Source organism: Sphingorhabdus sp. (assembly GCF_046292425.1).
GTDB lineage: Bacteria > Pseudomonadota > Alphaproteobacteria > Sphingomonadales > Sphingomonadaceae > Sphingorhabdus_B.
Map to the genome: position 1 here is coordinate 267 of NZ_JBKBQV010000011.1, position 55,546 is coordinate 55,812.

Below are 55,546 nucleotides of genomic sequence, written 5' to 3' on the forward strand. Positions count from 1 at the left end.
CAGCGGATTGAGACGATGTTGCCTGAAACATTGGGGCCGCTTGCCAAGGCCATATCTGGCGCACGCAGCAAGATACGCGAACGCTGGCCAGAGGGGCCGGAACGCCGCCGCGCACTTGACCAGGGCTTTGCCGCAGGTGGCTTGTTGGATCCGTTCGGACGCCACGCGCCTAATAGCGTGGATCTTTGGCTTGATGTCGCGCAGGAACCTTTGGGTGACCGCCTTATTGAGATCGCCTTGTTATCTGCAAATCCTGATGACCTGACATTGCTCACTGCGCGTTTATTGGGAGAGGCTGACCATATATTCCACGACGCCAATGTACCCCCTGCGATCCTCAATCGCGCCCGTGCCGATGCCATCCGTCATGTCGGTGCGCCGCCCCTGACAGCGCCCGAAGGCTTGTCTCTCTTCCTTCGGTTGCCGTTAGCGCACGGATAGGGCATGACGTTGGCCTGAACAGTCGCAAGGTCGTTATTTTGTCCGCTTTTCCAACTGAAATATGTTTTTACGGCTGCGGTAATATGGGCAGCGCAATGCTGCGGGGGTGGCTTGCTGCGGGCATGGCGCCGGATCGCTTCGTCGTCATCGATCCAATAGCTGACAATGTGCCAAACGACGTTTCCCTCTACCGGTCACCACAAGAAGTAAAGCGGCAGTTCGATATACTCGTGCTCGGTATCAAGCCCCAGCTTTTGCCATCGCTTGCGGCTGACATTGCGACATTGCTTGCGCCGGATGCCTTGGTCATCTCCATACTTGCCGGCACAACAACCCGGACGCTATCGGCGGCCTTCCCTGCCGCTCGCACCATTCGGCTAATGCCCAACCTAGCTGCCGCTATTGGCAAGTCACCATTGGCCATGTTTGCACCACATGCAGATGATCAAGCGCGCGCCGACATTGCATCGTGGCTTACGGCATTGGGAACAGTGATATGGATCGAAGATGAAAGCCACATGGATGCCGTGACCGCGCTGGCCGGTTCGGGCCCGGCTTTTGTCTACCGTTTCGTTGACGCTCTGGCGAAAGGCGGCGAAGCAGCAGGGGTGCCACATAATATTTCCGCACAATTGGCCATGGCAATGGTTGAGGGTGCATCTGCACTTGCGGCAGGCTCGACCGAAACACCGAGTGAACTGGCCGCACGTGTAACGAGCCCAGGCGGGACGACGGCCGCTGGATTGGCTGTGCTTGATTCAGACCACATTTTGGATGTGTTGATCGCACAAACATTACGCGCAGCACGCGACCGTGGGACGGAATTGGCGAAGGGAGATACCAAATGAGGCTAAATATCGCTTTGGCGCTAGGTTGTATCTTGGCGCTGCCAGCCTCCGCATGGATTGAAGCCCCGCCATCGATGGATCAAGCGACTGCAAATCTTGCCAAAACGGGTCCAATTGAAAACCTTGAACTTTGGCAGCTCGCAGAGGGCATCGAAAATGGCGCGCTTAATAGTGAAGCCATTACCGCCGCCTACCTCGCTAGAATTGCTGCTGTTGATGACAGCGGGCCAACACTGAACGCCGTCATCGCAACATTGCCTGACGCGGTCGACCAGGCGCGCGCCATGGATGCCGAATTGCGCACGGGGAAATATCGGGGACCGATGCACGGTATTCCCATATTGGTTAAGGACAATGTGGAGGTTGCGGGACCCATCGCGACGACCGCTGGGTCCTTGGCACTTGCCGGAAATATTACCAACCGCGACGCACCGCTGATCGCGCGCTTGCGCGAAGCGGGTGCAGTCATTCTTGGAAAAACCAACCTCAGCGAATGGGCCAATATCCGGTCGGATAATTCAACCAGTGGCTGGAGCGCGGTTGGAGGCTTGACGCGGAACCCCCATGCGCTTGACCGCAACAGTTGCGGTTCATCCAGCGGAAGTGGCGCTGCAGCAGCCGCTGGTCTTGCCGCGGCGGCCATTGGCACCGAGACCGACGGCTCAATCACCTGCCCCGCCGGGGTGAGCGGTGTGGTCGGGTTCAAGCCGACCGTTGGCTTGGTTTCCCGCCGCTTTGTTGTGCCTATCAGCCACAGCCAGGATACCGCCGGACCAATGACTCGCTCCGTGCGTGATGCTGCTATCATGCTCACAGCCATGGCAGGGAGCGATCCGCAAGACCCTGCGACAGCCGAGGCGGACCGCTGGCGCGGGAACTATGCGGCGGGCCTGTCCGTCGATGGCTTGAAAACCATGCGCATCGGTGTCCTGCGCGCACCCAATGCCGACGCCGCATTGTTCGACGCGGCGATGGCCAAATTAAAGGACGGAGGCGCTGAAATCATAATGCTTGATGGCAGCAAGATTGACCGGCAGAAGATTGGGCAGGGCGAATTCAAGGTATTGCTCACGGAGCTGAAAGCAGACCTTGCATCCTATCTGCAAGGCCTGCCGGACGGCCTCGTGCCGCACAAGACACTGGCCGATATCATGGCATTCAACACAGCCAATGCCGACAGGGAATTGCAGTATTTCGGGCAGGACACGTTTGAAGCGGCAGAAAAGGAAAAAGGGCTGGATGACCCTGCCTATCTTGAGGCGTTGGCAACATCACGCAGCCTTGCCACCAATGCGTTGAACCAGCTATTCGCGAACAACAAGGCTGATGTCATCATCGCCCAGACCAATGGCCCGGCATGGGTGTCAACTTTGGGCAAGGGCGATGCCTTTGCGGGGCCGAGCGCCAGCCAATTGCCGGCCGTCGCGGGCTTTCCCCATTTGACGGTGCCAATGGGGCTGTCATCGGGGCTGCCCGTCGGGCTTAGCTTTATTGGCCCGAAATGGCATGATCATATGGTTTTAAAAGCCGGATTTGCGTATGAGCAGCTTTCTAAAGCGCGAGTCACTCCGACATTTCCGGCAACATTGGAAAGCAAATAAATGGCATTCGGAAAACCTGATCTGGGCAGCATCGTGCCGAAAGGTGCGAACTTTGACCCGGCCTTGGTCAACAAATTGATGGGCAAGTTCGGCCATGGCGGTTTTCTTAATATGGAATATGTCGGCCATGGCGATGACTGGGTAGAACTCGCTATCGACTGGCGGGAGGACCTGGTTGCTGACCCCGATACGGGCATATTGGCCTCTGCCGTTATCATCAGCCTGATGGATAACGCGACCAGCATGTCCATTTGGACAAAACTGGGGGAGTTCCGGCCGCAGGTGACGATGGATTTGCGGATCGACTATTTGCGCCCTTCCCCATCCGGGGAGCGCGTTTACGGCCGGGGTATCTGCTACCATCTGACCAACAGCATTGGCTTTGTGCGGGGCTTTGCCCATAACGGGAACCCTGATGAACCCCTGGCACATGCCAGCGGAACCTTCATCCGCATTGGAGACCGCGTGTCATGAGCGGTTCGGTAAGTGCACTTCCGCCTTATGCCCGTGCGTTGGATATGGACATTGTGGACGAATTCAATGGCGCTCCGGTTATCGGGATGCCTTTTGCTGACCGCGTTCAAGGCCGACCAGGCTTCTTGCATGGCGGTGCCATTTCGGGGCTACTGGAAATTGCTGCCATTGCGGCAATTCACCGCGCCCTACGCGCGAAAGGCAGCGATTCCGCGATCAAGCAAGTCAACGTCACTGTCGATTTCATGCGCGGCGGCGTCAGCCAAATGACTTATGCGGTAGGCGAAGTGACACGTCTTGGCCGGACGATGGCAAATGTCGAAGCCCGCGCTTGGCAAGAGGACCGGGATAAGCCCATCGCCATGGGCTATATGCATTATCTGATTAAGCCAAAGCGTCCGGTTTAATGACCTTAAGCCTCGCCATGCGTTTCAATAAGCGCGCTGGCAATGGCTTCCTCAGGCGTCTTGTCACCCCAGATGATGAACTGAAACACCGGATAGAAACGCTCGCATTCGTCAATCGCGACGTCAATGATGGTCTGCGCCTGATCCACGCCCAATAAGCCGTTGGATGGCATCAGGCTACCGTGACGGAACAACAATATGCCATTGGCTGACCACATGTCGAAATGGCCAAGCCACAATTGTTCGTTAATCAGGCCAAGCGCGGTATATACACTGGCGCGCTTGTCGTTGGGCACCGTGATATCCGGCAATATAATCAGTTGAAGCGCATTGTCCTCCTCACGCCAAATCGCGCGAAGCTGATAGCTGGCCCAACTGCCCTTATATTCGGCGGTGATTTCATCCTCACCTTCCAGTTCGAATGACCATCCGCGCGCCTCGAACAGCGCCGCAAGCATATCTACTGGCGCGGATTCGTCCCGTTCGAATTGCTCATATTGTTCGTCTGCGTCGTGCATGTTAATTGCGCCTGTCGTGTTGGTTCGAGTCTGCCCCCTGACTGACTCGCGCGCAAGGGGCTTGCGTCAACGCGCAACACAAGCCTGTGGGCCAACTGTGGAAAAGTTTAGACCGGGCCGTCTGTCGGCTTGATTGCCGGCTTTGCCTTGGCGGGAGCCGCGCTGCCTTTTGCATTCAACGCAGCTTCCAACGCCGCTACCCGTTTGCCGAGCGCGTCTGCTTCGGAGCGTGCATTTGCAGCAAGCGTTTTGACAGCGTCAAATTCCTCGCGTGATACAAGATCAAGACCGGCGGCCCATTCGCGTGCACGTTCGCGCATGCTCGCTTCGGCCTCACGGCCCATACCAGCCACGGTACCGGCAACGCCGTTTAATACCTTGGCCAAATCATCAAAAATGCGCTTTTCGCTTTGCATGTCATTCACTCCATTGCGGCCGGGGGTTAACCGCCATTACCTATTTGGGAAGTCACAGCCGGAACGTAAAGGCTTTCGGCATCGGGATTCAGCTGGTCGATCTGAAAATTCAGGATTGAGGCAAAGCTGATCCAGACAAGATAGGGCACCATGAGCCACGCCGCAGCCTTGCGAACGCGCGCAAATGCGAAGGTGGTAGCGATGGCCATGACAAGCATGACAAGGATTATATAAAAGGCTGTGGTCACCTGATGTTGACCAAAAAAAACGGGCGACCATGTCAGATTGATCAGGAACTGCGTCACAAACAAGGCAACAGCCACATTGCGGTGACGTGCCCCCCGCGCGTGAAGCACCATTGCAAAGGCCAGTCCCATCATGAAATATAATGTTGGCCAGACAACACCAAATACCCATCCAGGCGGCTGAATATCTGGCTTGATCAGCGTCTGATACCAGGCTTTTTCTTCAGTCGACCCGGACAAAGTGCCTGCGAAAAACCCAAGAAACATGATGACAGGGATAACGAAAAGCGCCCAGCGCAATAAGGACATGCGCAACTGCGATGGGGATGCAAGCTGGTTCATGTAAATTGCTCCAGACACGTCAGCGCGATTCGAATGGAAAAGCGTCTAATCAGGACATTAGCATCGGCGCAGAATAGAACAAGGCCGCCTACCCGTTTGGATAGGCGGCCATTTGTCCGCTCATTTGGCACAAGATTTGTACCAATAGTGCCAGTTTTACTTGCGCGTGCCCGAAAGGCCCATTGAACCAAATGCACCAGCCTTGACTTCGCCGGTCATGGCATCGCCCGAAACCGTTGCCGTGGCATCAAGATGCATTGGCATTGGCACCGTAATGTCCATGCCCCAGCTCAGCGTGTCGCCATCGACCGTGCCGTTGGTAATGTCCATGGAGCCAAGTCCACCAGACATTTGGCCCGAAAATGTACCGCCGTCGCTGTTGACGGTCAAAACTGCCTTTTGGTCACCCATTGGGCTTTTGATTGTTACGTCCCAATCGCCATCAACTGCCGCCATATTCTTGCTCCTTATTTCGCTGTGTTGCTTGCACTGGTGTTAGCAGCTTCGGTTACCATTTCAATTGGCAATCCGAGCACTTCCAACTGTGGCTTTACCTTCGCGGCATCGCCAACAACAAGCCAAGTGATCTTGGAAGGATCAACCTTCACACGCATTTCTTCGTTCAACGCATTGGCTGTCAGCGCATTATATTTGTCCGCCAGTGTCTCAACATAATTAAAAGGACGCTTGTTAAGACGGTCTGACTGCATTTGCGCAAGCACGGCCGATGATTGTTCATAGCTGCCTGGCAATTCAAGCACATTGCCCTTGATCGTCTTTTCCAGCTCGTCTGCCGTCACTGGCTTCCCGCCATTGAAATCCGTTAACTGGTCCATCAATACCTTAACCGACGGGCCGGTCTGGTTGGTCTGAACGGGCGCAAACATGTAAAATGGCACGCGGTCTTCGGCGCCATTGACCTGGCTGCGCACGCCATAGGACCAGCCCTTTGTCTCGCGCAGGTCCATGTTTATACGCGACAGGAAGTCACCGCCGAAAATCTCGTTCGCGGCGCGCAGGGTCAACAAATCGTCAGATCCTTTTGCGTCCAGCACCAGACCGGCCAGCACAAGCGATTGTGGCGAATTAGGCCGGTCGATCAACAAAATCTTAGCTTCAGGTGCAGGCAATGCGACAGCAAAATTCTTTGCTGGCGCTGGCGCTGCTTTTGGCTTCCACTTGCCAAAGCGCTTCTCAAGCATGGGCTTGATCTCGTTCAGGTTTGTGTCACCGACGACGAAGATTTCCGCTTTTGACGGGTGAATCCATGACTGGTGGAAATTGGCAACGTCGGCACGGCTAATTGTTGCAACCGTTTCTTCATAGCCGCTGCCAGTCTGCGGTCCGCCATAAGGATGTGCTTGCCCATATAGTAACGGTGGCATGCGGCGGACGGCGATACCCTGTGGCTGGTTGTTCTCCGACTTGATGCGAGTAAGTTGCTGAACGCGAACACGCTCCAGTTCATTGGTCGCAAAAGCCGGATTTTTGATGACATCTGCCAACAGGTCGAGTGACAGGCCAAGGTTCGGCTTTACCGCGCGAAGGCTGGCAACGGTGCGGTCAAGTGACGATCCGACATTTACGTCAGCACCAAGCTTTTCCTCGGTCTCGGCGATCTGGGTCGATGTAAGCGACTTTGTGCCTTCCATCAGCATCGTCGACATCATCGAAGCAATCCCGCGTTTGTCAGCCGGGTCGGCTGCATAGCCTGCGTTAAAGCTGACGGCCACGCGAACCGTTGGCACTGCTGCCCGCCGCGCGAAGAACACCTTGATGCCATTGCTTAAGGTCGTTTCCTCAACGGTCGGGAAATCCAGCGAAGGGGTGCCGGTCGGCTCAGGAAATTTGCTGCGATCCTGAAAGGCGACGGGTGCGGAAACCGAAGTGTCTTCTGCACCGGGGGGCGCATAAAATGCGGGTGCAGTAATCGTGCCGGTCCGGCTACCTGATCCAGCGGCGACTTCCTGATAGGCTTCACGCTCGCCGGGTTCGACACGAATTTCAAGCACTGGGCGAGTCAGCCACTTTTGCATTGCCGCCTTGACGGCCTCTGGCTTGGCTGATGCCAGCCGCTCCAGTTCCTTCTTGTAGAAAGATGAATCGCCAACATAAAGCTGGCCTTCGGCAAGCGCGACAGCCTTGCCGCCAAAGCCGCCAACTTGCTCAAGCCCGTCGATCTGCTGCGCGATATTGCTTGCTGCAACGCGCTGAACTTCTTCGGCGGTTGGACCAGTTTTGATATAATCTGCAATGATTTCATCGAGTCGCTTGGCCACCGCATCGGCATCACCGCCTGGCTTAACGTCAGCCTGAATGTTGACCAAGCTGCCATGGACGAAGGGGATGAGATAGGCGGATACGCCGACCGCGCTCTGCTCCTGGCGCACCAGTATATTGTCCAGACGCGAACTCGACAGGCCGCCAAGCGCGCTCATCGCGATAAACAAGGAATTTGCATCGGGATCTGCAAGACCGGGAACGACCCAATTGCGATAGATCCGCGTAGTCGGTACCTTATCCTTCATGACGATTTTAACGTCTTTTTCGAGCGTTGGCACTGCCGCGTTGACTGGCGCAACGTCCTTGCCGCGCTTGATGCTGCCGAACCATTTTTCGACCAAAGGCTTTGCCTGCGCGGCATTAATATCGCCAGCCAGAACAAGAATGGCGTTGTTTGGGCCATAATGGTCGGTGAACCAGTTTTTCATGTCATCGAGCGAGGCGGCGGCGAGATCCTCAAGGCTGCCGATGGTGTCGTGATGATAGGGGTGCCCTACCGGGAACAGAGTCGCTGAACGCTTGTAATCGACCAGACCGAAGGGTTGGTTGTCGCCCTGACGCTTTTCATTGGAAACAACGCCAATCTGGTTATCGAGCTTTTCCTTGGTCACGGCATTGAGCAAATAGCCCATACGGTCGCTTTCGAGGAACAAGGCCGACTCAAGCGCGGTCGTCGGCACTGTCTGGAAATAATTGGTGCGGTCCAGCCATGTTGTACCGTTCAGGTCGGTCGCGCCAATTTTCTTGGTATATTCAAAATAGTCGCCCGGCGCGTTTTCGCTGCCGTTGAACATGATATGCTCGAACAAATGGGCATAACCCGTTTTACCCGTTGGTTCGTTCTTTGACCCAACGCCATACCAAATAGACACGGCCACAATCGGTGCCTTGCGGTCTTCGTGGACAATCACGGTCAGGCCATTGTCGAGCGTGAATTTCTCATGCGGGATGTTCACTGCCTCTACCAGTTTTGAAACTGGTGCCGGGGTCTGGGCCAAGGCGGGCGCCTGCACTGCGAGCACAGAGCCCGACATCATAAGTGCGAGGGTCAATTTACGGATCATATTCTGCTCCCAAAGCTAAAAATTCATTGCTGCCCGAGATAGCGACGAAGTGGACAAACACAATCAAGCCAGGGAATATTTTCGACGAACAGCGTTTAGGGCCGATAACGGCGCTTTGCGTTCTTGACCGCGTCTGCCCATTCAAAATGTACCGGCTTGTAGCGACCCGCCACGAAGAGCTTCATCTGGTCTGTGTAATGCGGCGATTCGGGCCGCGTGGTGGCGGCACCATATGGCTGGATGGACTCTGACTTTACAGTTCCATCCTTGTCCCAACGGACCAGCATGATGAAACTGTCGCCATGCCTCACACGCACTTTGCCGTCTTCTTGATCGGCATCCCACATGGTGGTGGCACGAAGGGCGTCGCTACCCCCAAGCATCGGCAAATCCACATCGCCGCGCCGCAGCCGTTGAATTTCGGCAAGCGGCGGGTCAATCCGCCCAAAGCGTTCCTTGAATTCGGTTACCGCCTCCTGAAGCGTTTTGCGGGCGTCGGGCATCTTGTCCCCGCGCCAGTTTGGCCGTGCACCGAAACGAATGATGCGCTCGGCAAAGGCATCGGCGCTGCCCTTTCCGTCACTTGACCAATCCCAGCTGGCCAGTAGCTTTTGCGCTTTTGCCAGTTCAGGCGCGTCTTTCAAATCGAGGGCAGCAAAGGACGCCATCCACGACCCGGCCCAGCCTTGCTTGCTGTAAATTGTGTCCATCTTGATCGCGAGCAGTTCTTGCGGCGTAATGGACGTGTCCGCAGCGAGCAATTCGGTAGCGCGCAAGCCGCGGTTGGTCATTCCCCGCTCAATGCCCAGATAAAGCGAATACGCGGATGGATCCATTTCCGAGCCCGGCCCGGCTGCCAGAAAAGGCGTGTTGTTGGCGTTCTGGACAAAGCCTGAGGCCGGATCAACGATCTTGGGATAGCGGTCAAAGCCCACTGGCCCTGCCCACATCGCCGCCGACGTATCGCCCGGCAGCATCTTGGTATAGTCATATCCAGGCTTCCGGTCAGGGAAGAGCGCATTGTAGATATACGCAACGCGGCCCGTTTTATCGGCATAGATAAAATTCGTTGCCGGAATGCCGCCGATCGACATCGACTTGGTCCATTCGTCCCAGTTCGTTGCCTTGGTATTGCGATAATATTGCTCCACGACCTTTACGCTGTCGATGCCGGCATAGCGGATGGCATAATAGCCCTTGTCGTTCTTGATCACTGGGCCGTGGATCGAACGATACACCGTTTGAGGCACTGGCAGATTGAATGGTCCCAGTTTCACGGGCAACCAAACCCGCTTGGATGTCAGGGGCAACCACTTGCCGTCATAGCGATACCGGTCCCCGGCCTTATTCATGACCAGCTTGTAGACATCGATAAGGTCGGGGCGGTTGACGGTGTTGGTCCACCCCAGATGGCGATTGTGGCCCAGAAGCACGAAAGGAGAGCCGGGAAACAAAGCGCCAGCCATATCAAGCCCCTCGCCCGAATGGGTCACAGCTTCATACCAAGCCACCTGCCCTTCATAAGGCTGGTGCGAATTTGAGATAAGCCATGTCTTGCCATCGGCCATGCGCTTTGGTGCAATGGCAAAGGCATTGGAGCCGTTCATCTCAGGATCGCGACCGATTGGCGTCATGGGCGCTGCATTCTCCTTGGGCAGCGGCTTGCCTTCGGCGAGCGCGCCGATTGCACCATCAAGTCCATAGAAAAAGGGCGCACGCAGCACGAACCCAGTGACAATGTCCTGCCCGGTTACGGGAAACAGCTTCGACAACCGGACTTCCTGCGGATGCTTTGCGGCATAATGGTTCAGGCCGGCAGCATAGGCTTCTGAGACAGCACGCACTTCAGGCGACAACTCCATATATCGCTTTTCCGCTGTCTCGCGCGCGCCCAACAGATGAAGTACATAATCGACCTTTGCTCCATCCCCACCGGCAAGCGCGCCATAGCGGCCGCGGGTCATCGCAACGACATCTTCAATCGTCGAAAAATCGTCCTCGGCATGGGCGAAGGCCAGACCATAAGCGGTATCGGCATCAGTCCTGCCATTAATATGCGGAACACCATAGCTGTCACGGACAATTTCAACATCGTAGGCGCGTGACGATGCGTCATACCCCGTCGCGGCCAGCGGCTCCCAAACCGCGCCTGCGCCTGCAACGATTCCGACGATCGCCAGCGATACCCACAACAATTTCCGCACTACACTCTCCCCATGCCGTGAGACCTTGTCACATCGGTCCTTTTGCGTACATATCCGGCATAACCAAGAATTAAGGAAAGGAAAGTCCCTCGATGCATCGCACCTTCATCGCCCTTGCACTGGCAAGCGCCGCAATCACACCCGCATTCGGTCAGGCTGACGTTATTGGATCGGGCGTGTCACCTTCGGCTGCGGCCCATTCGCAGACACGGCCGATCAGCTTTTCGGCGACGGTGCCAACATCCGGCGCGCTTGTAATCATGATGCGCAATTCGACGCTGCCGACGGACATTGTTGATATGACGACTGCCCAGGCACTGAATGCGGCCATCGCGGCGGCGAAGTTTGAAGGCAAGGAAGGAACTTCCCTGTCGCTGCGCGGCATTGGCAGTTATGCGCGCATAGTTCTGACCGGAACTGGCGAAGAAGGCGACCGCGTTACAAATATCCGGAATGCATCGGGCAAAGCCGCGCAGGATTTACGCGATGAAAGCCAGCCCGTCTCGATCACCGGCGGTCTGAATCAGGATGAAGCTGCCGCAGCCGCCTTGGGATATGCCATGGGCCAATATCGGTTTGACCGTTACAAGACCGTTGACCGCAAGACACCGCCCACGAACCCGGTCTTGATTGTAAGCAACGATGCGCAAGGCGCAGACAGCTTGTGGAAGTCACGCCATTCGGCGTTGGCAGAGGGTGTTTCCCTGTCACGAGATCTGACCAACGAGCCAGCCAATGTCATTTACCCCGAAACCTTTGTCGAACGTGTCCGCGCCGCATTTGGCAACACTGCCAATGTCAAAATCGAGGTGCTTGATGAACCCATGATGCGAAAGCTCGGCATGGGAACGCTTGTCGGCGTCGGCCAAGGATCACGCCGGCCTTCGCGCCTTATGCTCGTCGAATATCGCGGTGGTGCCGATGGTGCGCCATTGGCGATGGTTGGCAAGGGCATCACTTTTGACTCCGGAGGCACGTCGCTGAAGCCCGGTGCCGGCATGTGGGAAATGAAGGCGGACATGTCTGGCGCAGCCAACATCATGGGCGCAGTTTTGTCGCTGGCAAAATCGAAGGCACAGGTTAACGTCATCGGCGTTGCCGCGTTGTCCGAAAACATGCCCGGCGGCAATGCGCAGCGTCCCGGCGACGTCGTGCGCACAATGAGCGGCAAGACCATCGAAATCCTTAACACCGACGCCGAAGGCCGGTTGGTGATGGCGGACGCCAATGAATATGTGATTGCCAACAAGAAACCCGGAGCGCTGGTGAACATGGCGACCTTAACGGGCTCCATCGTTGGCGCATTGAATGACGAATATGCTGGTCTTTTCAGCCGTGACGACCGTTTGGCAGCAGCGGTTGTCGCAGCGGGTACCGCGACTGGCGAAGAGGTCTGGCGCATGCCGCTGCACAAAAACTATCTGGATGACATGAAGTCCGACATTGCCGACATCAAGAACGTAGTTGAAGGCGGCGGGCCCGGTGCGGGATTGGGCGCAACTTTTGTGGGGTTCTTCGTCGATAAGGCTGTTCCATGGGCGCATCTCGACATTGCGGGCGTCAATTGGGCTGACAAGGCCGGACCAGTTACGCCAAAAGGGGCTTCGGGCTGGGGCGTGCAATTGTTGGATGCACTGGCGCGCAATTGGCGTTAACCCTCGCTTCGTCGCATTTCTACCGGAAAACCGTATTTAGGGATTCCTTTTATTAAGCCCCCGTTTAGTTATGGGGGCTTAACACGGTGGTCACACACTGAAAGTTGGACGGGGGTCCAACAGGGGGCTAACATGATATCACGTTGGGATTCATCGACCGCACGCGCTTGGTATGCCGCCATCCCATGGAATAGCGGGTGCAACTTTGCGCCATCCTACGCCATCAATCAGCTTGAGATGTGGCAGGCCGAAACCTTTGACCTGGCTGCAATTGACGCCGAGTTGTCGCTCGCTGCCTCGGTCGGCATGAACGCCGTGCGCGTCTATTTGCACGATCTATTGTGGTTGCAGGATGCCGAAGGTTTCATGGGCCGTATCGAGGCATTTCTTCAGCATGCCGACGCCCATAAAATTCGCACGATGTTCGTGCTGTTTGATTCCTGCTGGGACCCGGACCCGGCGCTGGGCCCGCAACGCGCGCCGCTTCCTGGCGTCCACAACAGCGGCTGGGTTCAGGCTCCCGGCATGAAGGCGCTGAAAGACCCCATGCAACATGACCGGCTTGAAGCCTATGTCCGCGGCATTGTCGGCCGCTTTGCTCATGATCGCCGGATTTTGGCGTGGGATATCTGGAATGAGCCTGACAATGGACCGGACGTGGCCTTATGCGACGCCGACGAATGGCGCATCAAGGGTGAGTTGGTGCGTCCGCTCATGGTCGATGCCTTTGGATGGGCACGCGCCTCGGACCCGACGCAACCGCTGACAAGCGCGATCTGGATCGGCGACTGGTCGGACCATAAAAAACTGACCCCGCTTCAGCAGGCGCAGGTCGATAATTCAGATATCATTACCTTCCACAATTATGGCGGGGCAGAGGATTTCGCGTGCCGCGTTGAATGGCTTCAGTCCTATGGCCGCCCTGTCATGTGTACAGAGTATATGGCGCGTCCGGCAGGAAGCACATTTCAGGCGATATTGCCCATTGCCCAAAAACATCGCGTTGGCATGTTCTGCTGGGGCCTTGTGCGTGGCAAAACACAAACGCACCTGCCATGGGCCAACTGGATTAGCCCGCTCAAGGATTTCCCCGCCGAAGCATGGTTCCACGATATTTTTGATGAGGATGGCAACCCCCATGATTTGGCTGAGGTGGAGTTCCTCCGGATGATGCACAGCATGGAGCATTTTGCAGTCACCGGAGAAGCCGGAGTCCGCCGGACGCCCAAACGCATCAAAGCAAAGGCCCGAAAACTCGCGACCGTCGCCTGACGTTCATCTTCCGTTGCGGGCATACTTGTGTTGCGAAAATGCCGCACTACATTCTGAATAGAAATTGAGTCCTCAACAACGAGGGCATCAACGGCATTTGGGATTTAGCGTATGAACCTTGAAAAATTTACCGACCGCGCCAAAGGTTTTCTCCAAAGCGCGCAAACCGTCGCCATTCGTATGAGTCATCAGCGCATCGGGCCTGAGCACCTGCTTAAGGCTCTGCTTGAGGACGAACAGGGGATGGCATCAGGCCTGATCAAGGCAGCCGGCGGCGATGCGGCGACCGCCTTGCGCGAAACCGACGCAGCGCTGGCAAAAGTTCCAGCCGTGTCAGGCGGCGGCGCGCAGCAAACGCCGGGGCTCGACAATGACGCCGTACGCATTCTCGATTCTGCCGAGAAAGTCGCGCAAAAGGCAGGCGACAGCTACGTCACTGTTGAACGCCTGTTGCTTGCAATCGCATTGGCGACGACGACAACTGCGGGCAAAGCTTTGGCAACGGCGGCAGTCACCGCCGAGGGTCTGAACGCTGCCATCAATGAACTGCGCGGTGGGCGAACAGCGGACACTGCGGGCGCCGAAGACCGGTACGACGCACTTAAAAAATTCGCACGCGACCTCACTGAAGTGGCGCGGGCCGGAAAGCTTGACCCGGTCATTGGCCGCGACGAAGAAATTCGCCGCACCATCCAGATTCTGGCGCGACGCACCAAGAACAATCCGGTCCTTATTGGCGAACCGGGCGTTGGCAAAACGGCGATTGCCGAGGGGCTTGCCTTGCGCATTGCCAATGGTGATGTCCCCGACAGTTTGAAGCACCGCAAATTGCTCTCGCTGGATATGGGCGCGCTTATTGCCGGTGCGAAATATCGCGGTGAATTTGAAGAGCGTTTGAAGGGTGTTCTGGACGAGGTCAAACAAGCCGAAGGCGACATCATCCTGTTCATCGACGAAATGCACACGCTTGTGGGGGCTGGCAAAGGCGAAGGCGCGATGGACGCAGCGAACCTTATAAAGCCTGCCTTGTCACGCGGCGAACTGCACTGCATCGGCGCGACCACGCTCGATGAATATCAAAAACATGTAGAAAAAGACCCGGCACTGCAACGCCGGTTTCAGCCGATTTTTGTAGGCGAGCCTACGGTTGAAGACACAATCTCGATCTTGCGCGGCTTGAAAGAAAAATACGAACTGCACCATGGCGTCCGTATCACCGACAGCGCGTTGGTGAGTGCTGCCACCTTGTCGCACCGTTATATCTCTGATCGTTTTCTGCCAGACAAGGCCATCGACCTGATGGACGAAGCAGCTTCGCGTTTGCGGATGGAAGTAGAATCGAAGCCCGAAGAAATTGAGACGCTCGACCGCCGCATCATCCAGTTGAAGATCGAACGCGAAGCACTTGGCAAGGAAAGCGACGCCGCGTCCAAGGACCGGCTGGCAAATCTGGAAGGCGAACTGGCCAATCTGGAACAGCAATCGCTTGAGCTCACGCAGCGCTGGCAGGCTGAGAAAGACAAGATTTCGGCGGAAGCAAAAATCAAGGAACAGTTGGATACCGCGCGCATCGAGCTTGAGCAGGCCCAGCGTTCTGGCGATCTCGCCAAAGCGGGCGAGCTGCAATATGGAACGATCCCCGGCCTTGAAAAGCAACTTGAGGAGGCCGAGGCTGCCGCTGGCAATGCGATGTTGCGTGAAGAAGTAACTGCGCAGGATATCGCTAGTGTCGTCAGCCGCTGGACAGGTATTCCAGTCGACAAGATGCTTGAAGGCGAGCGCGACAAGTTGCTCAATATGGAACAACTTATCGGCGCGCGCGTCATTGGCCAAAAGGACGCAGTTGAGGCCGTTTCAAAGGCCGTCCGCCGTTCGCGTGCGGGTCTTCAGGACCCCAACCGGCCGCTGGGCTCGTTCCTGTTCCTTGGGCCAACAGGCGTCGGCAAAACGGAACTGACCAAGGCGCTGGCATCGTTCCTGTTTGACGATGACAATGCAATGGTCCGCATCGACATGTCCGAATTCATGGAAAAGCACAGCGTTGCGCGGCTCGTCGGGGCCCCTCCTGGCTATGTCGGCTATGAAGAAGGCGGCGTACTCACCGAGGCAGTCCGTCGTCGGCCCTATCAAGTGGTGTTGTTCGACGAGGTCGAGAAGGCGCATTCGGACGTGTTCAACATCCTGCTTCAAGTGCTTGATGATGGCCGCCTGACTGACGGGCAAGGCCGTACGGTCGATTTTTCCAATACGCTCATCATTTTGACATCGAACCTTGGCAGCCAATATCTGGCTGCGTTGGAAGATGGGCAGGATGTGAAAGAAGTCGAACCGCAAGTCATGGAAATCGTGCGCGGCCACTTCCGCCCCGAATTTCTGAACCGGTTGGACGAGGTCATATTGTTCCACCGTCTGGGTGCGGAGCATATGGCACCGATTGTCGAAATTCAGGTTCAGCGTGTGCAAAAGCTGCTCAAGGATCGCAAGATCGCGCTCGCGCTGTCCGAAGGAGCGAAGGCATGGTTGGGCCGGGTAGGCTATGACCCAGTCTACGGCGCTCGCCCGTTGAAACGCGCTATCCAGCGCTATCTTCAGGATCCGCTGGCTGACATGTTACTGCGCGGTGGCATTCCCGACGGCGCGACCGTGACGGTCGAGGAAGGCGATGGGCAGTTGAAGCTGGGCGTATAGCAGCGCCAGCCGCAAGCTAAACCACTCTGGCTGCCGGGTCGCACTCCGGCAGTCGGGCGGTTTGTTGGCACTAAGCTGGAACGAACCAAGGGGCGTCGATTGGACGCGGGCCGGCGGGTGACACGACCACAATTACTGACCGCCAGGGCGGGTAGTTCCATCCTCCACCAATTTACGGGCGAGGGTATTGTTGGATTCCATAATTGCGCGCCACTCCGCCAAAGTCTTGCAAACCCTGCCCTTTTTCACCAAGGATCCGGTCACTTCGACTTTGCGGCACCTGAGCGACTTGTCCGAACCGGAAACTGCATCGGTTGTTGCCTTGGTTGTCTTGCTGTCCTCGGACACCGATGTCGCGGGTGTGGGGGACGAGGCCGAAACCGAAGCTACGCTGCCGAGGGTCAGAACGGCGAACAGGAGATAGCGCATCAAATATTCCTCATTGGTCTGTTGTTCTTACGTCATCACAATCGCGATGGTATAACGAAACTAGTCAAAAAACATTTAATATCAACGCGAAATGTTAAATCCTGTCGCGTCAGCGGCGTCATAATAGCGCACAATAACATCCTGTTCAACGACAGTGAGATGGGGGTTCCACACATCAAAGATTAGAATGGCGCGATTTTCGTCACTGTCATTCCATGCTTCATGTTCAATTGTGTCATCAAATGCAAAGGCCCTACCAACCTGCCAAGGCCGTGTTTCACCGCCGACGCGGAAACCGCAATTTTCGGGAACTAAAAGAGGCAGATGGACGATAGCGCGGGTGTTCGTGACACCAGTATGGGGTGGAATTCTGGTGCGGGGCTTTAGTATCGAGAAAAACGCACTGGGTGCCCGGCCTGGAAGCATTGCTTTGGGTAAATTCGCCAAAGCCTCCGCGGTTTTGGGGCACCGGTCCAGAACGGCCTGATTGGGCTGCCCATATTCCCACAAAAAACATGCGCCCCAGTTCAGCGACTGGTCAAGTTCCGACCACTTATTTTGCGGCACGCCCGCGTCCATTTTTACATAAGGTCGCAATGCGTCACCCGGATCGGAAAGCAGCGCTTCCAATTCCGTTCTTATGTCATCTGTCGCAGCCTCGATTTGCGACATCCAAGGAAAGTGCCGCCTGTCAAAAAACTCGTCAGCTGGAAGAAAGGGATAATAAAGACCTTCGCAATTGTTAACAAAGCTCTGGCGACGACCAAGGGCGAGGTCAACAAAAGCACTGCTTCGCCTTCGCTCCATCTCGTCCATTGTTGCGTTAAGGGGCGCGAGTTCGGCGCCAACGGCATCTGCAATTTGCACCGTCGCCTCAGCGACAAACGTCTGGCCAATCTGTAATGCTGACGAAATCTCCGGCGACAGGTCTGAGGCTTGCGCGGCCATCTGCAGCACGCCGCTCCACGCGACAAGCGCCTCGGCCTTCTCTTCTGTACGCTGGTGCAATTGAGCCTTACGCAGCCAAGCCATGAAGTCGCGCCTGTCAGCATCAATAGCGGCATTTAGAGCCTGCAATTCGCCTTTATCATCGCCTAACGAGCGCCGCGCGGTGGCCACATTCCGCCAAAGCGCACTGGAAAACTTGTCATGCGTCGTAGCCTCTAGGAAAAGGCGTTCGGCCTCAACAAAGCTATGCGCGCGCAACGCAAGCATGCCTTGACTATTCAATCGGGCAGCTTCAGCCGAGGGCGCGCTCTGGTTCATAAGCTCGATGCTTGCCATTTACAGCCATAAACGGCAAGGTCCAACGCGCAATGGAGCATAATAATATCAACGCGATGTGGAAGGACGGCGAATGGCTTGCCCATCGCTATGATGCTTCGACTGACACATTTCAATTGCGGTATGTGAATCGCCCGATGCACAACGCCGCAACCTTCGCCACAGATGAGTATCTTGGTATCGAGCAAAACCCGGTTGTCGTCGCACGGCGCGATGCCAGGGATTTGGTCGAGCAGACCGACAAGTTGCATTTCATTCTGCACTCTGCCTTTTGCGCATCAACGATGCTGGCCAATGCGTTTGATCTGCCGGGTGTGTCGATGGGTTTGAAAGAACCAGTCGTGCTCAATGATGTTGTAGGCTTTCGGCGGCGCGGCGGCGCTCCGGCTGCTGTTGCCGAGCTTCTCGGCGATGCGTTGGCGATGCTCGCCCGCCCGTTCGGACAGGATCAGGCCGTGATTGCCAAACCTTCGAATATATTCAACGCGCTGGCGCCTGCGGCACTGACCATGCGGCCTAATAGCAAAGCCATTCTTCTGTACGCGCCGCTGCCGGTATTCTTGCTTTCTGTGGCACGCAAGGGCCTCTGGTGCCGGCTATGGTGCCGTGAATTGCTTGAAGGGCAGATCAGAGACGGAATGGTCAATCTTGGCTTTGATATGTCTGACTTTTTCCGGCAATCTGATCTGCAAGTCGCGGCCGTCGGCTGGCTGGCTCAACAGAAATTGTTTAGCTTGATTGCACAAAAATTTGGTCCTGAACGAATAGCAACGCTGGACAGTGAAGCCCTCACAGCCAATCCCGGGAAAGCTCTCCAGGCGGCTGCAATGCACTTTGGAATAAGTGACCACGGCGCGGCAAATGAGGCGCATCCTGCGTTCAGCACGCACAGCAAGTTCGGCGGAAGTTTTCGGGCGGAGGACCGCCGTGCTGAATATGATTTGGCACACAAGGCGCATGGTGATGAAATAGAAAAGGTACTGGTCTGGGCGCAAGCTGTCGCCGATTCTGCCGATATTGCCCTTACGCTGGAACATCAGTTGCGATTTTGAATCGACGCCGCCCTACGTCGGGTTCATTCCGTTTTTCGTAACAAAAAAGGGCGGACATTGCTGTCCGCCCCTCTTGAATTATGAACTGTTCTTCAGATTAGAAGCGCAGCTTTGCCGATACAGCATAACGACGACCAAGCGCGTCGTATGTCGACGGGAAGGTGTTGCCGCTGTTGAAGGTCGTCGTACCGGCGTTGTTACCAGTGATTGGAGGACCCTTATCGAGCAGGTTTTGAACCGACAGGTTCAACGTCAGGTTTTCCGAGACATTGAAACGTGTCGACAGGTCAAAATAGTCGTAAGCTTTGATCTTACCGAAGTTGACCGTACGGCCACCTACGCCAGGGATCGCAGCACCGATTGTTCCATTGAAGAACGGACCAGAGTCGTCGACGTCAAGCGGTTCTTGCTCGAACGAAGACAGGTGACGCCACAGAAGCGAAACGTCAATGTTTTCGAACGACAAGGTTGTACGCTGAGACCACTGGAATTCAGGCTGCAAAGAACCACAGTTCGAGCTGATGTAGCTTACGCAATCACGGTTGATCGAAATTGGGCTTGCTACAAATGCGTTGAACTTCGACGCGAAGGTATAGTTACCAGCAAACGACAGCGACAGACCAACATTCTCAGTCAGATCAGTACGATAGTTTACCGAAACGTCGATACCGTCGGTTTCAAGGCTGCCAGAGTTCGACAGTGTCGAAGGCAGACCTGTGCTCGTGTTGGGATCACCGCTCAAGCCAGCGGTAATCGGATCACGACGGATCGAAGTACACGCAGTCGATGCAGCAGCGCCAGCAGCAGGAGTGAAGATGCCATTTGCGCCTACGCCAAAGCACGCGCCGATGACGTCAGCAGGTGTTGGCGCACTGATCGCCTCATTGACCTTGATGTTGTAGTAATCGATCGATGCCGAGAAGCCTGGGATAGCCGCAGGTTGGAAAATCACGCCAACTGTGTAGCTGTCCGACTTTTCAGGCTTGATGTTGAGGTTACCACCACCAGTCGATAGCACCTGACCCGAAATTGGCTCAGGAATGACTTGGACGTTACCGGCATTTGCACCCTGCGCAAGGCAGACTGCAAGCAACTCACCGGTCAGGTCAGGACGGAGAACCGTCCCGTTCGTCCGGCGGGTAGCGCATGGGTCAACGCCCAAGTTGGTCAGGCCAGTGTTTACCGGGCTGAACAGTTCGGCAATATTCGGTGCACGAACGGCACGTGAATAGTTGCCACGGACAGTTACGCCTTCGATTGGCTCCCATGAACCACCAACCTTGTACGTGGTGGCACTGTATCCAGGATTACCTGGTGCAGCGATGGTATAATCCGAATAGCGCACGCCGCCTTCAACCGTCAGGCTGTGGAAGAATGGCTTATCGGAAATAAGCGGCAAGACAACTTCGGCAACAGCTTCATATACGTCATAGCCACCCGCGATATTTGGCGTTGCACCACCGGCACCACCCAATTCACCGGATTGCGCCAACGTATCGGCACCTTGCGAAGCTTGATATTTGCGGAATTCACCACCCAGAGCAAATGCAACCGGTTCAGCAGCCCATGGGCTGGTAAATCCGACATCACCGCTGATGGTCGCGCGGGCTTGCGCAAGTGATGATTTCACAAACGAAGAGCTTTCCTGAACCAGGAAGTTGACTGCTTCAGGCGAAATGTCGCCAAAGAAGTTTGCAGGAACGCAACCATTTGCCGTGTTCTGGCAGACCAGGTTACCTGCAGCATCACGTGTTGTCAGCAAAGACTGGCGAACGCGCGAGTTTGTGAAGTAGCCCTTGATGGTCTGGCGATTTTCGCTTTCGCCATAAGCACCAAATACGTCCCAGTCGATTGAGTCAGTGATCGCACCGCGCGCACCAAGCTTATAATCGAACAACTGGGTTACGTAGTTGCTGACGCGTGGACCAGCTTCAACCGAACGGCGGAAGAGAGCCGATTGCGGGTTGTTGAAATAGCCTTCGCCAGTTGCGATTGTACCGTCGTTGTTAACGTCAAAGGGCACAAAAGTGTTGTTGCGGCCGACTTCACGATAGGCAGCACTGCCTGGTGCAGCCGTTGCAGCAGCATCACATTCCGCTTGAGTGAAGCGCGGTGTGTAAACGGTAGCGCTTGGGTTCACGTCAAATGCGCAGAACTGGTTACGTGCAGCAGCCGGCAAGAACGGGTTGTTCAAGCTGAGATTGACTGCAATACCGAATGCGCCGGACGGCGCGATGATCGTGTCCACGGTATTTTTCGAGAACAATCCACGCGTGTAAACTTCGACCGCATCGCTTACTTCATAATTGGCCTGGCCAAACATGTTAACGCGTTCAAAAGGTGTCTGGAACACGTTATATGGGTTGAAGTTAAAGGTCGAGAATGTCGGAACGATTTGTCCGGCACTGTTAACCTGGGCTGTCCCTAGGTTAGCTGTGCCATCAAGAGCACGAGCACCTGAGAAACGCGAAGGGAATGCTGTACCCGAACCAAGCGCCGTACCGGAGAATGTTTCCAGCGTATCGAGCGAAACGTCACGTGCACCCTGATACACAGGATCAGATTCCTGATAACCGATGCTGAACACGGCGTTACCGCGACCATCGTCGAAATTCGCACCGAGGGTTACGTCAACGCGGAACGTGCCGCCATCGCCTTCTTCAGTGATCTGGTAGCCAGCATTGGCTTCCAAACCAGCAAAGTCGCGACGCGTAATGAAGTTCACGACGCCCGTGATTGCGTCGGCACCATAAGTTGTCGAAGCACCGCCGGTAAGAACATCAACCCGCTCAACGAGTGCGAGAGGAATGTTGTTAAGGTCGAAAACGCCAGCCAGACCAGCAGGCACAACGCGTGTGCTGTCGATCAAAACGATGTTACGGTTTGAACCGAGACCACGCAAGTTGACGAAAGATGCGCCTCCGTTACCGTTGTTCACTGCGGAACCAATGGACGGGACTACACCTGGGATTTCACGCAGGATTTCTTCAGCCACGTTCGACTGGAGAAGTTCGATTTCGTCTGCCGTGGTCGCAAGGACCGGCGACGAACGCTCAAGGTTCGGATTGACGATGAGCGAACCGGTAACGACGATTTCGCTACCTGTCTGTTCTTGAGCGACTGCATCTTGGGCAAATGACGGCGTTGAGATCAACGCCACGCCCAATGCGAGCGGTGCCGCTGCATATTTCAAATTGCTGATACGTGTGTTTTTCACGATATAGCCCCTTTAATAAGGCCACTGTTAACGGTTTCCCGCCCCGCAGTGGCTGTTAAACTCCCCAGCTTTTCCATGCACAAGACGCACAAATGGCGCGCAAAGTCCTATGAAATCCCTCCGGGTTGAGCGTGCTTTGACGGATATGCTGGGGTTACGCAACAAAATGGGTCGTATTTCGGAAGATATTTCAGCCCTGTCACCTTTATGCAACAGTAGGACTAAGGCTTGGTCATGCCATTTATCCGGTGCACATTGGCATGGAAAAAATCGTTCATGACAGCGACAGCGTCGTTCGCTAAAGGGTCTGGAACTGGTTCTCCGAGGCAAGCATTAATGTCCCTTCGTTTCTTATTTTCAAAAATCACGCTTCTGTTGCTGGGGATTTTTGCCGCAGCCCTGTCTCCAGCCCTGGCCCAGCCCGCGGTGCCTGCGCCCACAGCGCCGGACCCGGAAAACATACTTGTATTGGATTTGTCCACAGGTGGCCGCGTGACCATTCAGATGTTTCCCGCTGTGGCCCCTGCGCATGTCGAGCGCATCAAGACGCTGACGCGGCAGGGATTTTATAACGGCGTTGTCTTTCACCGCGTGATCGACGGATTTATGGCACAGACGGGCGACCCGACCGGAACGGGCCAAGGCGGATCGGAGCTTCCTGATCTGAAGGCCGAATTTAATAGCACGCCGCATCTGCGTGGGACAGTGTCGATGGCGCGAACGAACGAGCCCGACACGGCCAACAGCCAGTTCTTCATCTGCTTCCAGCCGCGCTTCAATTTGGACAACAAATACACGGTTTTTGGCCGCGTAACCTCTGGCATGCAGTTTGTAGACGCCATTGAACGCGGTGAGCCACCTGTTAGCCCAAGCAAGGTGTTACAGGCATCCATCGCAGCGGATAATGTTCCTCCGCCGGCCTTTGCCACGCCAACCGTGCCTGCTACAGCGGACAAGCCGATTACCGTAGACCAGCTTAGCGGAAACTGACTGGGCTCAGCTTCTCATGCGCGTTGACCTTTTTGATTTCGAGCTTCCGCCCGAACGGATTGCGCTGCGCCCTGTCGCGCCTCGTGACGCCGCACGGATGCTCTGTGTTAGCGGTGACCATGGCCTTGCCGATCGCTTCGTGCGCGACCTGCCACAGTTGTTGCGCAAGGGTGACTGCCTGATCTTTAACGATACGCGGGTCATTCCGGCGCAGCTTCAGGGCAAGCGCGGCGATGCATCGATTGGCGCGACCTTGCACAAACGTAGCGACCTGCGCCGGTGGCAGGCCTTTATCCGCAATGCCAAACGCCTGCATCCCGGCGACGTTGTCGATTTTGGCAAGGGCGTGACGGCGATTGCCGAAGAACGCCATGACGACGGCAGCTTCACATTGTTTTTCGAGGGTGATGAGCCAGTCGAAATCCTCCTGCAACGCGCTGGCACCATGCCTTTGCCGCCTTATATCGCGGGCAAACGCCCGACCGACGAACGCGATGCCGAAGATTATCAGACGATGTTCGCGCAAAAGGATGGCGCGGTTGCTGCGCCGACGGCATCCTTGCATTTCACGCCTGAATTGATGGCCGCGGTGCAAGCGGCAGGCATTGAAACCGCGACGCTTACACTTCATGTTGGCGCGGGCACGTTCCTGCCAGTCAAGGCCGACGACACCACCGAACATCGCATGCACAGCGAATGGGGCAGTATCGATGCCGCAACCGCGCACCGGCTTAACAGCATCCGCGAAGCAGGTGGGCGCCTTGTCGCGGTTGGCACAACGTCATTGCGCCTTGTCGAGAGCGCTGCTGACGAACATGGCATTGTTCACCCGTTTGAAGGCGACACCGATATCTTCATCACGCCGGGTTACCGGTTCAAGGCGATTGGCGGCTTGATGACAAATTTCCACCTACCGAAATCGACCTTGTTCATGCTGGTCAGCGCGATGATGGGCCGCGAGACGATGCAAGCGGCTTACGCCCATGCAATCGCCGAGGAATACCGCTTTTACAGCTATGGCGACAGCAGCCTGTTGTTGCCATAACGCAGTCGGGCGGGCTTAATGCCCTTTAAGCTCGTCGCCGGTCAGGCGAACGATATGCAGCACATTGGTTGAGCCCGGCGTGCCAAAGGGTACGCCTGCCATGATGATAATCCGTCCTCCCGCGACACCCAGGTGATAACGCAGCGCCATGCGCTTGCCCTTGGCGACCATTTCCTCAAACGAGCCAATGTCCTTGGTCCGGACAGCAAAGGCGCCCCATAAAAGACCCAAGCGACGCGCGGTGGACTGGCTCGCCGTCAGCACCAAAAGTGGCACTGCAGGCCGTTCGCGTGAGATTCTGCGCGCGGTCGAACCGGATGAGGTGAAGCAGACGATCGCGCTGGTTTCCACAGTGTCGACGATCCGCCCGCTGGCTTCGGCCAACGCGTCCGCGGTTGTCCCGTCCGCCGGGGTCTCGGTGAAATGGATGCGTTTGAAGAAATCAGGGTCGCCTTCAACCTGCTGCGCAATCCGGTCCATGATTGACACCGCCTCGATCGGCCAGGCACCGGCCGCCGTTTCCGCAGACAGCATCACGGCATCGGCGCCGTCGTAAATCGCGGTCGCAACGTCCGACACTTCGGCCCGCGTTGGCGACGGCGAGAATATCATCGATTCCAGCATCTGTGTCGCCACCACGACTGGCTTGCCCATCCGCCGCGCAGTCGACACAATCTTCTTTTGCAGGGGCGGCACTTGCTCCGGCGGCAATTCTACACCCAGGTCCCCGCGCGCGACCATTACGCCGTCGGCAAGCTCAAGTATTTCTTCCAAGCGTCCAATGGCAGCAGGCTTCTCGATCTTGGCCAGCAACGCCGCCTTGTTGCCAATCAGCTTTTTGCCTTCGGCGACATCCTCCGGCCGCTGGACGAAGGACATCGCAATCCAGTCAACGCCCTGCTCCAGTGCGAACGCGAGATCCGAGCGGTCCTTTTCAGTCAGCGCAGCAATGGGAATAACGACATCAGGGACATTCAACCCCTTACGGTTGGACAGCATCCCGCCCACCTCAACCTTGGTGTTGATATGGTCAGGGCCAATTTCGGTAACACGCAACACAAGCTTGCCATCGTCGAGCAACAGCCGCGCGCCAATCTCCAACGCTGCAAAAATCTCCGGATGCGGCAAATAGACCCGATGCGCATCGCCGGGCGTCTTGTCAGTATCGAGCCGGAAATTGTGGCCCGTGTGCAATTCAACCTTGTCGTCGGCAAAAGTTCCGACGCGCAACTTGGGCCCTTGCAGGTCAACCAATATCGTCGTTGGCCGGTTATAGGATTTTTCCAGCGCGCGGATATTGGCAATCAATTGCACCTTATCCGCTTGCTCACCATGGCTCATATTGACGCGGAATGCGTCGGCACCAGCCCGAAACAGTTTTTCGATCATCTCGGGCGTGTCGCTCGCGGGACCTAAAGTCGCCAAAATGCGGACCTTGCGCATGCGTGGTTTATGATATTGCATGGAACTGGCTCCGCGATATGGATTTTGAACTTCGCCTTCCCCATAACGAGGCAAACCAGCAACGGAAAGGGCGCATAGCTATGCAACAGGACACGCAAATTTCAGACGCAGCCGCCGCGGCCGCCTTTCGCCGCCTCGTTGCCCATTTACAGCACCGGCATGATGCCCAGAATATTGACCTGATGGGCCTTGCCGGCTTTTGCCGCAATTGCCTCGCCGATTGGGTGATGGAGGCTGACGGGCAGATGACCAGAGAACAAGCGCGAGAGATCATCCATGGCATGCCAGCCGCACAGTGGAAGGCAAGTTACCAGACCGAAGCCACGCCAGAGCAGTTGGCGCGCATGAAAGAAAGCGTGGCGAAAAATAAATCGCACGGCTAACCATCAACCTCGGAGATGTAAAAAGGGAAGCGATATGAAGCGCGCAATAATATCTGTGGCCATGCTGTTGGCTGGCACACCACTGGCGGCACAATCGGTCGATACGACCTATATCCATGCAGGCCAGCTGCTGGATCAGCCAGGCAAATCCCCGCGCGGCGCTTCAACGATCATTGTGCGCGATGGCAAAATAGCCGAAATCCGCGACGGCTTTGTGGCAGCAGAGGGCAATGCGCGTGTCGTCGACCTGAAAACACAATTTGTGTTGCCCGGTCTGATCGACATGCATGTTCATATTTCCAGCGACGACAATCTGCTGCGCAGCCGCCTCGAAGGTGCACAACGCGATGTCGAGGACGTCTTTGTCATTGCACAAGGCAATGCACGCCGCACTTTGGAGGCTGGCTTTACCACCGTGCGCGATTTGGGGGGTGATGGCAGGACGACGACCAGCCTGCGCGATGCCATCAACAATGGCGTGATATCAGGTCCTACAATTATTCCGGCCGGTACGATGATATCGGTCACGGGCGGGCATGGCGGCGTAAACGGCCTGAACCGCGCTTATACCAAAGCGGTCTTGGCCGAGCGCAACAATTTGTGCGACGGACCAGACGCATGCGCCAGCGCTGTTCGAGCGCAAATTTCGCTGGGCGCTGAAGTTGTCAAATTTGCCGCAACTGGCGGTGTCCGTTCCAATATCGCTGGCGGACTTGGCAAGCAAATGACCGACGCCGAAATGAAATCCATCGTAGACACTGCCCACAGCTTCGGTCGCAAGGTAACTGCGCATGCTCATGGCAAGGAAGGCATTGATGCTGCCTTGCGCGCTGGCGTCGATTCCATCGAGCATGGCAGCTTCATCGATGATGAAACCGCCAAATTGTTCAAGGCCGAAGGTGCTGCCCTCGTGCCAACGGCCGTTGCGCCCATCGCAGCGCTTGCCCAGGCGCGTCGCGGCGATGCCCCTGCCCCGCAATTGGCAAAGGCAGAAGAAGCGGGGCTCGCCCATGCCAACAGCTTTGCCCGCGCCGTGAAGAGTGGCGTGCGCATATTGTTCGGCACCGATTCCGGCGTTGCGCCCCATGGCGAAAATTCCAAGGAATTCGCACTGATGATCAAGGCGGGCATGACGCCGATGCAGGCCATTAAGGCAGCGACCGTGGACAATGCGGACGAACTTGGCCGCCCAATTGGCGCGATATTGCCCGGACGCGACGCGGACATTATTGCGCTCAATGGCAACCCGCTCAGCGATGTGACTTTGCTGGAAAAGGTCGATTTCGTGATGCGTCAGGGCGTGGTGCACAAGCTTGACGGCAAGCGCCAAGCCTTCCCCCCGGAGTAAACGCTTAGCACCCGCTCGTGTCTCGACTACGCTCGACATGACCGGATCTAGTTTCTAAGCGGGTGCCATTCCGATTCGGGGCGTGATGCCCCATTCAACACATAGGGGAAAAATCATGGCCGAAGGCAATGTCGCCGCCGATCAACTGCGTCTGTTTATTGAACGCATCGAGCGTCTGGAAGAAGAGAAGAAAGGCATCGCCGACGACATCCGCGACGTCTATTCAGAAGCCAAGAGCCAGGGGTATGACGCAAAAATCATGCGCCAGATCGTCCGTTTGCGTAAAATGAGCCAGGACGATCGCCAGGAAATGGAAGCTATCCTCGACACCTATAAATCGGCGCTTGGTCTGGCGTAATTGCCGTTTCGATTTTGTCATCCCGAGCGCGTTTCGGGATGACAGGCGGCGTAAGTTTGCTACCTTGTGGCGGGTTCAGAACAACGACCAAATATTGATGGAGATCGAAGCATGTTGATGACCACCACCACATCTGTTGAAGGCCAACCCGTCCGCGAATATCTCGGCGTTGTGACCGGCGAATGCATTGTAGGCGCGAACATCTTCAAGGATTTGTTCGCTGGTATCCGCGACATTGTCGGCGGTCGCGCAGGTGCTTATGAAAATTCGCTGCGTGATGCACGCCAGACCGCCTTGGCCGAACTCGCAGCCGAAGCACGTAATATGGGTGCCGACGCGGTGATCGGCATTGACCTCGATTACGAAGTGCTTGGCAAAGAAGGCTCAATGCTCATGGTCACTGCGTCCGGGACTGCGGTAAAGTTAAGCTGAACCACATGGCTTGCCCAATGGCGTGCGCCTGATGTAAGGGCGCGGCTTCATATCCTTTAGCCAGAGAAGAGCAGAGCCATGGCAGGCCATAGCAAATTCAAGAATATCCAGCACCGCAAGGGCGCGCAGGACAAGAAGCGGTCGGCGCAGTTTTCCAAGCTTTCGCGCGAAATTACCGTTGCGGCGAAGATGGGCATGCCCGATCCCGACATGAACCCGCGCCTTCGCCTTGCGGTGAACGCCGCCAAGGCGCAATCGGTGCCCAAGGATAATATTCAGCGCGCTATCGACAAGGCAATTGGCGGGGACGCTGAAAGCTATGACGAAATGCGTTATGAAGGCTATGGCCCCGGTGGCGTCTCCATCATCGTTGAGGCACTGACTGACAACCGCAATCGCACCGCAACCAATGTACGCACAGCCTTCAGCAAAAACGGCGGCAATCTTGCCGCTTCAGGTGCGGTGAGCCACGGTTTTGACCGAATGGGTCTGATCACCTACCCCGTGGGCGCTGGCGATGCCGACAGCGTGTTTGAAGCCGCATTAGAGGCTGGTGCAGAAGATGTAGAGTCGACTGAAGATGAACATAGCATCTGGACCAGCATGGATGCCCTGCACGAAGTCGCCAAGGCACTTGAGGCGACACTCGGAGCGGCCGAAAGCGCCAAGCTTGCATGGAAACCACAGCTTTTGGTCGAAGTTGACGAAGCCAATGCCGCAACCCTGCTCAAGATGATAGACGCACTGGAAGACGATGACGATGTCCAGACCGTGTGGGGCAATTACGATGTCTCTGAAGAGGTTATGGCGAAGCTGGGTTAAATAGCCGTTTGTCATTACGTCAATTGTCGATACTGAAGGTAAATTCGAATTTGGGGGCGGCATAATGACATCAAGTATTGGGACGGAAGCAACGGGTCAAAAATATTGCAGTGGCTGCGGAAATTTAATTCATAAAGATGCAAAAGCCTGTCCACAGTGCGGAGCGCCACAGGCTGGCACCGGCGGAAATGGAAGAAAAAATAAGATCGTCGCTTTTATTTTTGCATGGTTTCTTGGAGGGTTTGGAGGGCACAAATTTTATTTAGGAAGGACAGGTTGGGGCATTCTTTATCTTCTGTTCTTTTGGACATTGATTCCAGCAGTCGCCGCATTTATCGAGGGCATAATATATCTAACAATGTCAGACGAAGCATTTGAAGCAAAATACGGATAGTTTAATCATTCTCGGTCTTGACCCCGGCCTAGGCACCACTGGCTGGGGCGTAATCCGCAAGGAAGGCAATCGCCTGTCGCATATCGACAATGGCGAAATCGATACCGATGCCAAACTGCCACTCGCCAACCGGCTGGTGTTGCTGGATGAGAAGCTGCACGCCGTGCTCGATCATTTTCGCCCCGATTGCGCAGCCGTCGAAGAAGTGTTCGTCAACAAAAACCCGCAGTCGACGCTGAAGCTTGGGCAGGCACGCGGCGTCGTGCTTTTGGGTGCAGCACGCAATCGCACTCCGGTGACCGAATATGCCGCGCGGCTGGTGAAAAAATCAGTCGTCGGCACCGGCAAGGCAGAGAAGGAGCAAGTACAGGCCATGCTGCGTATCCTTTTGCCTGGCCTCAAAATTGCCGGGCCGGATGCCGCCGATGCACTGGCTGTGGCCATCACGCACGCCCATCATAGCAGGGGTTGATGGATCCGCGCAAAGTCGCGTCCTGTTCCCGCGATGTTCTCTTTCGCTTGCCGATTGGGGAACGAACAGCTAACCCGCGACAATGATTGCAAAGCTTTATGGCCGCATTGACGAAACGGGCGTTGACCATCTGGTAATCGACGTCAATGGCGTTGGCTATCTGGTACAAGCGAGCGCGCGGACACTCGCGGCGCTCGGCAAGACAGATGATTTCGCCACCGTTTTTACCGAAATGCAGGTGTCGGAAAACGACATGCGGCTCATCGGCTTTGCGACGCGTGAGGAACGTGACTGGTTCCGTCTGCTGACGGGCGTGCAAGGCGTTGGCGGCAAGGTCGGGCTTGCGATTTTGTCCGCGATTGAACCCGCCGACCTCGCCCTCGCGATCGGCAGCGGTGATGCGGCAATGGTCGCCCGCGCAAACGGTGTTGGACCAAAGCTTGCCAGCCGTATTGTCAACGAATTGAAGGACAAGGTTGGCGCGCTTGCTGGCATTGGCGGCGGCGCTAAGTTGATGCCAACTGGCGCGGCGGCAGGTAACCATGCGCAGGATGCGATGTCTGCGCTCGCCAACCTCGGCTTCAAACCCGGCGAAGCAGGCAGTGCTGTGGCACAGGCAGTTGAAGAACTCGGCCCAGATGCGACATTGGATGCGCTTGTCCGGCTGGCGTTAAAGAGGGCGTCGCGGTGACTGAAGACGACCGCATCACGACGCCCGATAAACGGCCCGAGGATATCGATGCTGCCTTACGGCCTAAGACGCTCGCCGAGTTCATCGGGCAGGCGGCAGCGCGCGACAATCTGCGTGTTTTTATCGAAGCTGCGAAGGGGCGCGGACAGCCGCTGGACCATGTCCTTTTCTTTGGCCCGCCGGGCCTTGGCAAGACCACATTGGCACAGATTGTGGCGAAGGAAATGGGCGTCGGTTTCCGCGCTACATCAGGCCCGGTCATCGCCAAATCGGGCGATCTTGCCGCATTACTTACCAATCTGGAAGACGGCGACGTCCTGTTCATTGACGAAATCCACAGGCTCAGCCCAGTGGTCGAGGAAATCCTCTACCCCGCGATGGAAGACCGTGCGCTGGATATCATGATCGGCGAAGGTCCCTCGGCGCGGTCGGTGCGGATCGATCTGCCGGCGTTCACATTGGTCGGCGCCACCACGCGGCAGGGTTTGCTAACCACGCCACTGCGCGACCGCTTCGGTATTCCGGTGCGGTTGAATTTCTATACCCATGCCGAACTTGAGCTTGTGGTCACCCGCGCTGCGCGGCTGCTTGACCTTGGCATTGCACCCGATGGCGCAAACGAGATTGCAAAGCGCGCCCGCGGCACACCGCGCATTGCCGGGCGGTTGCTGCGACGGGTGCGCGACTTTGCCAATGTTGCTGGCGAGCCGGTTGTCACGGCCAAGATCGCCGACAATGCACTTAACCGGCTTGAGGTCGATGCGCTTGGTCTGGATGCAATGGACCGGCGCTATCTGTATATGATCGCCAATATCTATCGCGGCGGCCCGGTTGGCGTCGAAGCGCTTGCCGCTGGCCTGTCGGAACCACGCGACACCATCGAGGATGTGGTTGAGCCCTATTTGCTGCAATTGGGCCTCATCGCACGGACGGCGCGTGGCCGCTGCCTGAATGCGCCGGGATGGAAACATCTTGGCCTTAATCCGCCAGCCGGTTCGCAGGATGGATTGTTTGATTCTTAGCGATGTGAAGAGTCTTGCGGGCGACCAGTTGAGCGGTCGGCAACTAAAAAACCTAGCCGCCGGACTCGACAACGGTTAAGCAATTTAGCGATGACCGTCCCATCCCCCTATCAAGGCCAGTTTGACGGCACACGGCACCTGTTTGCGGTGCGCGTTTACTTTGAAGACACCGACTTTTCGGGGGTGGTCTATCACGCGCGCTATCTGCATTTCATGGAACGTGCACGGTCCGACATGCTGGCCTGCGTTGGCATTGACCAACGGACAGTGCATGCGCAAGGCCAGGGCGCTTATGCAGTGACCGAAATGCAAATCAAATATCGCCGCCCAGCGCATTTCGACGATGCGCTTGTTGTGGTCAGCACTGTCGAAGCGGTGCGCGCCGCCAGCTGCGATATTCATCAAACAGTCATGCGCGGTGAGGAAATATTGACCGAGGCGCGCGTCACTGCTGCCTTTGTTTCACCACACGGCAAACCACGCCGACAGCCCGCGCACTGGGTTGCCGCGTTCCAGCCCATCATAAACCGACCGCAGGAATAGGATATCCATGGACCCGATTATCGCCACCCAAAATATGGGCTTTTCACCCGTTGAGCTGTTTATGGACGCCGACCTGGTGGTCAAGGCGGTCATAGTCGGTCTGGCGCTCGCCAGCGTCTGGGTATGGACAATCATCATCAGCTTCACGCTGAAAATGTCGGGTATTAACAAGAAAAGCGAAAAGTTTGAACGCGACTTTTGGGCAAGCAGCGACATCGCCGGATTTTCCAAAACGCACAGCCAGAACGAATTGCCTGTGGCAAAGGTCTTTACGGCAGGAATGGCGGAATGGCGGCTTTCCACAAAAGGAAAGATAATTGACCGCGCCGGAACGCGCGAACGACTTGCCACAGCCATGGACGCCACCATCGCTGCCGAAACAGATCGCCTCGCCAATCGGCTGAACTTTCTGGCGACGACTGGCTCTGTTGCGCCCTTCGTCGGCCTGTTCGGCACAGTCTGGGGCATCATGCGCAGCTTTGCCGCGATTGCGGCGGAACAGAATTCAAGCCTTGCGGTCGTAGCACCGGGCATTGCCGAGGCATTGTTTGCCACCGCAATCGGCCTGTTCGCCGCTATTCCGGCAGTTATCGCCTATAACCGTTTCTCCTATCGGCTAAACCAATATGAAGCGCGCATGGGGCGCTTTGCCGATGGCTTCCACGGGACGTTAAGCCGTGAACTGGAGCTTGAGATTTAGCCATGGCCATGAACACCTCATCCGGCGGTAGCGCAGGACGTGGGCGCAAGCGTGGCAGCCGACGTGCACCGATGGCCGACATCAACGTCACGCCCTTTGTCGATGTGATGCTCGTTCTGCTTATCATTTTCATGGTGACTGCACCGTTGCTTGTCACCGGCGTTCCTGTGGAACTGCCGGAAAGCCGAGCGAATGCGTTGGACCAACCCGATGAGCCTATCGAAATCGCAATCGACCGCGATGGCGTTACCTTCATCGACGGCACGGAAGTCCCCCCCGCGGAGCTTGCCGCACGGCTTGAAGAAATTGCCGCTTCACAAACGCCTGACACTCCGCGGCAGATCATGCTGCGCGGCGATACCGCTATCAGCTATGGCCAGATGATGCGCGTAATGGGCGAACTGAACCGCGCAGGACTGAACAGTGTCAGCTTGGTCACCACAGGTTCATCAAACGAAAACTAACGAGATAGCAATGGATAGGGTGGAGAAACTTGGACTTGGCGCTGCGGTCGGCGGCCATGCCATTTTGTTGGGCGCATTTGCGCTTGGCATGATGGCATCTACCGAAACTTTGCCCAAGCAGGAATCTATCTCCGTGTCGTTGGTTGGCGAGATTTCGGAAGTGTCGACTGCCCCTGACGCCATTCAGGAGGAATCTGCACCGCCTGCCCCCGCCGACAGCGCGCCCGCCGAACCACCGCCTGCACCTGCGCCGACACCCGCAATGCAAATCGAAAAGCCAGTAGAGAAGCCGGTGGAGAAATCCGTAGAAAGACCGCAGCCCAAGCCGGTTCCGAAAGCGGCCAAGCCTGAGACCTCCCCACCTGTCGCCAAGGTCGCGGTAAAAAAAGAGCCCGTGAAGCAGCCCCCTGCCAAAGCGGCTGCACCGCCTGTTAAAACGGCTGCCGCCACGCCGCCCCCGACCGCTAAGGCCGCGTCTACCGCTGGCAAGGGCACTACCCCTGCAAAACCAGGCGGCTTGAGCAGAAGCTTCGAAGACAGCATTAACAATATCGGCAAGGCCCCCGGCGCTGGCAAGGCGGTTGGCACGCCCGCTGCAAAAACCGATTCTGAAGTGCGCCGCTCGGTTGGCGTCAGCCTTGCTGGTCAAATCCGCAGCCGCGTTCGTGCCTGTGCGCCGTCGGGCATAGACATTAACCAGATCGAGACCTTTGTAACGCTTAGCCTTGAGCCCTCAGGCAAATTGACCTCGGTTCGATTTGACAAGCAGACTGGTGTGAACGACAGTAATCAGCCGCAGGCTGGGCCCCTGAAAGACTGCATCTTGCAAGCGGTGCGGGCAGCTTCGCCTTATGAGGGGCTTGACCCCGAATATCATGACGTATGGAAAACCCACGCGCTTCGTTTGCGCGCAACGGGATAAAGGAATGAAAAACATGTCACTCTTCGCATTGAACCGGAAACTGGCGTCTTTCCTACTTTTGTTCTTCAGCGCGCAACTAGCCACTGCACAAACACGACCCCCGGTTGCTCCTGCGTCGGACGAGCCTGAACTGGTGGAATTTGACACATCAAAAACGCGCTCCATCGCTGTGCCAGCTTTGGTCGCACCATCGCCAGCCGATACGCCAGCCGGCAACAGCACTGCACTCGGACGGCAAATTGCCGAAGTTATTTCGGCCAATCTGCGCGCATCTGGCGTGTTTGAAACCCAAGGGCCAAACGGCCTGCGCGCGATCACCCTGCAAGAGGTTACTGCGCCGCAATTCGATTACTGGAGATCACGCCGTGTCGAACATCTGGTGCAGGGCTTTGTCCGCGTCGGAGGTGATGGCAACCTGACCGTTGGTTGTTATCTCTACGACGTTGGCTTTGGCAATGAAACCACTCGACTTGGCTTTAATGTGCCGCCGCGTGAATGGCGCCGCGCTGCGCATAAATGCGCTGATGCGATCTATTCCCGGCTGACTGGCGAGCTACCCTTTTTTGACAGCCGCATTGCCTATATTGCTGAAAGCGGGCCAAAGAATAAGCGGGTCAAGCGTCTGGCGATTATGGATTCCGATGGCGCAAACCACCGCTTTATCACCAATGGCCAGTCAACCGCGCTCACTCCGCGCTTTTCGCCCAATTACAAATCTATCCTGTATCTTTCCTATGTCGACGGAAACCCGCGTATTTATGTGTATGACATTGATACCGGACGTCAGCGTGTGATTACCCAGTCGACGAATCCGACCTTTGCACCGCGCTGGTCACCCGATGGGCAGACTATCCTCTATTCCATGGCTGTTTCCGGAAATACCGATGTCTATAAGATATCTGCAACGGGCAACGGCACGCCTGTCCGCCTCACCAATTCTCCGGGGATTGATGTCGGAGGCAGCTTCTCTCCCGATGGCCGCCAGATCGTCTTTGAAAGCGACCGTTCAGGCAGCCAGCAAATATATGTGATGAATGCAGACGGCAGCAACCAGCGTCGCATCACTTTTGGTGCAGGGCGCTATGCCACGCCCGAATGGAGCCCGCGCGCTGACCTTATTGCGTTCACCCGCATTGCTGGCGATTTCCGCGTCGGCACTATGCGGCCCGATGGGTCTGGCGAACGCCTGCTGACCAACAGTTGGCAGGACGAAGCACCGACATGGGCTCCAAATGGCCGCGTTATCCAGTTCTTCCGTACCGCCAAGGGAAGCGGCAAAACAAGCATCTGGCAAGTCGATCTGACGGGTTCCAACGAACGCCAGTTGCCAACACCGGTGGATGGTTCAGACCCGGCGTGGGGACCCGTTTTGCCTTAAAAACGTTTACAGTTATAAGACTGAAATATGCACCACGAATAAACCAGACCAAAATAGAAGGAGAAGACCGTGAAGAAAAACAACGTGAAAATGGCCGCCTTATTGTTGGTATCGACCGCGCTGATTGCTGGCTGCGGCAAGAAGAAGGTCGACGTTTTGCCTCCCGCGGCTGAGGGTAGTGAATATGGTGACACTCAAATCGATCCGAATGCAGGAACAGGTCAGATTGTACCCGGAAGTCAGGAAGATTTCCTGCAACAGGTCGGCCAGTTTGGCGATCGCATATTGTTCGATACTGATCGGTTCAATGTTGATATGGAAGACCAGGCCGTTCTGCAGCGTCAGGCGCAATGGCTGGCGCGCTACCCTAACACGCGTGTTGTTCTTGAAGGACATGCGGACGAACGCGGCACGCGCGACTATAACCTCGCTTTGGGTGAACGCCGCGCAAACTCCGCCAAAAATTATCTCGTTTCCATCGGTGTCGATGCCAGCCGGATACAGACTGTCAGCTATGGCAAGGAACGGCCGACCGCTTTGGGATCGGACGAGCAATCCTGGGCGCAAAACCGCCGGGCTGTGACCGTCACCGTTCGTTAAGCACAGGGTGTTTGTCTGATCATGCCGTGCTCCCCGGCATGAACAACACGCTTGAAATGTAGGATTTGTTCTGAGAGATTGTGCGCGTCATCGGGTTATTACCCGGACGCGCTCTTTCTCATTACTACTTTTCCTTTATGCGCGCTGACGCGCATTCCTGCGGCACGGGCGGCCGTCAGTTACGCGAGGTCTGGGGGCCGCCGACATTTGTTTAGGTGAGACTTTAATGTGACCTTTCGCCGCTGACCCGCATTCTGCCATCGCTTTTGATATTCACTGCCAATCGTGTGTCGTTCGCCGAACGCTGGCTTCGGGTTGTCGAACGGCCAGTTCATAGTTGCGGTCAGGCGCTAGGCATGACAGCCTGTGCGATAAAAGAAAATGGCAGGGGAGCCTATCGATGAAAAATTACGTCAAATCCTTGTTGCTGCTGAGCGCCGCAATCATGCCTGCATGTGCCTTTGCCCAGGCACCGGCAGCAGCCGACGACAAAGCGCCCAAATGGGACGTTGCGGCTCCTCCGGGCCTGACTCTACGCCAGATCAACATCGACACAGATGAAGGTTCATGGATGAACCTCGACGTCAGCCCCGATGGCCGGACAATCGCGTTTGATCTGCTTGGAGATATCTACACCATTCCCGTAACCGGCGGCACACCGACACGCATTGCCGAAGGCTTGCCCTTTGAAACGCAGCCGCGCTTTTCGCCTGATGGCAATCGCATTGCCTTTACCTCGGACCGGGGCGGCGGTGACAATATCTGGATCATGAACCGCGACGGTTCGGACAAACGGCAGCTCAGCAAAGAAGATTTCCGCTTGCTCAACCAGCCAAGCTGGAGCCCCGATGGACGCTTCATTGCCGCCAAGAAGCATTTCACCACTGGCCGGTCACTTGGAACTGGCGAAATCTGGCTTTATCATGTCTCCGGCGGTGCTGGTGTGCAGTTGGTCAAACGGCCCAATGAGCAGCACCAGAAAGAGCTGGGCGAGCCCATCTTCGCCCCCGATGGCAAGAATATCTATTATACGCGCAACATCACGCCAGGGCCAATTTTCCAATATGCACAAGATTCCAATGGCCGGATTTTCGATATTGAACGCTATGAAATCGAAACCGGCAAAACCGAAACCGCGGTTTCCGGTATCGGCGGCTCGGTGCGGCCGACCCCCTCGCCCGACGGCCAGAAAATCGCCTTTGTCCGCCGCGAACGGACCCAGTCAAAGCTATATGTGAAAGACCTCGGCACGGGCGAAGAGCGCAAGATTTACGATGCGCTCGACCAGGATGTGCAGGAAACCTGGGCGGTCACTGGCGTCTACCCGAACATGGATTGGTCGCCCGACAGCAAGACTATCTATTTCTGGGCTGGCGGGAAGATCCGCAAGGTCGACTGGCCAAGTGGCGCGACAAGCGAAGTTCCGTTCCGCATTTCGGATACGCGTGACTTGATTGACCCGCCACTGCCGCAAATTGAAGTTGCGCCCGCCAGCTTCGAAACCAAAATGCCGCGCAGCCCCGTCACCTCGCCAGACGGCCGGACGATATTATTCGAAACGATGGGCAAGTTGTGGCTCAAGCCAGCATCAGGTGGCACAGCGCGCCGCCTGACCTCGTCGGATATGGGCATGGAGGCCTATCCCACATGGTCACGCGACGGCAAAACCATCGCTTATGTCAATTGGACCGATAAAGGCCTTGGCCATATCCATACGATTGGAGCTAGCGGAGGCACACCCAAAAAGGCCACTGCGCAGCCCGGTCATTATGCCCGCCCGCGTTTCTCCCCCGATGGCAAGACAATCGTCTTTGAAAAGCAGGAAGGTGGCGGCCTCACCTCGCCATTGCGCTCGGACCAGTCAGGGATCTACCGGATGCCAGCATCGGGCGGCGCAGCGACGCGTGTCACCTCGGCTGGTACAACCCCGCATTTCGGGGCGTCCAGCGACCGGCTGTTTTACACCGAATCCGGCGCGAACAAGCGCATGCTCGTCAGCGTGGATCTGAACGGCGAAGCCAAGCGCAGCCATGCGAGCGGTGAACTCACGACGATTTACGAAGTATCGCCCGACGGCAATAACTTTGCCTTCCGCCAAAATTACGAAGCCTTTGTGATGCCGTTAATGCCGGGTACGCAGGAAGTGACGGCTTCACCATCGGGCAGTGCGCTTCCCGTGGTGAAGGTCAGCAATGGCGGCGCTGACTATATGCACTGGAGCCGTAATGGCGATGCCTTGCATTGGGCAATTGGGCCGACCTTATACTCGGCGCAAACCAACGCGTTCTACCCCAATGGCCCGTTGGCCAAGGACGCCAAGCCCGTTAAGTTTGCGCCGCCCAAGGAAGGCGTTTCGCTTTCCATGCCTGTGACCTCGGACCGTCCGACTGGACTGGTGGCGTTCACTGGCGCCCGCGTTGTCACCATGGCGGACAAGAGCGGCGGAATTATCGACAACGCCATAATTCTCGTCGAAAATGACCGGATCAAAGCCGTTGGCAAGGCAGGCGACTTCGCCATCCCTGCGGGCGCAAAAACCGTTGATGTTGCTGGCAAGACGATCATCCCCGGCCTTGTCGACGCCCATGCCCATGGCCCTTATGGCGTCGATGAAATGACCCCGCAGCAGAATTGGGTAAATATGCTCAACCTCGCAATGGGCATTACTACGCGGCATGACCCGTCGAGCAGCGCAGCGACGGTATTCCCGGCGCTGGAAATGCAGCGGGCTGGATTGTTGCTTGGGCCGCGTTCATTCTCGACTGGCGAAATCGTCTACGGAGCCAAGGCAGCCGATGTATATGCCGAAATCAACGGCTTGGATGACGCGCTGGCACATGTCCGGCGGTTGAAGGCGCAGGGCGCGCATAGCGTCAAAAACTACAACCAACCGCGCCGTGAGCAGCGTCAGCAGGTCGTTGCCGCCGCGCTTCAGGAGAATATGCGATCAGTCGCCGAAGGTGGTTCGTTATTCGGTATGGACATGAACCTGATTGCCGATGGCAATACGACGCTTGAGCATAATATCCCGCTCGACATCTTCTATGATGACGTGCTGCAATTCTACTCCAAGTCGAAGGTTGGCTACACGCCAACGCTTGTGGTGACTTATGGCGGCCCTGCCGGTGACCCATATTGGCGGGCCCATACAGATGTTTTCCGTCACCCCTTGATGGCCAAGCATTATCCGCCAACCGAGCTTGCGGCCAACAATGCCCGCCGCGAGATTGCGCCGGAAGAAGATTATGTCGACGACAACAGCGCGCGTGAGGCGCATAAACTCGCGAAGCTGGGCGTTCCTGTTTCCATAGGCGCGCATGGTCAGGAAGCTGGTATTGCCGCACACTGGGAGCTTTGGTCCTTTGTGCGTGGCGGCATGTCACCGATTGAAGCGCTTGCCGCTGGTACCATCGAGTCCGCTCGTTCGCTTGGCTATGACAAGGATGTGGGGTCCATCGTGGCAGGCAAGCTCGCTGATCTTGTCATCCTCGACGCTGACCCAAGTGCCGATATCCGCAATTCGGACAAGGTCGCCAAAGTCATGATCGGTGGTCGTCTCTATGATGCAGCCACGCTGAACGAGGAGGTTACGGGCAGCCGCAAGCGCATGCCTTATTATTGGGAGTGAGCCTATCCCGGTGAGTATAATTTTTTGGCCCGGGCGAATAGTCCCGGGCTGGAAAATGGTTCGAACATCTCGTCAGGGTTCGCCGGATCAAGCACAGCATTTTCCGCCAGTGTTTTTTCGGCCTCTGTCAGATCCGGCAACTTGAGTGGACACAAGGCCCGGCCACTTCCTGCGGAATTTTCGATAATCTCCCGCATGACTGCGCCGTTACCGAGCAGTTGAGCAACCTTCTCGACCGCGAGCCCGCAATGCTCCGCCAGCAAAGTGGCGCGCATCATGCGGATACCGGGCGTAGCGCTTTCATTGCCGGGGCGCTTTGCGTCAATGAAGATGTCGCATTCACTGTCGAGGCCAAGCGAGCGGTTGTTCATATTCGCCGAGCCAATGCGCAGGACTTCATCATCCACGATCATCAATTTGGCATGCACATAAATGGGCCCACCCATTTTCGTATGCGGAACGTAGATTGAAAATCTGCCCTTTTTATCATGCTTGCCAATCGCGCGGAGCAATTGGACCCGCGCGCTGTCCATCGCCTTTTGCTCCAACCAGCCATCGGCCGTTTCTGGATTCACAATGATGATTTCGGGCGGATTCTCCTCCGCCATGCGTTTGGCAATGGCATCGGCGATTTTCGGTGAGGCAAAATATTGATTTTCCGCATAAATAAAGTGTTTTGCGCGCGCTATTTGTTCCAGAAAAAGTTGCTCTATTTCGCGGATTGGCCCGACATCCTTATATGCGGCGCGGGTGCGCGCGATGCCCATTTCGACAAACTGAAATTCGGCCTGTAGAAATTCAGGCCACGGGGATTTGGCATCGACAGGGCAAGGGTCCAGCGCGTCGCCACCGGCAAGTTTCCAGCGGGCACGGCTCAATTCTGCAAGTGCAGCGGCGGCCTCGCCCTCAACCAACATCGTGATGTCGTGCCATGGGCCGTATAATTTGCCATTGGGCCGCCTGCGTTTGGGGTCATAGTCGATGTGGTCGGGCGTATCCCAACGATCTGCAGTCATGTCGATGCCGCCACAGGCAGCCATCTTGTCGTCGATGACAACAATTTTCTGGTGATGGCTGCACCCAACAGGATGTGCGCTATCGAGCTTGAATTGGATTTGCTGATGCATCGCCCATTTGGCAACGTCCACCATCGTCGAACCCCGCCCCATCATCTTGAGCGCACCGATATTCCATTTCAGTAATTTGATTTCGAGCCCCGGCGTCCGATCTGCGAGCCAGAGAATGAAGTCGCCCAAGCGTTTTGGCGGGTCGCCCTTTTTCCGGCGGCTTCGGCTCAGGTCAATTCGGGTGTCGAAATCCCAACCGATGAGCATGATACGATGTTGGGCATTCATCATCGCGGTCTGGATGATCTCGAAATATGGAGCGGCATCAATCACAGGATGGGCGCGCGTGGCCTTTGCAAAACGCCATATGCTGCTGCTTTCTGATATATCTGTGCTCATACGCCCTCCGGTTGCCATTCTATAACGTGCTAAACGATTTCAAGACGGAAAAAGCTGACTCCACATTCATGAAAAATGGAGTATGGAACAAAACATGAACATAAAAGCGATTCTATCATCGGATGCTTTTCCTTCTGTGCATGGAGCATGGAAGCAACATCAGCCGAACGCGTCGCAATCCTTACTGCCAATTGGCGCACCTGATGTCGATGAACGATTACGCGGTGGCATTGCACAAGCCGGGTTGCACGAGTTTTTTGGCGGAGCAAAGGCAGACTCGCATGCGGCGGCCGCATTTGCACTGTTGTTGGCATGGCGGTTGCCCGACAGCGAAGCGAGCATATTCTGGATATCTGGGGACAAGGAACGCCAGGCGTCCGGACGTCTATACCCGCTTGGACTGTCGGCCATGGGCGGCAATCCTTCGCGCATATTGCTGATCCAGACAGTAGACCTACGCGACGCCCTGCGTGCGGCAGCCGATGCCATAAGGTCAAGAGCCGCGAGCGCCGTCATATTGGAAACGCATGGCAATGCCCGTCTGGTGGACCTCACCTCGACACGGCGTCTGGCTCTGGCTGCGGCAGAAAGCGGAGTTTTGGCGCTGCTGGTGCGGGGCGATGCCGTGCCCATGCCAAGCGCAGCCAGCACAAGATGGCGGATATGTTCTGCACCGTCGGTGCCATGTCCGGGCAATGCGCCTGGCCTTCCAACCTTTGACATCAGCCTTCTGCGCCATCGCGGTGGCACAGCACCTTTTGAGGCAAGAGTGACCTGGGATCATGCAACACGAAGCTTTTTTGACACGCCGCTATCTGGCGGTCTTTCTGCCACTGTTACCGACGGAGCGCTTGGTCCGAATCAAAGGTTCCGCGCCTGACACGCCTTTCGCGATGGTCGAAAAGCAGCGCGGGGCCATGCGGTTGGCGGCATGCGACCCCGCGGCCCTTGCGCTTGGCTTAAGCGCTGGGATGGCGTTGGCCGATGCGCGCGCGCGGGTACCTGATCTGGCAGTGTTTGATCATGATCCAGCAGCGGACCTTGAATTGCTTGGCTGGCTGGCGGACGGATGCGAACGGTATAGCCCCGCCTTCATGATTGACCCGCCCCAAGGGCTGTTGATCGATATAACCGGCTGCACATATCATTTTGACGGTGATGAAGTCCGCTTGGCTAAGGATTTAAAACGACGCTTGCGCCGGCACGGTCTAAGCAGCCGGATTGCCTTGGGCACAACCCCGGACAGCGCGCGGGCGAAGGCGCGATATGCCAAATCGGCGATTCCTGCTTTGCCGGTCGAGGCATTGGACGCAGGGGCCAAGGTACATGAGGCATTACGTCGTGCTGGCCTCAAAACATTGAAGGACCTCGCTTGTCGCCCCCGTAAAGCTTTTGCCGCCCGCTTTGGAAAAGCGACTGTGGTCAAACTGGCGCGTTTGCTGGAGGAAGAGGACGCGCGCATCATCCCGCGTCGCCATTTGCCTGTTATCACCGCCACGCAAAATTTCGCTGAACCTGTTTCGCGTACCAATGACGTTCTCGACACCATCGCGACGCTGACGGGCAAAGCCGCAGTGCAATTGAATGAGCGCAGCCAAGGTGGCCGCCGGTTTGAGGTCAGTCTGTTCCGAAGCGACGGCCATGTCGCACGACTCGCTGTCGACACAGGTGCACCAACGCGTGACGCCGGCATGTTGATGCGGCTGATCCGCGAAAGGATTGACGCCCTTTCTGACCCGCTTGACCCCGGCTTTGGCTATGACTGCATTCAACTTACGGTACCAGCGGCCGATATTTTGCCGGCGTTCCAAGTCGGACTGGAATCGAAAGTCGACAGGTCAGCGCAAGCTGCCGCATTGATTGACCGGCTAAGCGTTCGGCTCGGCAGCGAGCGGGTACGCTATTTTGAAGAACGCAACAGTCACATCCCTGAACGCGCCGCAGTCGAATGCGCCGCGCAATCAGGGCGTCCGCAGAAGGAGTGGCCACAAGCAATCGAGGCCGAACCACCAATGCGGCCTTTTCGCCTTTTTGAAACACCGCAGCGCGTGGAGGCTTTGGCCTCCATTCCCGATGGCCCGCCCCGCCAGTTCCGTTGGCGCAAAAGCCTACATCATATTGTGGCTTATGAAGGCCCCGAACGCATTGCCGCCGAATGGTGGCGGCGCAAGGCCGGGCATGAACAGGGCAAAGGCGGGCCAACCCGGGATTATTATCGCGTAGAGGACAGCGAGGGACGCCGCTTCTGGCTGTTCCGCCATGGCCTTTATTCCGAAACCGATGCGCCGATCTGGTATCTGCACGGGCTGTTCGCATGATGCATATCCCTGCCTATGCGGAGCTGGTCGCTGCCACCAATTACTCTTTTCTGCGCGGTGCATCACACCCTGCCGACATGGTGTTTCAAGCCGCTGCGCTAGGCTTAAACGGGATTGGCATCGCTGACCGCAACAGTGTTGCCGGCGTTGTCCGTGCCTGGGTCGCGGTCAAAAAGGCAAAGGATGCAAATGCGCTACCTCCTGCCTTCCGGCTGGTCACGGGTAGCCGTCTGGTCTTTGCCGACGGCACGCCCGACATTGTCGCCTATCCTAAAAACCGCAAAGGTTGGGGACGGCTGACGCGGCTGCTGACCGTCGGGAATATGCGCTCCAACAAGGGCGGCTGCATATTGCGCTTTGATGATCTGGCCGGACATCTGGAGGATTTGCTGCTGATCATAGTACCGCTTTCAACCGCCGAAGAAACCAGCCCGCATAAAAAGCCCGTCGAATATACCCACTCCGATGGCGGCGAGAAGCTCCGGTTGGTTGAGGCAACGCCCAGTAATTTGAACGAGATATTGCTTAGGCTAAAAAAGCTTGCGCCTGAAAGGGTATGGCTTGGTATCGCAATGCATGGACGTGGCAAGGACCGCCGTAGGCTTGAAGAACAGCGCGCGTTGGCGAAGCAATGCGATGTTTCGATTCTGGCGGTCAATGACGCGCTCTATGCCGATTGCGCCGCACGGCCACTGCATGATGTGCTTACCGCGATCCGCTTGGGCGTTTCGGTGGACCAGGCGGGCACCCGGTTGGAGGTAAACGCTGAACGTTATCTAAAATCGCCTGCTGAAATGACGCGGCTGTTCGCGCGTGCGCCTGAAGCGATTGAGGAAAGCCAAAGGCTCCTGAACCTAATCGAATTTGACCTCAGCCAGTTGAAATATGAATATCCCAATGAGCCTGTCCCCAACGGGTGGGAACCGCAGGACTGGCTTGAACATCTTGTACGTACCGAGGCGAACCGGCGGCACCCCGATGGCCTGCCACCCAAATGGGTCCGCGCTCTGGACGAAGAATTTGCTTTAGTACGCCAGAAAAATTACGCCTGCTATTTCCTGACGGTCCATGACATCGTCCAATTTGCCCGCTCGCAAGACCCGCCGATCTTATGCCAAGGACGTGGTTCCGCCGCCAATTCCGTGATTTGCTATTTGCTCGGCATCACTTCGGTTGACCCTGTATCCAACAATCTTTTGTTCTCGCGCTTTCTGTCCGAGGAACGCGATGAGCCACCCGATATCGACGTCGATTTCGAACATGAGCGGCGCGAGGAGGTGATGCAATATGTCTATCGCCGGTTTAAGCGGCACCGCGCTGGCATTGCCGCGACCGTCATCCATTATCGCCCGCGCAGCACCGTGCGTGAGGTTGGCAAGGCCATTGGCCTGACCGAAGACGTGACGGCACGTCTGGCGGGCACTGTCTGGGGCAGCTTTGGCAGGGACTTGCCCGAGGCGCGCTTGATTGAGGCTGGATTTGACCCGGACAACCCTCAAATCGCGCGGCTGCATGCCTTTGTTGGGCAGTTGCTGGATTTTCCGCGGCATTTGTCGCAGCATGTGGGCGGCTATGTCCTCACCGAAAACCGGCTTGATGAAACCGTGCCCATCCACAATGGCGCGATGGCGGACCGGACCTTCATCGAATGGGACAAGGACGATATCGACGCGCTGAACCTTTTGAAGGTCGATATCTTGGCATTGGGCATGCTGACCTGCATTCGCAAAAGCTTTGAAATGTTGAGGCAGACGGGCGGCGGGGATTACACATTGGCCAGTGTTCCAGCCGAAGACCCAGCGGTTTACGCCATGCTACAAAAGGGCGACAGCATTGGTACCTTTCAGGTCGAAAGCCGCGCGCAAATCAACATGCTGCCACGCCTGAAACCTAAGGAATTTTACGACCTCGTCATCCAGATCGCTATTGTACGCCCCGGCCCGATCGAAGGTGACATGGTCCATCCCTATCTGCGCCGCCGCAATGGTGAGGAGAAAGTCGAATATCCCTCCCCCGCCCCGCCGCATGATCCCAATGAATTGCACGACATATTGTACCGCACCTATGGCGTACCGCTGTTTCAGGAGCAGGCGATGAAGCTGGCGATGGTGGCCGCCGCGTTTACGCCGGATGAGGCCAATGGCCTGCGCCGCGCAATGGCGACCTTCCGCAATTCGGGCACCATGCCCGAATATAAGGACAAGATGATCAACGGCATGGTCCAGCGCGGATATCAGCAGGATTTTGCCGAGCGCTGCTACAAGCAGATTGAAGGCTTTGGCAGCTATGGCTTTCCCGAAAGCCATGCGCAGGCGTTTGCCCATCTGGTCTACATATCGTCATGGCTGAAATGCCATCATCCAGCAATTTTCACCGCGGCCTTACTCAATTCGCAACCCATGGGCTTTTATGCGCCAGCTCAGCTTGTGCAGGATGCGCGCAATCATAAGGTCGATGTCCGAGCCATTGATGTGAATTTCAGTGCTTGGGACAATGCAATCGAGTCCGGCGCATTGCGGCTTGGGTTCCGGCAAATCGGCAGTTTTCAGCAGGATTGGGCCAATGCCATTGAGAAGGCGCGTCCCTTTAGCTCATTGGAGGAATTGGCCCGCAAGGCGCATTTGCCAGCGCGGGCCCTACATTTGCTAGCCGATACCGATGCCCTGCGCTCGCTTGGCCTTGACCGGCGCGAGGCTGGGTGGGAAGCGCGGCGCACACCGTCGGACGAACTGCCCCTGTTCGCGGCGGCAGATGCACGGGAGTTGGCGAAGGAGCCGGAAATCGCATTGCCGGCAATGCCAGTCAGCGAACATGTGGCGGCGGATTATCAGATGACGCGCATGTCGCTGAAGGGGCACCCCATGGAGTTCCTGCGCAACGTCTTCGCCCGTGAAGGCATATTGACCTGCGCGCAAACCGATGCCGCGAAACATGGCGCGCGGGTTAAAACGGCGGGCGTAGTGCTGACGCGGCAGCGACCAGGGAAAGGCAATGCTATTTTCATTACGATTGAGGATGAGACTGGCGTCACCAATGCGTTATTATGGTCGCGCTTGTTCGAACGCCAACGCCGCGCCGTCATGGCGTCACGGTTGATGGTGATCGAAGGCGAGGTGCAGCGCAGCAAGGAGGGCGTAGTACACCTCATGGCGACAACCATCACCGACCGCTCGCATGAGCTGGAGCGCCTGTCGCAAGACCATGACATTAATGTCCCGCTCAGCCGGTCGGACGAATTTGCCCAGCCGGTCTATCCGCGCCATGGCCACCCGCGCGATGTGCGCATCTTGCCTAAGTCACGCGACTTCCATTAGGCTAGGTCATTAGCTGCTTTAAGCCGCGTCCTTTGCCGCCCTACGTGCCGCCAGTTCCTCCACTGAAGTCGCACGCATGAACGGATTGGTGGCCCGTTCCAGCGCAATCGTTGTAGGCACCGTTGCCTCGCCGCGTTCGCGCAAGGCGATCACGTCGACCATACGCGCGGTAAGATCGGCATTTTTTGGCTCTACCGTCACCGCAAAACGCGCATTGCTGAGCGTATATTCATGCGCGCAATAGATTACGGTATCGTCACCCAAAGCCTCAAGCTTGCGCATATTGTCGAACATCTGCGCCGCAGTGCCTTCGAATAAGCGGCCACAGCCCATCGCGAACAATGTGTCGCCAACAAACGCGGCATGCTCACTTTCGAAATGATACGCAATGTGCCCGGCTGTATGGGCTGGCACGTCAATCACGGTCGCGAACAATTTGCCCAAATGCACAATATCCCCGCCGCGAACATGCGCATCCAGCGTCGGTATCCGCTCTGCTTCGCCTATCGGCCCCGTAATGACGCACCCAGTCGCGGCTTTAATCTCCGCATTGCCGCCGACATGGTCTGGGTGCCAATGCGTGTTCCAAATCTGCGTGATCGTCCAACCACGCGCTTCTGCCGCAGCCAGAACGGGCGCTGCAACCGCTGGATCAACCACCAGGGTCTCTCCACTTTGCGCTTCGTGCACCAACCAGACATAATTGTCGGACAACACTGGGACACGAACAATCTCAAGCATGTTTACCATGCCCCGACATTAGGCATGCTCACCCAAGGTTCGGCAGGCGCGAGATGCCCCTCTTGCAATAGCTCAATCGAAATGCCGTCGGGCGTCCGCACAAAGGCCATATGCCCGTCACGTGGGGGGCGGTTAATCGTCACACCTGCGTCCATCAGTCGCTGGCACGTGGCGTAAATATCATCGACACGATAGGCCAGATGGCCAAAATTCCGTCCGCCGTAATACGCCTCCGGCGCGCTACCATCCGCAGGTGGCCAATTGTGGGTCAGCTCCACCTCGGCAAGGCCCGCTTGGCCGGGCGCTGCAAGAAAGATGAGCGTGAAGCGGCCAGCCTCATTGTCAAAACGGCGCACTTCTTCGAGTCCGATCAGCTTGAAAAAAGCGACTGTCTCGTCTGGGTCAGTGACACGGATCATAGTGTGGAGATAGGTCGTCGGCATCTTTTATTCCATTCATCTACATTAAGGCACAATTCATCGCCACAAAGCTAGTTTGGCGCAAACGGAGTTGCGGCTATTCATGAACCTTCGCAGCAATAGGCGCAAGACACCGCAAAATCGGAAATTCAGGGAATAAGCGATGAACAACGATCATATCGACGACAACACATCAGGCTGGTTTGGCAGAATCATTGGGAATCAAGGGCGTTTGTGGCTCGCTGGGTCGGCGTTGCTTACCATCGGCTTGTTGGGGGGCGGGTATCTGATGGGCGATGGCCTTGTCCGGATGAAACAGGCGGACCGGGCCGTGACGGTGCGCGGCCTTGCGGAACGAGACGTAACCGCCGACCTTGCGACCTGGACGATTGCCTATTCGGCCAAGGCGAGTGACTTACAAACCGCCCAAGCGAAAATTGACAATGACACAAAGGCAATTCGTGGCTTTTTTGGAACCTTGGGCTTTGATGCAGAAGCGCTTCAGCCCACGGGTGCCAATGTTTCGCAATATAACGAGAATGGCATTCCAACCTACACTGTTAAACAGCGCCTAAGCCTGCGCACCACCGATATCAAGCGGGCCGAAGCTGCTGTAAAGCGGCAGTTTGATCTCGTGAAAGTGGGCGTTGCGCTGGAGGAAGGATCAGGCATGTCCTATACCTTCACCAAGTTAAACAGCATTAAGCCCGAAATGATTGCACTCGCAACAAAGGATGCCCGCAAGTCTGCTGAGCAATTCGCGCAGGATAGCGGCACGGACGTGGGCAGAATTAAGTCAGCCAGCCAAGGCTATTTCGAAGTCACCGCGCGCGACGGCGACAGCGCTGGTGGGTGGGGCGTATCGGACTCTCCGTTCAAAAAAGTCCGCGTGGTCACGACGGTGCAGTATTATCTGGATTGAGGCTCGCTTGCTGGCGCTGGCGTAGCCGCTGCGAGTGCCGCGAGTTGGGCAGCCGCGGTCAGGGCTTGCCGACTATTTGGAGCAATCGTGATCGTCTGCTCCCATTGCTTGCGGGCGGTGTTGTCATCGCCAGCAGCAATCGCAATATTGCCCGCCTCCAACGCGACTGCCGGGTCGCTTGGCAGCAACGCGGCAGAGGTTTGGATAAAAGTCAGCGCATCGGGTAATTTGTTCAATCGTCGTGCGAGTGTTGCCGAAAGCAGCCACGCTGCGCCATTTTCGGGCGATAGCTGGCGCGCTGTTGCCAAGGCGGCTTCACCGTCGGCATTTTTGCCCAAAGCGACCAAAGCGCGCGCGCGGTCAACTTCGCTGTCGGCGCGTTCATTATTATCCAGGTTTTTCGACGCCAGTGCCTTGGTCAGGGCATCTACCGCGACATCTGGCTGATCCGCCGCGATTGCAGCGTTACCCGCCTGTGCCCAGAAGCGCGCAGCACGTGGGTCGCCTTTTGCTTCAGCCAAGGTAGCCGCCTCGCTTAAGACCGGCACAGCAAGGTCAAATTTGAAATCGGTGGCCAACGCAAAACCATGACAGGCCCGCGCCAAATGACCTCCATTTTGCTGCGCCCACAGGCTGGCGCTGGAGATCGCGGACGCGGGATCTTTGCTCGCCAATGTGAGGCACTCTTCAAACTGCAGTTCGTCTAAGGTTGGCAAAGGTTGCGTAGCGGCGAGTTGCAGCAAGAGTGACAAGAGATTCAGCATGGACGCTCCGGAATGGTTCAGCAGGCCAGCTTCGTGACGGTGTCGATCAGCAGGGCAATATCCTGATCACGCGAAAGCCGGTGGTCTCCATCCTTTACCAATATCGTCTGCACATCGGATGAACGAAGCGCTGCAGCGAGCCTGACGGAGGTCTCCCATGGCACGTCCGGGTCGCGCTGGCCGTGGATGAGGCGCACGGGGCAATCGATAGCGACCGCGCGAGTCAGCCGCAGATTGGCCTGTCCTGACTGCCAAAAGCGCTGTGTGATGACCATGGGCTCATAACCATAATCGCTTGGCCGTTCGATGCGGCCAGCGGACGCGATGGCCCCCCGGTCGGCTTCGTCAAAATCCCAATCAGTAAAATCGGGTGCAGCGGCGATGCCAACCATCGCTTTGACCTGATCGCCAAGCGCCTCGGCCACCAGCAGCATGAGCCAACCGCCCATTGAGGACCCAATCAGGATCAGCGGTCCGTCCACCATTTCGGCAACCACTGTTAAAACATCATCGCGCCAGATATTGAGCGTCCCGTCTTCGAACGCGCCTTCGCTTTCGCCGCAACCCGAATAGTCCAACCGGAGCATGCCCAAGCCCCGCTCGGCTGCCCAAGCCGAAAGCGCAATCGCCTTGCTGCCCTGCATGTCGGACATATACCCGGGCAAGAAAACCAACGTCGGGCCCTGGCCCGGCTGGTGTCGATATGCCAAGTGCACGCCATCTGCGCGTACGGCAAACTGAAGCTGTGTTTCAGACAGCGTCAGATCACCCAGTCGACCGTCAACATTTGCGTGACATCCTGCCCCTTGGCGCGGCGCTGTTCGACCATGATGGTGTTCAACCGCTTCACCGTGTCGCTGCCCGACGTGATGCACAGGCCGGGGATGACGGCATGGACCAGTGCCTTCATTCCGCCCCAGATCATCGTAAAGCCAAAGCGGCTGGCGACACCGAAATGTTCAACATAATTTTCATCGACGCTCTTGGGGTGATCGACAAAGAGGCGGTTAAACATGTCGGGTTCCTTATCGAATGGCTTTGTTCAATCCTGCTTTAACGACATACTTAGTCAAAATCAAAGCCGAAGCCCGACTTTGCCTTGCGGTCCAGTGTGCACATTGACTTCAGCGCGCTCCATTCCGCCGCGGTAAGCGCCGGCTTGTAGTTTCTGCCTTGGACGATGCTTTTTTCAAACGCCGCTTTGCGCGAGGCCGAAAGCGGGTGGCTAGACAGATAACCGGTGAGCCCGGCATTCTGCTTCACCGTTCCCGCGCTGCCATCAAGTTCGGAAAGCCGGTCAAAAAAGGACGCGGTGCCAGCGGGAGAGATGTTCGCATTGCCCAATACCTTCATCGAATGTGCGTCGGCTTCGGCTTCGGATTTGCGGCTATAGCTCATGGCCAGAACATTATTTACCAATGCGCCGCTGTTGCCGTCGACGCCGCCAAGCACCACAGCCAGACCCATTTGCCGCAGCAACGCCTGCATCACATGCTTTTCGCGCACATGCCCGATTTCATGCGCCAATACGCCAGCCACTTCATCGGGTGTTTCGGCTTGTTTGATGAGGCCATCGAACAAGATAACGTTACCGCCGGGCAAGGCGATTGCATTGAGCATGTCGATCTTGGCAACCTCGACCTGCAGGTCTTGCGGGTTGTTATCGAGCGAGGCCACCAGCTTTTTCAACGCCGCGTCCCCGGCGGGCGTGTGGCAGAAACGGCCGCCGAAATCTCCGACCAGCGCGTCGCCAAGCTTGTCGTCAACACTGGAGGGTATCAGCGGCGCCAGCCATTGCGGGCTTAACAGGACGACGGCCACCGCCACAGCGCTTGTGAGCGCAAAGGCGACTGCAGCCTTACCCAAGCCAAGCCGGTCAACCCATCCGCCATATCTGCGGCGTGTAGGCAAACAAGCAGCAAGGTCGGCAGGCACAGGACCGGACAGCATAAGGCGCCACCCGTCCCTATCGTCCAAACCATAGACATCCGCCTCACCCTGTTGCGTCACATATTCGACGTCGGCAAAGGCAAAGGGGCCGTGCCGCCTTTCGGTCTCCAGAAGGTAGAATTGCTGGCCGATAACCTGCACCTCGACCTTGCGCTTGACTGCGCTTTTGCCGTCATAATGCCAGGCGTTGAAAAATGCGGGCATCGGTCAGATCGCCCCCACGTCAAAGGCGTCAAGCAAGCCCTCACCATGTTTTTCGACTATGGTCTGCGACTGAGTGAGTTCGTCGATGTTGATCTCCCCATACGCTTCCATATGGTCAATAAAGAATTTCCAGTTGCGATAGGGCAGGAAAATATAGCCGATGCCCAAGGTGCAGACGACGATCGCAATGTTGGCGAGGAAAAACAATATCCAGTCTGCGGCGCGCGCGCGGAACGCGAATTCCAGGCTGTGCAGCCGCAATCCGCCGACTGCGAGGCGGAAATATTTGCTGTAAAAGGCAAGCGCAGCAAGCGGGAGCACAATGTAGAAGGCCAATATGGCAACGATCACTAATATCGCCCCAATCGCGACACCGGTATTACCCAAAGCGTCAGGCGTGCCGCCCGAGATCGCCATGCTGATCCCGAAAATAGCGGCGCCGACAAAAATGAGAAACGGCACGAGGTAAAACAGCAGATATCGCTTCATGAGCGGCTTCCACTCGGCGGTCGCGCTGAAGCGGTGTGGGCCAAAGCTCATGGCATTCCAGCGGTCATTCCACAGCGAAATCATCGACCATGGCACCAGCAGAAATATCGGCAGCCAGCCAATGACGCTTTTCCACATATAGGACAGGCCGTATTGAAAGCCGGGATTATCGCTTCCGCCGCGGATCCCGCGCCAATAGGTACGGCTTAGGCGGTAACGCAGCGCCCGAAAATACGCGACGCCCGTGAGGTAGAACAGCAGCAGGAACATCGCGAAGGTCACAAGGCCGGCGATGATAGCCTCGCCCCGGAAGATCAGGCCTTGCGAAATCAACTGGATGACGATGAAGGGCAGACCAATGAGGAAAAACACCATGATGAAGCCAATAAAAAGCTCCACCCCGCGGCCAGTCCACTCCAGACGCTCGTCGATAAACTGGGTCTTTCCCCAGAGATATTCGCGCTCGCGGGTCGTCGCCCAGAAACGGTAAATGCCAAGCGTGACGATGGTCAGCAACAGGTTTGGAAAGGCAATTTGCGCAAATTCCTGCCAGCTTCCGTAAAAGCGGAACGCACTGTTTCGCTGTAGGTCTTCGTCGTGCATCCGTCACCGCCCCCTGTAAAACTTCAACCCAGACATGCGGGGGATAACGGCACTTTGTCAACAAATGCTCTTTTTTTATCAAACAGCCCTAGAGCGCCAGAAGAAGCTGAAAGGTCACACTAAGGTCTCACTTAAACGGGTTTCGGCAGCATTTGCGTTTGTGCGGTGGGGACGGGAATAATTGTCGCCAAACCACCGGAAAGCACCTGCAAAAAGACGCGCCCGCACGCGACGGGTAACCAGAGGAAATACAGCAATGAGAAAGAGCGTGTTCGGGCCAAAATGGCCAGTCGCCGCTATAATCTCAAAGCAAATCCTACATTGCAAGCGTGGGTTATCACACGGGCAATAAATGCTTTTCCATCAGGGCCCGTTTAAAGTCCTGATCGCCGATCTGCACGACCTGATGTTCGACGACAGAAAAGCCGACGGCGGCGAAGGCAGGCTGCGCCATCAGGCTGGCATGCACCCAAAGCCGTGGTTCGCTTGCGACGCGGGCATGTACCTCGACCATGTTGAAGAGCGCACGGAAAAGCCCCGTGCCCTGTGCCTCGGGCCGGATAAACGCGAAGTCGATATAACCGCCGCGCTCAATGCTCATGAGACCAAGGATGCGGGTGTCGTTGCGGCCAATCGCTATGCTTTTGGCCGCGAGCCGCGCGTCCCATTCCGGCCCGCTGCGGCGCTCAGGCATCCAAGCCGCGCGCTGGGCGTCGGTGTACTGGCTAGGCCCGTTGCGGACAGCGTCGAAGATGACGTCGGCGAGCTCATCGTGGTCGGCGGGGGTGGCCCAGCTTGGGGTGTGGGGGTGGAGCATAATATATAAAAGCGCTCTCGATGGCCTTTTTACCGCGACCAGTCGATTGACTGTCGACAAATTCAAAACGAGTCTTGAGCGACAGCTTCTTATTTTAATCGTAGCGACGCTATGCAGGTTGAAAGCAATAATTGGAACTGTTGCTAACGTCGATTAGTTTATCCGAAGATTTTTCCTGTCGCCTGCCGCGCGCAATTGCGAAGCGGCCGTATTATAACGGTGCGCCTTATGGCGATGTGAAGTCGATTGCTTTCGTTGACTCTATTTTTGACAAACAATTGGAGAGACCGCGTGGAAAAGACTGTGTTTATAAATCTGCCGGTAACGGATTTGGCGCAATCAATGGCTTTTTACGAAAAAGTGGGCGCACCCAATAATCCGTAGTTCACCGACGGTAATGCCGCGTGCATGGTCTTTTCCGATGCAATATCAGTAATGTTGCTAATACATGACAAATGGCGACAGTTTACTTCAAAAGAAATTCCCGACGCCCACACATGTGCACAGGTCCTTCTGTGTCTTTCGGCAGATTCCAAAGAGGCGGTAAACGAACTTGTCGAATGCGCGCGCAGCGCGGGTGGCATCGCCGATCCGACACCAGTTCAAGATCATGGTTTTATGTTTGGCCGCAGTTTCGAAGATCCAGACGGCCATATTTGGGAAGTAGCGTGGATGGACTTTTCCGCCATGCCAAACGGTAACGTCCCACCTCATTGAATTTATGTAAGGAGAGAGAAATGCCATATATTGACGGTTTTGTAATTGCATGCCCCGAGGCCAATAAGCAAAAATTTATCGACCATGCCAACACAGCAGACAGTGTCTTTATCGAACTGGGGGCTACCCGTGTGCTTGAATGTTGGGGTGATGACGTCCCGGAAGGTCAGACGACTGATTTCCGCATGGCAGTCAAGGCAGCCGAGGACGAGGCTGTCCTTTTCAGCTGGATTGAATGGCCTGATAAGACCACGCGGGACGCTGGAATGGCAAAAATGACGGAGATGATGAACGACCCGTCCAAGGTAGATCCGCGCATGGATCCTGCAAAAAATCCGATGCCATTTGACGGTAAACGTATGATTTTTGGCGGCTTCGTCCCGATAGTCGAATTCAACGCATAATCGTATGTTGTGTAGCGCTGATTAGAATATGGGGATTGGTATGACGCCTTTGCTCTCCCGTTGATCAATGTTCCGGTTAAAGGAGGTGAAAATCCACAATCCACCACGACCAACAAAAAAGGCCCCACGAGGGGGCCTGTTTTGTTGGTTGCGGGAGTAGGATTTCACGGCTTCGCCGTGGTCTCCGCAATGGCAATGCCATTGCTCCGGCTGAACAAGCTCCCAATTCAGCCCTCACCACAGCCAACAAAAAACCCGGCGCGAGGCCGGGTCTTTTGTTGGTTGCGGGAGTAGGATTTGAACCTACGACCTTCAGGTTATG

General features: G+C 56.4%; 51 protein-coding genes and 1 pseudogene. 33 read left to right on the top strand and 19 right to left on the bottom strand.

Features of this window, described 5'->3' with window-relative positions:
• From ACK4S7_RS03890 to ACK4S7_RS03910, 5 genes and pseudogenes are all read left to right on the top strand, one after another.
• Positions 1-441 (top strand): annotated as a pseudogene (locus ACK4S7_RS03890) (siroheme synthase); the annotation flags it as partial.
• A 38-nt stretch (positions 442-479) separates the two neighbouring features.
• On the top strand, positions 480-1,289 hold the full coding sequence (gene proC, locus ACK4S7_RS03895) for a pyrroline-5-carboxylate reductase (protein WP_409644659.1): 810 nt from the start codon (positions 480-482) through the stop codon (positions 1,287-1,289).
• Positions 1,286-2,890: an amidase gene (locus ACK4S7_RS03900; RefSeq protein WP_409644660.1), complete on the top strand. Its 1,605-nt coding sequence runs from the start codon at positions 1,286-1,288 to the stop codon at positions 2,888-2,890. Before proC ends, ACK4S7_RS03900 begins: the two co-directional genes overlap by 4 nt.
• A complete protein-coding gene (locus tag ACK4S7_RS03905) occupies positions 2,891-3,364 on the top strand; it encodes a PaaI family thioesterase (RefSeq protein ID WP_409644661.1) in 474 nt (157 codons plus the stop codon).
• Positions 3,361-3,771: a PaaI family thioesterase gene (locus ACK4S7_RS03910; protein ID WP_409644662.1), complete on the top strand. Its 411-nt coding sequence runs from the start codon at positions 3,361-3,363 to the stop codon at positions 3,769-3,771. The genes ACK4S7_RS03905 and ACK4S7_RS03910 overlap by 4 nt, the downstream gene beginning before the upstream one ends.
• A 5-nt stretch (positions 3,772-3,776) precedes the next feature.
• Here ACK4S7_RS03910 and ACK4S7_RS03915 read toward each other — a convergent pair whose 3' ends face one another.
• The 6 genes from ACK4S7_RS03915 to ACK4S7_RS03940 all read right to left on the bottom strand — a co-directional run bounded on the left by ACK4S7_RS03915 (position 3,777) and on the right by ACK4S7_RS03940 (position 10,843).
• Positions 3,777-4,289, bottom strand: coding sequence for a YbjN domain-containing protein (locus tag ACK4S7_RS03915; protein ID WP_409644663.1), 513 nt, complete (start codon positions 4,287-4,289; stop codon positions 3,777-3,779).
• A 107-nt stretch (positions 4,290-4,396) separates the two neighbouring features.
• Positions 4,397-4,705 carry an accessory factor UbiK family protein gene (locus ACK4S7_RS03920; protein ID WP_409644664.1) on the bottom strand — a complete coding sequence of 103 codons (309 nt, stop codon included), beginning with the start codon at positions 4,703-4,705 and terminating at the stop codon, positions 4,397-4,399.
• Between the two features lie 26 nt (positions 4,706-4,731).
• On the bottom strand, positions 4,732-5,292 hold the full coding sequence (locus ACK4S7_RS03925) for a TspO/MBR family protein (RefSeq protein WP_409644666.1): 561 nt from the start codon (positions 5,290-5,292) through the stop codon (positions 4,732-4,734).
• A gap of 156 nt (positions 5,293-5,448) precedes the next feature.
• Entirely contained in the window at positions 5,449-5,748 is a 300-nt protein-coding gene (locus tag ACK4S7_RS03930; RefSeq protein WP_409644668.1) for a hypothetical protein, read from the bottom strand.
• Positions 5,749-5,759: 11 nt separating this feature from the next.
• Entirely contained in the window at positions 5,760-8,639 is a 2,880-nt protein-coding gene (locus ACK4S7_RS03935; protein ID WP_409644669.1) for a M16 family metallopeptidase, read from the bottom strand.
• A gap of 95 nt (positions 8,640-8,734) precedes the next feature.
• The gene (locus ACK4S7_RS03940; RefSeq protein ID WP_409644671.1) at positions 8,735-10,843 is read right to left on the bottom strand and encodes a penicillin acylase family protein; all 2,109 of its coding nucleotides are present in this window, start codon (positions 10,841-10,843) and stop codon (positions 8,735-8,737) included.
• A gap of 92 nt (positions 10,844-10,935) precedes the next feature.
• On the opposite strand from ACK4S7_RS03940, the gene ACK4S7_RS03945 reads away from it, so the two are divergent.
• The 3 genes from ACK4S7_RS03945 (at position 10,936) to clpB (ending at position 16,458) form a co-directional block, all read left to right on the top strand.
• Positions 10,936-12,498, top strand: a complete 1,563-nt coding sequence (locus tag ACK4S7_RS03945; protein ID WP_409644672.1) for a leucyl aminopeptidase — start codon at positions 10,936-10,938, stop codon at positions 12,496-12,498.
• Positions 12,499-12,630: 132 nt separating this feature from the next.
• Entirely contained in the window at positions 12,631-13,770 is a 1,140-nt protein-coding gene (locus ACK4S7_RS03950; protein WP_409644673.1) for a cellulase family glycosylhydrolase, read from the top strand.
• A gap of 111 nt (positions 13,771-13,881) precedes the next feature.
• Positions 13,882-16,458, top strand: coding sequence for an ATP-dependent chaperone ClpB (gene clpB, locus ACK4S7_RS03955; protein ID WP_409644674.1), 2,577 nt, complete (start codon positions 13,882-13,884; stop codon positions 16,456-16,458).
• Positions 16,459-16,590: 132 nt separating this feature from the next.
• Here clpB and ACK4S7_RS03960 read toward each other — a convergent pair whose 3' ends face one another.
• Positions 16,591-16,887 (bottom strand): hypothetical protein, encoded by a 297-nt coding sequence (locus ACK4S7_RS03960; protein ID WP_409644675.1) that lies wholly within the window; start codon positions 16,885-16,887, stop codon positions 16,591-16,593.
• Between the two features lie 81 nt (positions 16,888-16,968).
• Positions 16,969-18,171 carry an aspartyl/asparaginyl beta-hydroxylase domain-containing protein gene (locus tag ACK4S7_RS03965; protein WP_409644676.1) on the bottom strand — a complete coding sequence of 401 codons (1,203 nt, stop codon included), beginning with the start codon at positions 18,169-18,171 and terminating at the stop codon, positions 16,969-16,971.
• A gap of 32 nt (positions 18,172-18,203) precedes the next feature.
• Here ACK4S7_RS03965 and ACK4S7_RS03970 point away from each other — a divergent pair, with 32 nt between their 5' ends.
• Positions 18,204-19,223: a hypothetical protein gene (locus tag ACK4S7_RS03970; protein WP_409644677.1), complete on the top strand. Its 1,020-nt coding sequence runs from the start codon at positions 18,204-18,206 to the stop codon at positions 19,221-19,223.
• 97 nt (positions 19,224-19,320) lie between these two features.
• Here the strand turns inward: ACK4S7_RS03970 and ACK4S7_RS03975 are convergent, their stop codons facing one another.
• Positions 19,321-22,440 (bottom strand): TonB-dependent receptor domain-containing protein, encoded by a 3,120-nt coding sequence (locus tag ACK4S7_RS03975; RefSeq protein WP_409644678.1) that lies wholly within the window; start codon positions 22,438-22,440, stop codon positions 19,321-19,323.
• A gap of 336 nt (positions 22,441-22,776) precedes the next feature.
• On the opposite strand from ACK4S7_RS03975, the gene ACK4S7_RS03980 reads away from it, so the two are divergent.
• The gene (locus tag ACK4S7_RS03980; RefSeq protein WP_409644680.1) at positions 22,777-23,430 is read left to right on the top strand and encodes a peptidylprolyl isomerase; all 654 of its coding nucleotides are present in this window, start codon (positions 22,777-22,779) and stop codon (positions 23,428-23,430) included.
• Positions 23,431-23,446: 16 nt separating this feature from the next.
• Positions 23,447-24,475: a tRNA preQ1(34) S-adenosylmethionine ribosyltransferase-isomerase QueA gene (gene queA, locus ACK4S7_RS03985; RefSeq protein ID WP_409644681.1), complete on the top strand. Its 1,029-nt coding sequence runs from the start codon at positions 23,447-23,449 to the stop codon at positions 24,473-24,475.
• Positions 24,476-24,490: 15 nt separating this feature from the next.
• On the opposite strand, the gene pyk is transcribed toward queA, so the two are convergent.
• Complete coding sequence (gene pyk, locus ACK4S7_RS03990; protein WP_409644683.1) at positions 24,491-25,939, bottom strand: pyruvate kinase; 1,449 nt, start codon at positions 25,937-25,939, stop codon at positions 24,491-24,493.
• 80 nt (positions 25,940-26,019) lie between these two features.
• Here pyk and ACK4S7_RS03995 point away from each other — a divergent pair, with 80 nt between their 5' ends.
• The 16 genes from ACK4S7_RS03995 (at position 26,020) to ACK4S7_RS04070 (ending at position 40,096) form a co-directional block, all read left to right on the top strand.
• Positions 26,020-26,322 (top strand): DUF1244 domain-containing protein, encoded by a 303-nt coding sequence (locus ACK4S7_RS03995; RefSeq protein ID WP_409644684.1) that lies wholly within the window; start codon positions 26,020-26,022, stop codon positions 26,320-26,322.
• A gap of 34 nt (positions 26,323-26,356) precedes the next feature.
• The gene (locus ACK4S7_RS04000; RefSeq protein ID WP_409644685.1) at positions 26,357-27,670 is read left to right on the top strand and encodes an amidohydrolase family protein; all 1,314 of its coding nucleotides are present in this window, start codon (positions 26,357-26,359) and stop codon (positions 27,668-27,670) included.
• Positions 27,671-27,785: 115 nt separating this feature from the next.
• Positions 27,786-28,028, top strand: a complete 243-nt coding sequence (locus ACK4S7_RS04005; protein ID WP_409644686.1) for a DUF2312 domain-containing protein — start codon at positions 27,786-27,788, stop codon at positions 28,026-28,028.
• A gap of 111 nt (positions 28,029-28,139) precedes the next feature.
• Positions 28,140-28,460 carry a heavy metal-binding domain-containing protein gene (locus ACK4S7_RS04010; RefSeq protein ID WP_409644687.1) on the top strand — a complete coding sequence of 107 codons (321 nt, stop codon included), beginning with the start codon at positions 28,140-28,142 and terminating at the stop codon, positions 28,458-28,460.
• Positions 28,461-28,538: 78 nt separating this feature from the next.
• On the top strand, positions 28,539-29,282 hold the full coding sequence (locus tag ACK4S7_RS04015) for a YebC/PmpR family DNA-binding transcriptional regulator (protein ID WP_409644688.1): 744 nt from the start codon (positions 28,539-28,541) through the stop codon (positions 29,280-29,282).
• Positions 29,283-29,346: 64 nt separating this feature from the next.
• The gene (locus ACK4S7_RS04020) at positions 29,347-29,676 is read left to right on the top strand and encodes an NINE protein (protein ID WP_409644689.1); all 330 of its coding nucleotides are present in this window, start codon (positions 29,347-29,349) and stop codon (positions 29,674-29,676) included.
• Positions 29,657-30,148 (top strand): crossover junction endodeoxyribonuclease RuvC, encoded by a 492-nt coding sequence (gene ruvC, locus ACK4S7_RS04025; protein ID WP_409644690.1) that lies wholly within the window; start codon positions 29,657-29,659, stop codon positions 30,146-30,148. Before ACK4S7_RS04020 ends, ruvC begins: the two co-directional genes overlap by 20 nt.
• An 82-nt stretch (positions 30,149-30,230) precedes the next feature.
• Complete coding sequence (ruvA, locus tag ACK4S7_RS04030; RefSeq protein WP_409644691.1) at positions 30,231-30,839, top strand: Holliday junction branch migration protein RuvA; 609 nt, start codon at positions 30,231-30,233, stop codon at positions 30,837-30,839.
• Positions 30,836-31,861 (top strand): Holliday junction branch migration DNA helicase RuvB, encoded by a 1,026-nt coding sequence (gene ruvB, locus ACK4S7_RS04035; protein ID WP_409644692.1) that lies wholly within the window; start codon positions 30,836-30,838, stop codon positions 31,859-31,861. Before ruvA ends, ruvB begins: the two co-directional genes overlap by 4 nt.
• Positions 31,862-31,951: 90 nt before the next feature.
• A complete protein-coding gene (gene ybgC, locus ACK4S7_RS04040) occupies positions 31,952-32,404 on the top strand; it encodes a tol-pal system-associated acyl-CoA thioesterase (protein WP_409644693.1) in 453 nt (150 codons plus the stop codon).
• 7 nt (positions 32,405-32,411) lie between these two features.
• Positions 32,412-33,104, top strand: a complete 693-nt coding sequence (gene tolQ, locus ACK4S7_RS04045; RefSeq protein ID WP_409644694.1) for a protein TolQ — start codon at positions 32,412-32,414, stop codon at positions 33,102-33,104.
• Positions 33,105-33,106: 2 nt separating this feature from the next.
• Positions 33,107-33,568 (top strand): protein TolR, encoded by a 462-nt coding sequence (gene tolR / locus ACK4S7_RS04050; protein WP_409644695.1) that lies wholly within the window; start codon positions 33,107-33,109, stop codon positions 33,566-33,568.
• A gap of 10 nt (positions 33,569-33,578) precedes the next feature.
• A complete protein-coding gene (locus tag ACK4S7_RS04055) occupies positions 33,579-34,490 on the top strand; it encodes a hypothetical protein (RefSeq protein ID WP_409644696.1) in 912 nt (303 codons plus the stop codon).
• A gap of 13 nt (positions 34,491-34,503) precedes the next feature.
• Positions 34,504-35,868, top strand: a complete 1,365-nt coding sequence (tolB, locus tag ACK4S7_RS04060) for a Tol-Pal system beta propeller repeat protein TolB (RefSeq protein WP_409644697.1) — start codon at positions 34,504-34,506, stop codon at positions 35,866-35,868.
• Between the two features lie 84 nt (positions 35,869-35,952).
• Entirely contained in the window at positions 35,953-36,468 is a 516-nt protein-coding gene (pal, locus tag ACK4S7_RS04065) for a peptidoglycan-associated lipoprotein Pal (RefSeq protein WP_409644712.1), read from the top strand.
• 400 nt (positions 36,469-36,868) lie between these two features.
• Positions 36,869-40,096, top strand: coding sequence for an amidohydrolase family protein (locus ACK4S7_RS04070; RefSeq protein WP_409644698.1), 3,228 nt, complete (start codon positions 36,869-36,871; stop codon positions 40,094-40,096).
• 2 nt (positions 40,097-40,098) lie between these two features.
• Here the strand turns inward: ACK4S7_RS04070 and ACK4S7_RS04075 are convergent, their stop codons facing one another.
• On the bottom strand, positions 40,099-41,562 hold the full coding sequence (locus ACK4S7_RS04075) for a phospholipase D-like domain-containing protein (protein ID WP_409644699.1): 1,464 nt from the start codon (positions 41,560-41,562) through the stop codon (positions 40,099-40,101).
• A gap of 94 nt (positions 41,563-41,656) precedes the next feature.
• Between ACK4S7_RS04075 and ACK4S7_RS04080 the strand changes: the two genes are divergently transcribed.
• The 3 genes from ACK4S7_RS04080 to ACK4S7_RS04090 are packed head-to-tail and all read left to right on the top strand — an operon-like array spanning position 41,657 to position 47,194.
• The gene (locus ACK4S7_RS04080; RefSeq protein ID WP_409644700.1) at positions 41,657-42,442 is read left to right on the top strand and encodes an ImuA family protein; all 786 of its coding nucleotides are present in this window, start codon (positions 41,657-41,659) and stop codon (positions 42,440-42,442) included.
• Positions 42,414-43,880 carry a Y-family DNA polymerase gene (locus tag ACK4S7_RS04085; RefSeq protein ID WP_409644701.1) on the top strand — a complete coding sequence of 489 codons (1,467 nt, stop codon included), beginning with the start codon at positions 42,414-42,416 and terminating at the stop codon, positions 43,878-43,880. Before ACK4S7_RS04080 ends, ACK4S7_RS04085 begins: the two co-directional genes overlap by 29 nt.
• The gene (locus ACK4S7_RS04090) at positions 43,877-47,194 is read left to right on the top strand and encodes an error-prone DNA polymerase (RefSeq protein WP_409644702.1); all 3,318 of its coding nucleotides are present in this window, start codon (positions 43,877-43,879) and stop codon (positions 47,192-47,194) included. The genes ACK4S7_RS04085 and ACK4S7_RS04090 overlap by 4 nt, the downstream gene beginning before the upstream one ends.
• Positions 47,195-47,212: 18 nt before the next feature.
• Here ACK4S7_RS04090 and gloB read toward each other — a convergent pair whose 3' ends face one another.
• On the bottom strand, positions 47,213-47,935 hold the full coding sequence (gloB, locus tag ACK4S7_RS04095; RefSeq protein WP_409644713.1) for a hydroxyacylglutathione hydrolase: 723 nt from the start codon (positions 47,933-47,935) through the stop codon (positions 47,213-47,215).
• Positions 47,936-47,937: 2 nt separating this feature from the next.
• Positions 47,938-48,378, bottom strand: coding sequence for a VOC family protein (locus ACK4S7_RS04100; protein ID WP_409644703.1), 441 nt, complete (start codon positions 48,376-48,378; stop codon positions 47,938-47,940).
• Positions 48,379-48,517: 139 nt separating this feature from the next.
• Here ACK4S7_RS04100 and ACK4S7_RS04105 point away from each other — a divergent pair, with 139 nt between their 5' ends.
• Positions 48,518-49,276 carry an SIMPL domain-containing protein gene (locus ACK4S7_RS04105; protein WP_409644704.1) on the top strand — a complete coding sequence of 253 codons (759 nt, stop codon included), beginning with the start codon at positions 48,518-48,520 and terminating at the stop codon, positions 49,274-49,276.
• Here ACK4S7_RS04105 and ACK4S7_RS04110 read toward each other — a convergent pair.
• The 6 genes from ACK4S7_RS04110 to ACK4S7_RS04135 all read right to left on the bottom strand — a co-directional run bounded on the left by ACK4S7_RS04110 (position 49,264) and on the right by ACK4S7_RS04135 (position 54,169).
• A complete protein-coding gene (locus ACK4S7_RS04110; protein ID WP_409644705.1) occupies positions 49,264-50,040 on the bottom strand; it encodes a tetratricopeptide repeat protein in 777 nt (258 codons plus the stop codon). The genes ACK4S7_RS04105 and ACK4S7_RS04110 overlap by 13 nt on opposite strands.
• A 17-nt stretch (positions 50,041-50,057) precedes the next feature.
• Positions 50,058-50,804, bottom strand: a complete 747-nt coding sequence (locus ACK4S7_RS04115) for an alpha/beta hydrolase (RefSeq protein WP_409644714.1) — start codon at positions 50,802-50,804, stop codon at positions 50,058-50,060.
• Entirely contained in the window at positions 50,801-51,055 is a 255-nt protein-coding gene (locus ACK4S7_RS04120) for a DUF6356 family protein (RefSeq protein ID WP_409644706.1), read from the bottom strand. The genes ACK4S7_RS04115 and ACK4S7_RS04120 overlap by 4 nt, the downstream gene beginning before the upstream one ends.
• A 50-nt stretch (positions 51,056-51,105) precedes the next feature.
• On the bottom strand, positions 51,106-52,194 hold the full coding sequence (locus ACK4S7_RS04125) for a M48 family metallopeptidase (protein ID WP_409644707.1): 1,089 nt from the start codon (positions 52,192-52,194) through the stop codon (positions 51,106-51,108).
• Positions 52,195-52,197: 3 nt separating this feature from the next.
• Positions 52,198-53,286 carry a YjgN family protein gene (locus ACK4S7_RS04130; RefSeq protein WP_409644708.1) on the bottom strand — a complete coding sequence of 363 codons (1,089 nt, stop codon included), beginning with the start codon at positions 53,284-53,286 and terminating at the stop codon, positions 52,198-52,200.
• Between the two features lie 337 nt (positions 53,287-53,623).
• A complete protein-coding gene (locus ACK4S7_RS04135) occupies positions 53,624-54,169 on the bottom strand; it encodes a GNAT family N-acetyltransferase (protein WP_409644709.1) in 546 nt (181 codons plus the stop codon).
• Positions 54,170-54,538: 369 nt separating this feature from the next.
• Here ACK4S7_RS04135 and ACK4S7_RS04140 point away from each other — a divergent pair, with 369 nt between their 5' ends.
• Positions 54,539-54,820, top strand: a complete 282-nt coding sequence (locus tag ACK4S7_RS04140) for a VOC family protein (RefSeq protein ID WP_409644710.1) — start codon at positions 54,539-54,541, stop codon at positions 54,818-54,820.
• 20 nt (positions 54,821-54,840) lie between these two features.
• Positions 54,841-55,224, top strand: coding sequence for a DUF1428 domain-containing protein (locus tag ACK4S7_RS04145; protein WP_409644711.1), 384 nt, complete (start codon positions 54,841-54,843; stop codon positions 55,222-55,224).
• Positions 55,225-55,546: the final 322 nt, after the last annotated feature.

Bases quoted from the DNA above. Each gene is read 5' to 3' on its own strand.
- ACK4S7_RS03900 (WP_409644660.1), top strand. From the start codon at position 1,286: ATGAGGCTAAATATCGCTTTGGCGCTAGGTTGTATCTTGGCGCTGCCA.
- ACK4S7_RS03905 (WP_409644661.1), top strand. From the start codon at position 2,891: ATGGCATTCGGAAAACCTGATCTGGGCAGCATCGTGCCGAAAGGTGCG.
- ACK4S7_RS03910 (WP_409644662.1), top strand. From the start codon at position 3,361: ATGAGCGGTTCGGTAAGTGCACTTCCGCCTTATGCCCGTGCGTTGGAT.
- ACK4S7_RS03915 (WP_409644663.1), bottom strand. From the start codon at position 4,289: ATGCACGACGCAGACGAACAATATGAGCAATTCGAACGGGACGAATCC.
- ACK4S7_RS03920 (WP_409644664.1), bottom strand. From the start codon at position 4,705: ATGCAAAGCGAAAAGCGCATTTTTGATGATTTGGCCAAGGTATTAAAC.
- ACK4S7_RS03925 (WP_409644666.1), bottom strand. From the start codon at position 5,292: ATGAACCAGCTTGCATCCCCATCGCAGTTGCGCATGTCCTTATTGCGC.
- ACK4S7_RS03930 (WP_409644668.1), bottom strand. From the start codon at position 5,748: ATGGCGGCAGTTGATGGCGATTGGGACGTAACAATCAAAAGCCCAATG.
- ACK4S7_RS03935 (WP_409644669.1), bottom strand. From the start codon at position 8,639: ATGATCCGTAAATTGACCCTCGCACTTATGATGTCGGGCTCTGTGCTC.
- ACK4S7_RS03945 (WP_409644672.1), top strand. From the start codon at position 10,936: ATGCATCGCACCTTCATCGCCCTTGCACTGGCAAGCGCCGCAATCACA.
- ACK4S7_RS03950 (WP_409644673.1), top strand. From the start codon at position 12,631: ATGATATCACGTTGGGATTCATCGACCGCACGCGCTTGGTATGCCGCC.
- clpB (WP_409644674.1), top strand. From the start codon at position 13,882: ATGAACCTTGAAAAATTTACCGACCGCGCCAAAGGTTTTCTCCAAAGC.
- ACK4S7_RS03960 (WP_409644675.1), bottom strand. From the start codon at position 16,887: ATGCGCTATCTCCTGTTCGCCGTTCTGACCCTCGGCAGCGTAGCTTCG.
- ACK4S7_RS03965 (WP_409644676.1), bottom strand. From the start codon at position 18,171: ATGGCAAGCATCGAGCTTATGAACCAGAGCGCGCCCTCGGCTGAAGCT.
- ACK4S7_RS03970 (WP_409644677.1), top strand. From the start codon at position 18,204: ATGGAGCATAATAATATCAACGCGATGTGGAAGGACGGCGAATGGCTT.
- ACK4S7_RS03980 (WP_409644680.1), top strand. From the start codon at position 22,777: ATGTCCCTTCGTTTCTTATTTTCAAAAATCACGCTTCTGTTGCTGGGG.
- queA (WP_409644681.1), top strand. From the start codon at position 23,447: ATGCGCGTTGACCTTTTTGATTTCGAGCTTCCGCCCGAACGGATTGCG.
- pyk (WP_409644683.1), bottom strand. From the start codon at position 25,939: ATGCAATATCATAAACCACGCATGCGCAAGGTCCGCATTTTGGCGACT.
- ACK4S7_RS03995 (WP_409644684.1), top strand. From the start codon at position 26,020: ATGCAACAGGACACGCAAATTTCAGACGCAGCCGCCGCGGCCGCCTTT.
- ACK4S7_RS04000 (WP_409644685.1), top strand. From the start codon at position 26,357: ATGAAGCGCGCAATAATATCTGTGGCCATGCTGTTGGCTGGCACACCA.
- ACK4S7_RS04005 (WP_409644686.1), top strand. From the start codon at position 27,786: ATGGCCGAAGGCAATGTCGCCGCCGATCAACTGCGTCTGTTTATTGAA.
- ACK4S7_RS04010 (WP_409644687.1), top strand. From the start codon at position 28,140: ATGTTGATGACCACCACCACATCTGTTGAAGGCCAACCCGTCCGCGAA.
- ACK4S7_RS04015 (WP_409644688.1), top strand. From the start codon at position 28,539: ATGGCAGGCCATAGCAAATTCAAGAATATCCAGCACCGCAAGGGCGCG.
- ACK4S7_RS04020 (WP_409644689.1), top strand. From the start codon at position 29,347: ATGACATCAAGTATTGGGACGGAAGCAACGGGTCAAAAATATTGCAGT.
- ruvA (WP_409644691.1), top strand. From the start codon at position 30,231: ATGATTGCAAAGCTTTATGGCCGCATTGACGAAACGGGCGTTGACCAT.
- ybgC (WP_409644693.1), top strand. From the start codon at position 31,952: ATGACCGTCCCATCCCCCTATCAAGGCCAGTTTGACGGCACACGGCAC.
- tolQ (WP_409644694.1), top strand. From the start codon at position 32,412: ATGGACCCGATTATCGCCACCCAAAATATGGGCTTTTCACCCGTTGAG.
- tolR (WP_409644695.1), top strand. From the start codon at position 33,107: ATGGCCATGAACACCTCATCCGGCGGTAGCGCAGGACGTGGGCGCAAG.
- ACK4S7_RS04055 (WP_409644696.1), top strand. From the start codon at position 33,579: ATGGATAGGGTGGAGAAACTTGGACTTGGCGCTGCGGTCGGCGGCCAT.
- tolB (WP_409644697.1), top strand. From the start codon at position 34,504: ATGTCACTCTTCGCATTGAACCGGAAACTGGCGTCTTTCCTACTTTTG.
- ACK4S7_RS04070 (WP_409644698.1), top strand. From the start codon at position 36,869: ATGAAAAATTACGTCAAATCCTTGTTGCTGCTGAGCGCCGCAATCATG.
- ACK4S7_RS04075 (WP_409644699.1), bottom strand. From the start codon at position 41,562: ATGAGCACAGATATATCAGAAAGCAGCAGCATATGGCGTTTTGCAAAG.
- ACK4S7_RS04080 (WP_409644700.1), top strand. From the start codon at position 41,657: ATGAACATAAAAGCGATTCTATCATCGGATGCTTTTCCTTCTGTGCAT.
- ACK4S7_RS04090 (WP_409644702.1), top strand. From the start codon at position 43,877: ATGATGCATATCCCTGCCTATGCGGAGCTGGTCGCTGCCACCAATTAC.
- gloB (WP_409644713.1), bottom strand. From the start codon at position 47,935: ATGCTTGAGATTGTTCGTGTCCCAGTGTTGTCCGACAATTATGTCTGG.
- ACK4S7_RS04100 (WP_409644703.1), bottom strand. From the start codon at position 48,378: ATGCCGACGACCTATCTCCACACTATGATCCGTGTCACTGACCCAGAC.
- ACK4S7_RS04105 (WP_409644704.1), top strand. From the start codon at position 48,518: ATGAACAACGATCATATCGACGACAACACATCAGGCTGGTTTGGCAGA.
- ACK4S7_RS04110 (WP_409644705.1), bottom strand. From the start codon at position 50,040: ATGCTGAATCTCTTGTCACTCTTGCTGCAACTCGCCGCTACGCAACCT.
- ACK4S7_RS04120 (WP_409644706.1), bottom strand. From the start codon at position 51,055: ATGTTTAACCGCCTCTTTGTCGATCACCCCAAGAGCGTCGATGAAAAT.
- ACK4S7_RS04125 (WP_409644707.1), bottom strand. From the start codon at position 52,194: ATGCCCGCATTTTTCAACGCCTGGCATTATGACGGCAAAAGCGCAGTC.
- ACK4S7_RS04130 (WP_409644708.1), bottom strand. From the start codon at position 53,286: ATGCACGACGAAGACCTACAGCGAAACAGTGCGTTCCGCTTTTACGGA.
- ACK4S7_RS04140 (WP_409644710.1), top strand. From the start codon at position 54,539: ATGTTGCTAATACATGACAAATGGCGACAGTTTACTTCAAAAGAAATT.
- ACK4S7_RS04145 (WP_409644711.1), top strand. From the start codon at position 54,841: ATGCCATATATTGACGGTTTTGTAATTGCATGCCCCGAGGCCAATAAG.